Here is a 57,671-nt window from a genome sequence, read left to right on the forward strand (position 1 = left end):
ACGCCCTGATGTCGCGGCGGCTGCTCTCAGGGCGGGTATGGAAACTTTTCGTTCTCGGGTCGGACCACACGTTGTTACGTCGCGGCGGCTGCTCTCAGGGCGGGTATGGAAACTCGACCGGCTCCACCATGGCCGGCCCCATGCAGTCGCGGCGGCGGCTCTCCCGCCTCCTCCAAGGCTTCGGCGAGGCAGGCAGGGCGGGTATGGAAAGTTTTTGCGACCAGAATGACCGCTTCCTCCGAACGGTGTCGCGGCGCTTGCTCTCGGGGCGGGTATGGAGAGGGTTTTACGGAAAAAGCCGTGGCAGTATGTTTCGTCGCGGCGCTTGCTCTCCCGCCTTCGCAAGGCTTCGGCGAGGCACGCAGGGCGGGTATGACCGCGACTGCGTCGCAGGGTCGTTGGTTGGTGGTTGGTGGTTGTTGGTCGCGCTGGCGCGAGGGGCGGGTATGGAATCTTTCTTCCCGATAGCCGACGAGAGATGGTACTCGAAGTCGCGGCGGCCGCTCTCCCACCCGGCACAGCCGGGGGCGGCTGTGCCACATGACCCGACGAGGGTTCGCTGGGCGGCGGGTGCGTCGCGTTCCGGAATTGCCGATCTCCCTCTCCCGTCATGACGGGAGAGGGCTGGGGTGAGGGCTCTTGGATGGGGTGAGGACCCTTGGCCGTGGTGGGGGCCCCTGCCTGGGGTGAGGGCCCTCGGCCGGGTGGGCGGCAACGTCGCGGGCGGGGGCGCCCGCGCCACACAATGAGAACTGCTTCGCGTTCTTCGCGTCTTCGCGTCTTCGCGGTGAAAATTCGGTGCTGCTCGACGCGGCGCTGGACATGTCCGACGCGTTGTATTAATCGATATCCGTTCCCTTGAAATTCGAACCGGCTTCAACGCGTCGCTTTTGACATCATATCGATGAATCCGAGCAGCCCGTGATTCCCTGCGGCGTTGCGCGGTGCGCATCGAGGTGTCGAGGCGCGGCGGGCACGGCGGGAGAATTCATGGCGCGCGATATCGCCGAGCAATTCGATGCCCTCACCGACGAGGAACTCTGGATTGCCGTTTATCGCGACCTGCGTGTGGAGCTGTTCTGGACGCTGGCCGCGAGATACCGCGGCGACATCGTGTTTTATGCGATCAAGATGGCGGCCCGCTCGAGCAGCTCCGAGGATCCCGAGAGCGTAGCCGAGGAGTTTTATCGCTGGTGTCTGGCGGACGAGCTGGCGCGGAAGTGGCGATCCTTTGATCCCGAGCGCGGCTATCGTCTGAAAACCTACACCAAAACCATCGTCCCTTCCCTGTGGGCGGCATATTACGAACGCGAGCTGTCGTGGGCGGCGAACTTTTTTGTTCGCGGCGCCCGCGTGGATGGTTACGGCATCCCCGTGATGCCCAAAACGGGGACGTTCGCCGTTTCCGCGGATACCATCGTCGATGTTTATCGGCGGATTCTGGCCGCGCGGGAACTTGTCAATCAGCTCAAGGGCCGCGAGGCATATATTCTTCAATCCCTTTGGATGCCGGTGTGGCGGGAATATGGAGAACGCGCGGCGAAATATCTGCGGGAGCGCCTCGGGCTCGATCCCGCGCGCGAAGCCCGGACCATGCTGCGTCTGGCCCGGACCGGAGGCGAACTCGCGGTACGCAACCGTCTGTGCAAAAAGTTGGGCATGACCAAGGGGGCGCTTTTCACCGCCACACACCGCGCCAAGGCCGCATGGACGGCCCTGTGCGTCGCCCACGGCCAACTGCCCGAGAACTGAGGCCGGCGGCCAGAACGGGACCCGACAAAAAATTTCGCGATTTCCGTAAGATCCGCGCCGATACACGGGTATGAAGTAGACGGATTGGCTTGCCCTTTTCGACCGGCGCCTTTAACGAGGACCTGGGTCGAGTTGCGGCGCATCGACCGAGTTTGATTGCGCCTGTTTGCGGCGCAAGAGGTGCGGCGAGTGGCCGGAAATTCGGGCCCCAAGGGGCCATCCGATAAACCGTTGGATCTCGCCCGTTCGTTGGCGGAGCTGGCCGGCAAGGGCGCGCATGGATCCGACGACGCCGTCTGGAATCTGGCGGTGCGTGTCGGACTCTATCTGCGCCGCGGTGGACGCATCGAGCTGTCCGCCACCCTGCCCCATGCGGCGCGGATTGTGCTCTCGCAAATCGCCCGGTTGAACTTTCCGGCTTCGTACGACCGCTTGGCGCGGCGACTGCGCCGACGTTCGAATCCGCTCGACCAGAACGCCGCGCTGGAATTCCTGCGTCGCCGCGACGACGCGCAGGCGGCGTGGCACGCGGTCATGGCCGTCATCGACCCCGCGAGGTCGTGCGGAGACGCGGAGGCGACCCGGCGGATGGCCGAAATGCACCGGTTGTGGACCGCGGACGAGGCGTTCTTCACCGAATTCGCGTGGGCGTTTTTTGAAGCCGAAGACTGGACGATGTGCGAGCGTCGGATGTTGTTCGATCCGGTGATCGCAGCGGAATACCCGTGGTTCACCCTCTTGCCGCGTGCCTGGGACGAGGTCTGGCTCGCGCCGCCGATCGGGCCCGCGGCGGATGTGTCGGCGCGGCAATCAAGACCTGGACTCGGCTCGCGCACGCATTCGGCCGCCATCGATCGTGCGTTTCGGCGGGTGCTCGACCTGTCGCCGCGGGTCGGAAAGGCGGCCATTCTCCAAGCTCTCGCCCCAGGGGCGGCGGCCGCCGACGACGAATCACAGGCACGTCGTTTCGCGTTCACTTCGTTGGCGGATCGACTTGCCGGCGAAATCGGCGTGCTGCGCGTACGCGTGCGTGCGCCGGGGGAGTGTCCCGAGATCACCGGGGGCAAGGACGCGATCGTCGAGGTGGATGTGGCGGTTGACCGCGCGGGCGCACTGCGCTTTGTCTTCGGCGATGGAAACGGGACGGCACGCACGGACGCCGACGGCGCGGTCGTCCATCTGGGCAAGCGCTGGGCCAACGTGAAGGACGGCGTTGCGGTGATCCGTTGTGACGATCCGGCGGAGTTCTATCGCCGCCTCCGCGCGCTCCCCGATTCGCTCGCGGTGGTCTGGATCGACGGTAGAATTCTCTATGGAGAGTCTGTTTCCGCCGAGAACGCCGCGGGCGACACCGCGCCGCCATGACGGCCGCGCTATTGTGGAGACGACTTCGCGCGGCGGGCCACGATCCGATCCGCCTCGCCCGTCTCTGCCAAACGCTTCCCGATCTCCTGGCGCCGATTCTGACCGACGAAGCGCTGAACCGAGTGCTCGAGTCCGGCCGGGCTTGGCTCGACGAGTCCGCGACGGCGACATTGACGCGCGTGCGGGATATCGCCCAGGCGGGCGAGCGCGAATTCGGAGAAACCGACGAACGATTTCACGACGTCGCGCCCTGCCCGATCGTTTTCGCATGGCGAGCGTCGCCGGGATCGTCATACGCACCCGCCGCCGTGGTGGAGGGTGTCATTCGGATCGGCGCCCAGCAGGGACGCGTGGGTCGGATGTCTTTTCAGCATGCCGTCGAAGAAGCGCTCACACTGGCCGACGCGATGGTTCCGGGGCCCGAGCGGCCGATCCTGCGCTTGCGCCGCGAAGAATGGGCGACGCTGCTCGACGACGGCAGCGCGGGTTTTGCCGTGTTCTTTCACGCGGTGAGCCTGCTGCTGGCCGTGCCGGTGATGGGGAATCTCGCGATTTCGGCGGGGCTGGAGAACGGCCGGCTCGCGCCCGCCGCGCGCATCGCCGACAAGGCCCGGGCGGTGCGCCGGTCGGGGCGTGGCATTTTCGTGGTGTGCGGCGACGACGCGGCGCGCGCCGCGGTGGACGCGGAGCCGTCGCTCTCGGTGATCGCACTGCCGCAGGGAGCGTCGGCGGTGACGGCGTTCGGTATCGCGATCGGCGAGCTCATTCTGAAGTGCCTTTGGCAACCGCTGCACATCGCACCAACCGCGCGGTTTCTGCTCGAGCGCGCGCGGATCTCGGGTCGCCGCGGATTTGACGTGCTCGACGACCTCGGACGCATTGTGATGATGCTCGCAATGTCCCCGCCGCCGCCGTGCGAGGACGAGGATCTGGACGCGCTGCGCCTCGACGCCCTGCGGCTCGATTGCGCCCTGCTGGCCGAGCGCGGGCGATGGGACGCGCTGGCACGCGCGCTCACCGATCTCGACCGGCTCCTGCGCGACCTCGAGGCGGATCGGGCGTGCCCGTCGAATTTCGAGGATGCCTACTGCGACTGGCCGCTGTTCATGGCGGCGTTCTGCCGAGGCATCGGGCGCGGAACCGATATCCGCGAGCACCTGGCCGAGGCGCGGCACCGTGCGTCGAAATTCTGGCCGCCGAACCGGCGGCGCGTGGAGAGGATTGCGGAACTCGAGCGGGTCTTTCTGGCTTGACCGGGTTCAGGATTGCGGGCGATTGTCCGCAACGAAATCCACGCACTTCTTCTTTTTTACGTCTAGCCAATTCAGGATGCGTGTTCCGCACAGGAATCCGAAATAGGCAAAAACGGACGCGGCAACTCCCGAGCCGATTCCCCATACCAAGAGTCGTTTGTCGCCATCGGGATAAAGCGAAAGGCTGAGCCCGGCGAGAATCGCGGCGACAACCGCGACCGCCACCGCGCTAATGTTGAGGTAAGCGATCTGGCCGAGGCGGGTATTGATCTTGGACAGCGAGAACTCGTGCAGGGCTTTGATCTCCGCGTCGACCTCCTCGAAGAGGCGGACGTTGCTCATGTTCCGGTTCCACAGGTCGAACATCTCGATGCCCTGCTCCTGCGAAGTGATCTCGCAAAACCAGTACTTGTTGTGGAAGAGCAGGAAGTCCTGACGCAGATCCTCGATCTCCCTGGCCAGCTCGGGGTGGTCAACGCCCCGGTCGTGGATCTTCTGTGTGATCTCGGCGCTGCGTTCCGAGAAACGCAGGAGCCCCGCGCGCAGCGTGACGAGCAGATTCGCCATCTGGAAGTACATGGTTTCGAAGTCGCGGCGCAGTTTGGTTCGCGCAAACCAGTTTTCGTCGCTCGTGCCTTGGACCAGCATAACGCCGCCGTAGCGGCAGAATCCGTAGACCGTGCCCAAGTCCCGATAGCGCAGGTAGAGCGAAGATTCGAGCAGATGGTCGCGGATGAGCGAATTCTCGTGGTAAGTGTTCTTCGCCGGGTCCGCGAAGACCAGCCGATAAAGGAATTCGCGGTATGCCTGAGACTCGCCCGTCAGTTCTCCGAACGGGTTCTGGGGTTCACGTGGGTTCGAGGACATCGTCGCCCCAAGCGGCGTGAATCCCGTGATGCTTTCGTGGAGATACGTATAAGACCAGTAAAATCCCCGCTCGTCGAAAATCGGTCCCTCGACTTTCAGGTCCGGGCAGCGGATGTCGGCTACGAATCGGTCTATCCAGAACTGGAAGTGGCGACCGATATACCCATCTTGTGGGCTGTCGGACTGGTTTCCCATGACGAAACAGTCGAATCGAGCTCCGAAGTCTTCCGAGGCTCCCTGGCCGTCCGCACTTGGAACGTTGGTGAAGTTCCCTTTCTCATCCAGGAAGCCGAAACGCACGAAATTTGGAAGCTCGCCGATACCCTTCTGCGAGGCACCCCATCCTTCGTCGGGCCGATGGTCGGCGTTTCCCCGAAACATCTCCGCTTCGCCGATATCCACGAACGACGGCCCCCGACGGCGAAGCAGATTCGTCACGTCGAAGGCGTCGGCCATCGTCAGGAGCGTCTGATTTCCCTGCTGAGCGACCTTGCGGCTGTCCCAGACGACTTCGATCGAAAGGATCGCCACGTCCACGTCGTAGAGCATCACCGCGACGTCTTCGACGCGAAGCCGCACGAATCGTTCCGATTCCTCCCGATCCATCCGTCTCGGCAAACCGATCTCGACGTAGAGGTTTTTCTTGCAATCGTCCTTCAGATTGTAGACATAAAGCGCATCGAGCGACCCGGATCGATCAGCCGCCTTTTGGTTTTGCGGCACGAACAGCAGCTTTCGCGCGTGCGGGTGGAAGTAGACGTATTCGGCGTAGGTATCGGGACGGCCGATCTGGATCTCGGGCGAAGCGGTTTGAAACCACGCTCCCGAGAGGGATGCCCGTTTGCTCGCGGGAATGGACTTGAACGAGCCCGCGGCGAGCCGCAGCGGCAGGAAGAAGAAGGACTTGTACAGCCACACGCGCTCGGCGTCCGGGGTCTGCGTCATCGTGCGTTCGCTCCGTTACTCGTTCTAGACCAGTCGACCGTAACCGCTCGACGTTTTCGCGCCGATTCCGTCGTTCTTCAAGGCTTCCAGGAGAATCCGCATGGCGAGTGCGGTCCAGTCCCGTTCTCCCTCGAGCGCGATCAGGAACTTCGTGCCCGGCGCGACGTTGATGTACGCTACAGGGGTCGGGCTGTCCCAGTCCGCGGGAGGCGAATCGTCGCCCCGATAATAGTTCGGGTGATGCACGGTCATCACGTCCGGAAGGAACGGCTTGCCTCCCGGACCGCTGCCCGGGATGTACCACGCGTCGTGGAAGATCACGCCGCCCGCGCCCGCCACGTGGCCGAACAGCAGGTCGTGCGTGGTGAAGTCCCAACCGTGTTGCTCCTCGTTTTCACGTCGCTGCTCCGGCGTCCATGCAGGCGAGGGCATGTACTGCTTGCGGACCGGATCGGTCACGTCGTCGGACGTCGCATGTTCTTTCGCGAGCCCGCCGTACACGCGGCGGCAGGTGTGCGACGCGAGGCCCTTGAGCGCCGAGCCGGGCAGGATCGGCACGCCGTAGGTGCGATGCAGCCGCAGCGAGGTTTCGAGCACGCTGTCCGCTCCGAGACCCACCGCGATGCGGGAGGAGGCGGAGACGGGACTCTGAGAAAATCGATCGGCATCCGCGAATCGACTGTTCCAGCGCTCGAACGCCCCTGAGTAGGCTGGTCCGAACGAATTCAGTCCGGCCAGCTTGACGTACAGCTGCTTTTCGGAATCGTGAGCCGGCTCCCCCAAGCTCGCCACATAACGTTCGAGCGCGAGTCCAGCATGGCTGAATGCGATGAGGTTGGGGTCCGGAAAGTGGTTTCTGCGCGCCTGGACTTCCGGCATCAGCGATCTCCTCGTGCGGCGTCGTTAGTGGGATCGAGGCCATAGATCCCCTCGGCGTAGCGCTTGTACCAAATGGACGCGTCGAGAACCTGGCGCGTCGCGAGCGCATACTTCCGAGTGTCGGGGAAGGATTGGATTTCCGTCTGCACCGTGTTCTGCGTGTATCCAAGAATCGCAGCCAGGTCAGAGAGCACCCAGCCGAACTCGGGCTTTTTCTGCTCGTCGTACTTACTGGCGATAAACGCCACGGCCTGCGAGAGGCCGTTCGTCAGAACGAGATACGGCAGACGCATCCAGAGTCCGCCGTACTTTTCCATCTTGTCCTTTTTCGCGACACGAGCCGGCGTCTGCATGTGGACATACGCGAGACGGGCCCATTTCTGCGATTGAATCTCCGCCATCGTCGTCCTCCCTCAAGCGCCCGCGATGAAGCGGGCGACGCCGCGGCCCACGGTGGCCTTGCCGCCGAACTGCGTTGTGCGGTCGGCTCCGGCGGCGCCGACGGCGTGATCCAGAACCTGTGCGTCCGTCAGGTTGACGTCGCTCTTACGGGATTTCTCGCCCATCGCGACGCCCCACAGCAGGCTCTCCGCAGGGAGGGCTTCCTCGTACCAAAGCTGGCCGTTGGCGACCGTCTTGGTGTCTTCCGCGATCCGAATCCGCGCGCAGATCTCGGTCGCGGTTTCATAGAGGAAGGCGAAGTCGTCATCCGAAACGATGACAAAACGCGCTTTGAAAAGTGCTCTCCACGTCGCGGCGGCGGAATTTGGCGTTGCTTGGATGGGCCAGAGCAATGATGAGAAATGCGTCGCCCACAAGTCGGCTGTCTCATTGCCGGGACTCGTGCCGTTAGGCGGATTCACAGCGACCTTCAACTTCAGATCTTCCAGATAGACTGACCCCGCCGCGACAACCCCGCCATTGGCGGGAGACTTCGTGAAAACGTCGGCGTCCGCGAAGTCGAACTCAAATTGAGCCGGAGTGCCCATCGCGTCCCGCCGATACCGCTCCAGCACCATCGGCGACGTCACCCACGCGAAAGTGCCGTACAGCGAACGCACGGGCAGGCACAGCAGCCGCGCGTCGCCGAACACGATCGCCCCCGCATAATCGCTCGCATTTCCGGTCTCGGGGCCGAAGACCGCCGTCTTTTGATCGTCCGCCAGACTCGATTCCGCGCGTAAAACGCCCTTGACGGTGCTGCCGGGCACGATGGGCAATTTCGTCGCCTTTTCGCGCGCGATGGGCAGGTCGACGAGGCCGATGCCCTGTCCCGTTCCGGCGTGCAGCGGCGAGAGCGCGTGGATGAAGTACATACGTTTCGCGGTCATGATTTCCCTCCTCGCGCGTTCACCACGCGCCCCAGACGGCGAGTCCGAAGCCGTCGTGTTTAAGATTCGCCAAACCGTTCGACTCGGGCGCGTCGCCGTCGCTCATCGAAGACGCGAGCCACAACGCATCCGGGTTCACTTCCGTGTTGTCCACCTTCTCGAAGAAATAGACCGACCCCGCCGGCGTCATCCGACGCAGCGGCTTCGGCCCGCCTTCGATCCACTTTCCGTTTTCCAGGCGACGCTTGATCTCCCAACCTGCCAGCGGCTTCCATCGCGGAATGCGTGCGCCGACGAGCTCAACCTCCGTTTGGGTCCCCGGGATTTTGCCCTTGAATGTTTGTGGGTCGATCCAGTGGGGTCGCCAGCCACCGGCGTAGATGGCTGGCGTCACGAGCACCATGCACAGTTGGGTCGCCGATTCGACGGTCGTTTTCCACGTCGGGGGCACAGTTGGCCAAGCGTCAACGACCGAGAAGTCCGCAAACCGCCCCTCGCCACCGATGCGGTGCGTGTAGCCGTTCAGACCGTCCGCGCTCGTGTTTCCCGTGTCGACGATCTTGACGACGAGCCCGGTCGTGACTTCCTTGCCCTGAAAATCGATCGCCTCCGTCGAGAACAACATGCCGGGTACTCCGGCGTAGTTGCCGCCTATCGCCACGTGCGTGCGCCGGTCGCGCTCGAGGGAAATGCCGCCGATGGACGACTGGTCGATCGACTCGCCCCCAGGGATGAGCCACTGACTTGCGAGATCTGTGACCTTCCAGAAGTCGCACGCCTTCCCGTATTCGGGTTTGCCGGCCTTGCTATTGAGCGGAAGTCCGACCGGTTTGAGACCGCCGGGCAGATTGCATCCGGCTCCCGGCAACTCGACGGGCCGCAACCGATGAAACGCACCACCTTCCGGATACGCATCCGCGGGCGCGGGGACGTAGACCTCGCTTCCGACGCGCAGCAGCGGCCCCTGGAATTTCCAGTTCACGACCGTGTCGGCCATGGCCTGGGGGAAGTCGTCGTTGTTTGCCTTTCGAACGATGGCTGTGCGCAGAGTCCCGGCCACGGCGCTCGGCGTGGGAAAGGGCAGCGACACCGCGCCACCCGCGCCCGTGTCGAAGGGTTTGGGATCGCGAAAGATCAGCGGACTGTTGGGAGTGATGACCACGCACGTCATAACGCGCCTCCTTGCTGCGCCGCCGGGGCGTTCGGAACATCGACCGCCTCGCCGGAGTCGAGATAGGCCGGCAGCAGGGCGCGCGCCACAATGATCTCCTCCGCCATCTGCCGGAGAGACAGCCAAGCCTGATGTGCGAACGCCTCTTTCACAGTGTCGTTCGCCTCAGTCGGTGGCTCGGGAATCCGGTCGAGAATCATCTCGCGGACACGCTTCGTCAGTTGGTCTTGTTCGCCTTTCTGTTTTTTACCCAGCAGGCGTTTCAACTCGACGTGGAGCAGCTCCGCCGTGACCCAAGTTTCGCCGTTCTGATCCGTGATCGGCCCGGTCTGGCTAGCGTTCCCATAGTGGCGTGCGAGCGTGCGCATCTCGTATGCGAGGCGGTCTGGAATCAGATCCTCTCGCAGCAGGTGGACCCATCCCTTCATCCGCGTGACGGGGCTGGTGTGTTCGTGATAGGCGTCGCCATGCGTCGCGTCGGGCCACGCCATGCGCAGTTTGATCGGCGCGCCGGAGCGTTTATAGAGGTGAAACGCCACGGCGTTACCGCGTTTGCCATCGGCCTCCGCGAGTCGTTTATCCTCGGGGATCAAATTCGCGTTCGCAAACTCCCAACGCCCGCTCTTGGCGTCCTTCTCGGCGTCATGGGCGTTCTTGATCATTTCGCCCGCCATGGGCGTGAGCATGTGGACGATCGCCACGCCGACCGAGATAGTGCATCCCGTCACGTTCGTTCGAAAGCTCTGCTGAAGCGCTTCCACGCAATCGAGCATCCGGTCGAGCGGCACGAAGGCCAGCACGTCATCGCCGCCGGCGAAGATCGCGCTGCCGTTGGCGGCGGTTTCGACAATTTCATTCACACTATTTGCAAACGTCTGCATCCTCTGTGAGATTTCGCGATTCTCCTGAGGTGTCTTCGCGTCGCGGATCATCTTCCCCATCCCGTCGCCATCGCAGGCGATGACGGCGAGATATGGGCAAGGGGAAATTTTCGCACCGGTGACGATGTCTTTCAGGTCCTTCAGGTCTTCGACGTAGCTCGGGTAATCGCCCTTCAGACTGTCCAAGCGATCCGCAAAGAGTTGGTGGCCGTCGAAACAAAAGTCGCCATAACGGGTTTCATTCGTGTAGGAGAAGAATCCCGAGCGATTTTGTCCCTTCAGGTCCTCCAATTTTTGCCGGACCCCCAATACGGCTTGCTTCTGTCGATCGCCGTCGTCTCGGCGCATGACCCCGCGAATGAACGGATCGACCGCGATGCGCGAGCCTGGCGGAAAGTGCTCGTCGCCGGCGAGGCGTTTCACAAGGCCGGGCAGGTCGAGCATTTCGCCAGGTTTAATGCCCAGCTCGGCGCGGTGGTTGCGCCGATTGTCCGCCTCGAGCAGGCGTTGCAGCACGGACTCGCGACGCCCGTCCAGCGACGATTTGGAGACGCGATGCGCCTGAAGGCTCGGAACGAAATCGCTGAATTCCTCCCGGGCGTCTAACAGGCGTTCTACCTGAGATCGACCTGCCCGAAAATCGTTTTCATCGAGAGGAACCCACGCCGAATAGAACTCCACGCGCTGCTCGACTTTTTGCTCGTTCCAGACGTTGTCGTGAAAACCCAAATCGGGACCGTTGTTCAGCTTGTCTTGAACATCGTCGATCGCGTCATTCCACGGAGCGTACGCACCGACTCCGGCTTTCCCGCTCGCGTCACGTGGATCGACGCCATCGGGCAGGATCGCGAGGACTCGATCCGAGGTGGGCACGGGATTCACCGAGCCGTCTTCGCGAAAATGATCGTTCAGCGGCGGCGCGATAAAATCGACTCCGTGGACCGCTCTCTTGAGGGCCGCCGCTGCGGCCAGCGCCGTCTTCTCGACGAAGTTCGACGACCAATGCAGATCGCGCGACCGGCGCGACGCTTCAATGAATTCCTGCACCGGCCCCACCGAAAACATGAACAGGTGTTTTGCCATCTAGTAAATCCTCCTGCCGCCGTTGTTCTTCACCCACTCGCGAAACGCCGTGAGCACCTTCTGGCCGGCGGGGGCGGTCGTGACGGCGGGCGATCGCAACGGCTGATAACGCACCCCCGTGTCCCCCGCGCCCGAAATCGTGTCGAACGGCGCGGCGCTGCCTTTGACGTAGCGGTCCTTATCCTCGGCGTTCGGTGCCGCGTGCGGGTCCATCAACACGACCTGCCCATCGGGCGGATCGGTCTCGAACCCCACGATGACGGGGAGAAACTGGTCCTCACCAACCTGAATCGCCTTCGTGATGACCGGACTCGCCAGACGGTCTTGAATTTTTCCGGCGGAATCGATCCACGCGAGAGTGAAGTTGTGCTGTTCCCTGTTGTCCCAGCCTATCGGTTTCCCAGTGATTTTGTCCCTGCGAAGCACAAAGCCCGGGTCTGGATTCGCGTAGGGCTGGTCCTTCCAATCTTTGTTTTGAAAACGGGTGATGATCGGAAGACCAAGTGAAGAACGCGGCCAAGCGGGGTCACCGAGGTGCTCGGTGTGCGGGGTGTGTTCCCACTTCGTAAATGGCTTTGGAATCGCGGCCAGTTTGCGAATCTTGTCCGGCTCCGGCCAGTCGGTGCGACGCAGGCGATGCTTCTTTTTTGGCTTCCCCGGTCGTGACTCGTCCTGCCGGAATCGCTTGACGAATCCCACCGCGGATGCCCAAGCGTCCTTCACGTTGGTGGAATCGTCGCTGCCAATCTGCATCCACGACCATCGCAGATTGGGAATGTGCCGCGCCCATTTCGGCGGCTTACCTTCCGGTCGAACCCAACCCAAGGGGTGTTCAATCGCCGGATTGGATTTCGAGTCCAAAAACTTCGGACACACGTCCTCTGGACTCAAATATCCGGCGACACCGGACAGCACTTGGATCGTCCCAGCGCCGCGTCGTGTCCGACTACCGTAACCGCCGAAACAGATCCAAGCCCGAACCGCGGTCATGACGTCGTCGCTCAATGCTTTGGGGAAACCGAGTTCGAGCGTGAACTGCTGGTGGACGAAGAGCGGATCGGGATTCTTTCCCGGCGCCGGTCGCGACGAAAACATCGCATAAGCGCTCGCACCGCCGATATCGTCCGGCCAAACGATCGGCAAACCGTCCGGATCCTCCCCGGATGTCTCGTCCGGCTCGACCGATACAGCCACCGCCGACGGCTTCGACTCATACTCCGGCTCCGTCCGTCCGGGCTTCGGTGGGACCTGAAAGTGAACGCCCCCCCAGATCTCCTGCTCATTCTGAAACAGTTCATCGATCGATTTGAATTTCGCGAAGTCCTGCGTCGCCCGCCACCAGAAACGAAGGTGCCCGCGCACCGACGCCGCGCGGATCGGCTCGATCTCGTGGAACTTGCGCGGCTCGACGCCGCCGCCGAAGACGGGCGTCGCCACCCGCAGACGCACGCTGAACGATGTTCCGGCGTGAACCTCGATCGGAAGAGCTTCCGTTGCCGGTGCAGTGTGATGTGCCAGATTTCGTCGCGGGGACACGGTCGCGTTTCTCCTCAGAACACCAGCCGGTAGGCCCGTTGCTGCGCGGTAAAATAGGTCAGGAACGAATCCAGCGCGTTGTCCGCCGCCGTGCCCGTGTGATGTGCATTCATCGGCGCAACGCGAGCAGCCTTGGTGCGGTCGTGAAGCTCCGCCGCCGTCGGGCGATACGGCAAGCCCGGGTGCGCGCCGGGCTGAGTTTTCACCACGAGATCGCCGACGAGTTGCCGCGGCTTCACGCCGTTCAGCACGAGCGCCATGGCGCAGTAACGCACCTGATCCTGCGCATTGCGGAACGCGAAGGGCCGGATGATGAGCGGAGAGCCGAAGCGATCGGTATCTTCGTGCGTGAGCATGGCGTTCGCCGGCTCGTCTTTTCTGGGATCGTTTCGATCATCCTTGAACTTGAAGATGATCGGCAACCCGAAATCCGCTCGTGGGAAGAAGATGTCGTCATTCTGATGAGGCGGATGCGCCCAATTCGCGGGTTTGTGACCGCGCCCATCCGCCAACCGGCGCAGCGCATTCGGTTCCGGCCACTTGCTGCGTCCGGGATGGTTGGCTCCCGCAGGCGCAGCGTCGCGGCCATCGGGCGCTTGCCGGAACTTCTGAAATTCCGTGACGGCGGCCTTCCACGCCTGATAGGGGTCGGGGAACGACTGCGTGCCGACACGCAGCCGCGCGCCTTCGAGCGTCGGCCAGTCGTGAGCGGTCTCTTCGACCGCGGGGAGGCCGATGCCGATGCGACCGGTAAATTCCGAAAATGCGGTGGCGGTGCCGAGTTCCGCGCTCGCGGGGACGCGGTCGATATCCATCAGTGCGCCGAGCCCCCGCCGCGTGCGCGCCCCGATGCCGCCGAACAGCACCCAGCAACGAAACGCGGCTTCGACATCGGCCTTGGCCGGCGCGCCGAGCCGTGAATGATCGAGATGCAGCGTGAATTCCACGAACCGCGTGGCAAACTGTTGATTGTGACCGACGCGGACCTTGGCCGTGGGGACGGGCGCGTTTCCCTGAAGCTCGGCACTCGGACGCTGGAGAGGAAAGAGAGCGTATCCCGCGCCCGCGCCAAATGCCCAATTCGGCAGGGGTTTTGGCTTGTGCGTGTTGGGATTCACCTCGTGCACGCCGGCCGGAATCGTCACACCCTTCTTCGGCGCGTTTCCCCACTCCACCCACAGCTTGACTTTGGACTCTTTCGACTCTTCATCGCCGCCCAGCGCGGTTCCGCCGAAGATCTCCGCCTCGTCGGCCCGCAATTTGGCTAGGCCGTCCGTCCCACAGTAACGCTGCCGGTGGCCGACCAGCGCGCGCCACCAAAAACGCAGGTGTCCGCGGATCTCGGGCACGCGGATGGGATCGGCATCGTCGGACTGCTGCGCCTGCGCCCCGCCGCCCATGATGGGGGTGATGACACGCAGGTTGTACGACTTCACATCCGTGGTTTTCGCACCCGGAGTCGGCTTCGGATCTGTCGCCAGGGCTCTACGAGGGGACATGCAGCCTCCGTCTCTTCGTCTCCCCTTTCATACGGACAGCACTTGGAGGTTCTTACAAAATATTTTCCTCAGTCGAAATTTTTCGTTTTTCGCAGGCCGTCGTGAGTTGTAAACACCGGTTGAAAAATGAAGCGGTTCGCCGGGTGGTCCGGCGATGGTTGGAAGGCGTGTCGCTCCTGGTTATTTCCTGTTCGGGCAGGTCAGCGTCCAACTCGATCCGAGACTGCATGTACTGACGTCGCGATCGCGAGTTCAAATGGTTTGCTCTGTTGTGTTTGATTTGGAGTTACAAGCGGGTGCCGAGTCCTCCTGCCCGGCAGGAGACCGCGACGGCCGAGCACGACATCTCCAAATTGTCTGCTCTCGCAACCAATCTCCAAGGACGGCAATCGGGATCCCGATCTTCCTACGCGCGATCGGCCGTATTCCAACTCATCGCACGCAGTCTGCCGCCATCATACGACATCGCGGGTCATACGGCAGTTGGCACGAGCGGATTCTTCCCGCGTCAATTCCGCGTACGTCCCTCCTCGCCCGCAATCCAATCGTTTCGAGCGAAGACGTGCGGGAGTTGCCGCGCCCGCGACGCCGCGACCATCCGCGCGCCGCGAGCGCACCGAACGTCGGCATTGTAAACGTCGAGCAGGATCACGACGTCCGACTCTAAGCCCTTGAACGCGCCGAAGGTCGTGTGCAGGAGCATTCCATCGCGGTCGAGGGGATCGGTGGAGAGCGCGAGACCGGCGAGCGACTCCGCGGTCGCGAGCACCGAATTGCGCCGCGTGTGCGGCGTGAGAAGCACGATCTGGTCGGGGGTGATCTTCTCTCGCGCGGTCAACGTCTCGATCAGCTCCGCGAGGTCTCTCAGCGTCTCCCGCGGATCCCTCCGGAGATGCACCACGACGTCTTCGCCCCACGGCGCGTCGAGCGGGCACTCGACCGCGTCCCCCGTGAGGGTCGCGAGCGTCTCGGCGATGCGTCGCGCGTTGCGGAAGTTGTGCCGCAGGTGAAAGACGGTCTCGAACGCGGGCACGGTCGAGGGACGCCCGAAGATGGCCTGGCGCGGATCGAGGAACGCGAAGATCTTTCCCGCCGATTTATCGGCGAGGAGGTCTTCGAGGATCGCCCACCAGTCGGGCAAAAAGTCCTGCGCCTCGTCGACGACGATCGCGTCGAACCGTGGCATCGCGCCGAGCGTCGGGACGAGTTGGAGTATGGGCTGGAGCGCGTTGCGCCGGAAGTTTTTGAACTCCGATTCCGAGAGCGGAGTGACGGTGCGTTCGCCGCGCCAGAAACGCAGGGATTCGTCCGCGGCGGAGGCGATGCGCGGGAGCGTCGACGCGGTCCAGAGCGTCTCGCGCGGGGCGTCGAGCGGCCGCATTTCGGAGGGCGCGCACTCGCTGAGCGGAAACGCGACGACATCGCCGAAGACAAACGGGAGTTCGACGAATCGCCCGGCGAAGAGGCGATTGAGTCGGCGCAGGAACTCGGCGCGCAACTCGTGGAGCGACGCCCGGGCCTGCTCCCACGGGCTTTTCTTTATGATCTCGTCGCGGCCGTCGACTCGGCGAACCCACGTGCCGTCGCGCCATCCTGGCTCGCCTGGCGCAAGGCGAGGCCTCGGTGAAGGAGCTCGCCACGCCCTTCGCCATGAGTCAGCCGGCCATCTCCAAGCACCTCAAGCTGCTGGAGCGGGCCGGGCTGGTCAGCGTCGGACACGACGGTCAGCGTCGGCCGCGGCGGCTGGTGGTGGCGCCGCTCAGCGAGGCGCGCGCCTGCATCGAGCGCTTCCGTGAAGCCTTCGAGCAGAACTTCGCGCGGCTCGATGTCCTCCTCGGGGAGTTGCAGCAATAGCCGCACGACCCCAAGCGCGGCAAACCCAAACTCAAGTGAGGTCAGCGATGGAAAAGGCCGAGGTCAGCTTGCCGAGTGACCGCGAAGTGAAGGTGGTCCGTCCATTCAAGGCACCGCGCGCGCTCGTGTATCGCGCCTATACCGAAGCCGCGCTGCTGCGCCGCTGGTGCGTCGCGGAGCCGGGCTGGTCGATGCCGGTCTGCGAGATGGACGCGCGGGTCGGTGGCAGCTACCGCTGGCGCTGGCGTAACGAAGCCGATGGCAGCGAGTTCGGCTTCAGCGGCGTCTTCAAGGAGCTCGAGCCGGGCGCCAAGATCGTCCACACCCAGTTTTACGACGCCGGCGACACCGGCATCGGCATGGGCGACGGCGACGCCACCGTCACCGTGACCATGTCCGAAAGCGGGGACGTCACCACCGTCACCACTCTCATTGACTTCGGCAACAAGCAATCGTGCGACGACTCGATGGCCACCGGCATGACCGACGGCATGGAGCAGAGCTACCAGTTGCTGGACGAGGTGCTGGCCGGCCTGCCCAGCAGCGGCGACGGGGCGCGCTCCTAGATCGGACGCTCCGCTGCGTTTGTACGTCGCCGCGATGGGCCCGGGCTCGAGATAGGCTGCGCCCGCCGCGTCAGCACCACGTGCGCGGCTTGACAATCGCTGAGAAGGGCCGTTCCATGCGCAAGGATATTGCAATGGGGCTTACATATGAAACGCTTCCTTTTTTGGTCGACCATCCCTCTCCTCCTCACCGTGATGGCCCTCGGGATTTCCTGCGATTCCGGCGATGACGACGACGATTCGGGCGTGGGAGCCGCGAACGACGACACGGATGATGACGATACCGGCGATGACGACGTGAGCGACAACGGGCTCTATGAGCGCTGCATGGCTTTTTACGTCGATTGCATGGGTTACTCCGAGGACGATGCCGTCGGGTACTGCGACATTCTTCCCGATGTGACCGACGCGTGCCAGATCGAGGCCCATGGCCTTTATTTGGATTGCATGGAAGCCAATATCGATTGCGAAGACTTTTCCGCGGAAGAGTCTTTGGCCTGTAGCGAGGCACTCCAGACGGTTCTGGAAGCCTGCTGAAAATCTCCGCCGACCGCGGCCTACGACATGACTTGACGCGTCTCGCGTTCCGAACGGACGACGCGATCGCCATGCGGCGTCGCATCGTCTGCCTCGCGCAGGGCTATTTCGTCAGCACGACATGCGTGGCACGCTCCGACGCCACGTGCTCGGCGCATTGGTAACCGAGGCTCGCCGTGTCGATTCCGACGAAGAGGTGCTCACCCCGGCCCAGCAACGCGGGACCGATGACGAGGTGCATCTCGTCGATGAGCCCGGCCGAGAGGTATTCGCGGACCGTGGCGACACCTCCGCCGAGGCGGATGTCTTTGCCGGCGGCCGCTTCGCGCGCGCGGTCCAGCGCGGCGTGGATGCCGTCCGTGACGAAGTGGAACGTAGTTCCGCCCTTCATCGTGATGGGCGCGCGGGCATGGTGCGTTAGCACGAAAACCGGCACGTGGTACGGCGGATTCTCGCCCCACCAGCCCTTCCAACTGTCGTCGTTCCAAGGGCCGCGTATCGGTCCGAACATATTGCGTCCCAGGATCCAAGCGCCGAGGTTTTCAAAACCGCGCGCGGCGAATTGATCGTCGATGTCCTCGCGGCCCGGTGCGTCGCCGATCAACGATCCGGCGAAATCGGCGTGGATCTTCTGAAAGGTCTTCGTGCCGAGAACCCACTGGTGCAGCGCCATCCCCCCGACGCCCATGGGGTTGTCCAGCGACTGATCGGGTCCAGCACCGTAGCCATCGAGAGAGATTCCAAACGCGTTCACGCGCAGCTTCGACATGCGTGTGTCTCCTTTCGGGTTCAGGCCATTCGCGTCGGGATCCGCAGGATGCGGATGGTGACGCCCACGCCGATCGCGGCGAGCGCGAGCCGAACCCACCAGAGCCCGGCCGGCACGACCGCGAAGATGGAAACCGCGAGCGTTATCCAGAGCAGAACGATCGTGGTGATCTTCGACGAGCGCGGAATTCCCTCGCCGCTGACGTACCGCCGCAAATATTCGCCGAAGACGCGGTTGCCGAGGAGCCATGCGTGCAAGCGCTCTGAACTGCGTAAAAAGCACGCCGCGGCGAGCAGCAGAAACGGCGTGGTCGGGAGCACCGGAACCACGATGCCGATCGCTCCCAGAACGACGCAGACGACGCCCGCCGAAACGAGCAACGAGCTGCGCAGTCGGTCGGGCGCTCGGTCCATGGTCGTTTCATTCGCGTCGAGATCGAATGTCGCTTCGCGCGCGTTCTCGAACTCGCGCGACGCGGCTGGGTGACCTGTCACGTATTCCGCTCCCATGGCGTCGGTCATCGCCCGCGGCACTGACGTTACATACGGTCGGCCCGCGTTCGTCTCACGAATGCGACGATCGTTCAAGCTGTGAAGGCTCGATACGGCATGACGCAAGTGCGATGACGTATGCTTGATCACATTGGCATAGCCGGCCGGAGTTTTTAAGTTGCGTGCAGCATTCGCTTCTGGAGATCGTATGTCCACGAACCCATCGCGTTCGAGAACGTTGCGCAAATCCACGGGCAAGTCCGTACTCAGGTCCCGGGCGCGATTGGGCGTGAATACGGCCGCTGCGGACGAGTCCGCCTCACGGCTCATCGACGGACGCATCGGCGAACTCGGCGATTGGCGGGGTGAGACGCTCGCGCGCATGCGCGCGCTGATCCACGAGGCCGAACCGGGGATCGTCGAGGAATGGAAGTGGATGGGCACGCCCGTTTGGTCGAGCAACGGGATCGTCTGCACGGGAGAGACGTACAAGCAGGTCGTCAAGCTCACATTCGCGCGCGGCGCGAGCATCCCGGACCTTGCGCGGCTTTTCAATTCGAGCCTGGACGGCAACGTTCGGCGGGCGATCGACATCCGCGAAGGGGAAACGGTGGACGCGGATGCTTTCCGCACGCTGGTGAAGGCGGCTGTGGAGAGGAACGAGCAGGCGAACGTGAAGCCCGCCGCGAGAAAGCCCGCCCCGGACGCGAGCGCATCTGCTCCCGTGAAGCTCCTATCCGGCGGCAATCCGCAAATCCCGAAGGGCGACGGCGACGCCCCGGTGCAGGCATACATCGCCGCGATGCCGGGTTGGAAGCGCGACGTCGGCCGCCGGCTCGACGCGCTCATCGTTCGGAACGTGCCCGGCGTACGCAAGGCCGTGAAGTGGAACTCGCCGTTCTACGGCATCGAAGGGCGGGGATGGTTTGCGTCGGTCCACGTCTTCACGCGGTACGTCCGCGTGACCTTTTTCAACGGAATCGCGCTTCGCCCCATGCCCGATGGCGGCACGCCGAAGAGCGGGGAGTCGCGCTGGACCGACATTCACGAAGACAATTTCGACGAGGCTCGAATGGCCGAGTGGGTCAAGCAGGCGGCGGCGTTGCCCGGATGGGTTCCTTAGCCGACCGTTCCGGCGCTCACTCGTCCCCCTCCTCCATCACCTGACGCACGCGACGCAGAAGCTGCGACGGTTCAAAGGGCTTGTGCAGAAACAGGTTCTCCGAGATCGTCTCGCCGACATACTGATTGACCCATGCGGCGTCATTGCCGGAGATGTAGATCACGCGCATGTCCGGTCGCTGCGGCCTGAGCGTCTTGACGAATTCCACCCCGTTCATGAGCGGCAACACCACGTCCACGATCGCCATATCGATCGAGCCCGGGTACGAGGTGCCGATCGCAATCGCCTCGGAAACCTGCGAGGCCGCGAGGACATTGTAACCGCCGCGCTCCAGCATCCGCTGAATGATCTGCAAGACTTCCCGCGAGCCCTCGACCAGCAGAATCGTCTCGCTGCCGCGAACGAAATCCGTGGCCGTCGGTGTCTTCTCCAACTCCGGGGACTCGCCCGCCGCCGGAAAATAGATGTGAAATGTCGCGCCGCGCAGCGGCTCGCTCTCGACGAAGATCTCCGCGGCGTGATGGCGCACGATTCCGTAGACCGTCGCGAGTCCGAGTCCGGTTCCCTCCTTGCGGGCCTTGGTCGTGAAGAACGGCTCGAAGATCCTCGCCCGGGTTTCCCCGTCCATTCCGACGCCGTCGTCACTGACGGTGAGCCGCACGTACCGCCCCTCGGTGAAGGGGCCGTGCGGGACGTCCCGCGCCTCGAAGCGCGCGGTGCGGATCGTGAGACGCCCGCCGCGCGGCATCGCGTCGCGCGCATTGATCGCGAGATTCAGGATCACCTGATCGAGTTGCGTGCGGTCGGCGAGGATCGCCTCGACATTGGGATCGAGCATGGTGTCGAGCACGATGTGCTCGCCGATCAAGCGCTCGAGCATCTTGCGCATTTCGGTGACGACCGCATTGAGATTCAGCCGCGTCATGCGCGCGCTTCCGCTGCGGCCGAATGCGAGGAGCTGATTGGTGAGCGTCGATCCGTGTTTGGCCGATCGCTTGATGCCTTCCACATCCTCGCGGGCCTGATCGCCGAGGCCCGCGTCACGGAGCAGGAAGTCGGCGTAACTGAGAATCGCCATCAGGACGCTGTTGAAATCGTGCGCGACCCCGCCCGCGAGCAACCCGAGCGATTCCAGACGGCGTGACTGGCGCAGGCGGTCCTCGATCTCGCGCAGGGACTGCTCCACGCGTTTCTGATCCGTGATGTCCTGCAGGATCGCGATCACGTGCGAGACGTCCCCGTGCGTCGCGCGGACGGGCGCGAACGACGCCAGCGCCACGCCGATATGCACCAGTCCCCGTCGATAGAGCACCTCGCCGCGATAGGTGCCGCCATCCCGAACCTTGGCCCAGATGCCGTCGAACTTGTCGCCGAGGCGATCTCCCGTCAGAAGACTCCGCAGGGAGACGCCGGGCAGCGTCGAGGCGGCCTGCGCGAAGAGTCTCCCCATGGCCGGATTCGCCCACTCGATCACACCATCGGCGTCGGCGATGACGACCGCGTTGACCGCGGCGTCGAGCGCCGCATGCATCAGTTTCCGCTGCTGTTCGGTGAGTCTCGCCGTCGTCTGGTCGTCGGCGATCACGACGTAGTGCCCGACGTGGCCGTTCGTGGACACGGCGAACGCGTGAATGCCGAGGCAAAATCGTTTTGACCGGCCGTCCTCGCCGGGCCGGTGAATCCAGCATTCGGACACGCTCACGGTGTTGCCGTCGCGCAGCGGGGAAAGGCAGAGCTGCGGAGTCGAGTCCTCGAACAGGGCGTCGTCGAAAAGGTTGACGTTGCCGGCGGCGAGTCCCGGCGACAGCTTCAAAAACGCGTCGTTTCCGCGAAGGAATTCCCCTTCGGGACTGAAGATCGCGACAGGACCCGGGCTGAACTGGATCAGGTCGTTCAGCGTCGTGTCGACGCTTTGCAACACCTGCTCGGCACGGCGATGCGCGGTCCGGTCGCGCACGACGATGAACTCGGCCGGCTTGCCGCCGTACTCGATGACGCTGGAATTGATGTTGAGCGTCAGAACCTCGCCCGCCTTGTGGCGGATGCGAAACTCGAGGATGCCGAGTTCGCGCTCGCCGCCGATGTGCCGGCCGTACGCGTTCACGAGCAGCGGAATGTCTTCTTCGACGATGAAGTCCGTGAAGTGCATGCCGAGCATTTCCTCGGCGCTGTACCCCATGATCTCCTGCAGCCGGCGATTGGCGGACTGAATGCGGAAGTCCTGAACGATCAGGATGCCGTCATAGCCAAGGTCGTCCAGATGCGATAAGCGCTCTTTCTCTTTCTGAAGATCGCGGATGACTTCGCGCAGGCGCTTGTTCTCGGCTTCGAGGCGCTCCACCTGCTCCGACTTCAGATCTTCGAAGACTTCGACCGAGGGCGACATGCAACCACCGCTCAGAAATCGACACCCGCCCGGAAGCCGGTACGGACCATGTTGGAGGAGACGACCATGTTTTATATATCACAGGTTTCGACACGGGCAATCGTCGACCTCAGCCTGCCGCGGGGTTTTTCGGGTTCGTCGGCCGACCCGCCGCACCCGGAAAGACGGGAAAGCGGATTCCCCAGGGCGTTTTTTCCTCATCATTCCCAAAAATCTGCCGATTCGTAGAATTGATGGAAATGTCATCGGGGTGTTGCGTGCGCATTCGGGTATGGGTGTCGTTTTGTCTTTTCGCCGTCGTGCCCGTTTCGACGTCGTTCGCCTCCCCGGAGGTCTGGAAGGATCTGGACGGTCTCGTCCATTGCCAGAACGTCGGTGTGGCGCCCGAGCAGATCTATCCCCAGCTGGCCGGCGAAGAAGTCCAGGAAACCGGCGTCATGCCGATCCCGCTCGAGACGCTGCGCAAGGCGTTTTGGGTGGAGCACCCCGATTCGACGCAGGCCACCGTGCACGAACTGCTCGCCGACTTCGGCGTGACCTGGACGCCGGTGTATTTGCGTCCGCCGAGGTGGAGCGTGGAAGAGGAGACCGTCATCGCGACGGGCATCCTCTCCGAGACGCAACTCGCCATGGTCGCCGACCGCGTGAATCAGCACAGCCAGACGAAGGCGTCCTCGGAATCGCTGGGCGTCGTCCTGCTATTTCGCGATCTGGTCCCGGAGCACCTTCGTACGCGCGAGGTGCTGATCCGACTGACCGACGGCGAGGTGTTGGGTTGGCCGCATCTGGCCGTTTCGGGCGATCTCAACATCCCGGCCTTCACGTGGCGACTGACGCTCGAAGCCGGAAAGGACCGCCCGTTCCTGGCGGAGTGGCCGGTCGTGGTGGGCAAGACCACGACCAAGACCCCGCGCACGCCGCAGACGGTCTACTGCACGATGCTGCACCACTATCCGCCATGGACCGACCCGGAGACGAAGAAGTACGTCGGCCCCGGCCGGCACAATCCGCTGGGCATCTGGAAGCTGATGCCCACGGAGCCGAAAAAGGTCATCTGGTACTACCACGGCACAAATCAGCCGAAGCTGCTGAATCGGACCTACCGGGCGTTTTCGCACGGGTGCATCCGCAACCGGAACGAGAACATCGCCCACCTCGCGCTTTTCATGCTCACGCGCAATTCGGGCGTGCAACTGCCGACGGGGCAACTGGCCGGGAATCTCGACGTGTACGGCGAAACGAGGACGCGTCTCGTGCCCCTGTTCACCTCGGTTCCGGCCGTGAATCGATACCATTGCCTCGACATCGTCGCCAATCCCGTGACCGGCGAAGCGGAACTGGCCGCCTACCCCGACGTCTATTGGTTCCGTTCGGACGACGGCAAGACGCACCGCACCGTCAACGCGGACTACCTGTCCGAAAAACTCACCGCGCTCGGATTCGACACAAGCAAACTCGCGCCGACGGACGTCGCCGTCTTCGCGAAGCAGTTGTCGGCGATCAAGCAGTCGGTTCGATACGGCGTTTCGCAGCTCAAGCTGATTCTCTCGGCGGGAAAGGACTCCGACGGCGTTCCCGTGGCCGAGAATCCGAAGGCCAAGACCGTGAATTAGACGACGCGCGGGCAGCCCGCGCCATGAACGGTACGCCATGAACGCGCGCGGCCCAACGGACCAGGTTGGTCGACGCATCGTGGAAGCGATGGCGACGCCGGTCTTCGCCTGCGACGCGAATGGTCGGGTCATCGAATTCAGCCCCGCGTTCGGCGAACTGTTCGAAGATGCGAAAATGCCTGAGCCGGGCGTCGCGATCGACGAATTGTTCGGAAGCCGAATCGCGGAGTTCGTTCGCGACCGCATCCGCGAGTCCATCGCCGACCCCGACGGCGCTCCCCGCACCGTCCGCGTGCCCGAGTATGCGGCGACCTCCGACGCCGAAAGCCCGCTGGCCCCCCTGACGGAGCTCACGTTCATTGCCGCACACGACGCGTGCGTTGTTCTCGTGCAGTCGTCCGCTCTGCCCCTACTGGTGGACGGGCCGTTTCGCAGGCGGATTCCGCTTTTCGCGCTCGCCGAAAACACGCGCGACATCGTCTTCATGACCGATGCCGACGGAGTCGTGAATTATGCCGGCGCCCCGCTGCGCGAGGTGACGGGGGCTTCGCCCGAACGCATCGCCGGCCAGGACATGGCGTCGTTCTTTCACCGGGATGACCGCGACGCGATCCGGACGCTGTTCGAGGAGGTCCGTGAAGGACAAACCGGGTTCCGCGACGGCGTGCGGATCTTTCACGAAGACGGTCACATCCTCCGTTTGACCATCAGCCTCTCGCCGCTGTGGTCGCGGACGAGCGAGTTCGCCGGGACCATCGGCATCGCAAGGGACACGACGCGCGAGCACAAGTTGGAGCGACGTCTCGAACGGACGCGCAATCTGGAAATGATGCGCAACCTCGCCGAGGGCATCGCCGGCGATTTCAACAACATCCTCACCGGCATCATGGGAAACTTGAGCCTTCTGCGGGCGATGGTGCCCCGGGGGGATCTGCTGTGGGGGCCGCTGGGACGCATCGAGCAATCTGCCGAACGCGCGGTGCGTCTTACGCAGCAGCTCATCGCCTGCTCGCGCGGCGGGCGCGGTACGCCTCAGGCGCTCAACGTCAACGATGCGATCCGCCGATGCGTCGAACAGCACGAGATCCGCCGGGACGCGGAAATCGTGATTCGAATGAATCTCGCCGAACCGGCGACGGTGATCTACGCCGATCCCGCCTACATCCGCCAAGCCATCGACAATTTGCTCCAAAACGCGTGGGAAGCCACCCCGGGCGGCGGAACGGTGACGATCCGTACGGATCGAATCCTGATCTCGCCCGGAATGGAGTCGGAACTCGGTCCCGGCGAATACGCGCGGATTGTCGTCAAGGACACGGGGGTCGGCATCGAGGAAGAACACCTCGGCCGGATCTTCGAACCGTTTTTCACGACCAAGTCGATGCGCCGTGGGCTCGGTCTCACGGCGGTCCACGGGATCGTCTCGACCCTCGACGGCTCGGTCGATGCCGCCAACACGCCCGAGGGCGGCGCGATCCTCACCGTCTGCATCCCGATGGTGGGCGGCCGGAGCTATCCCCACGAAGAGGATCGACCGCGTCCCCTCGACCTGTCCGTACTCGTGATCGACGATGAACGCGTGGTGCGGGAATTTTGCGAGGTCGCGCTCGCGGGCAGCGGCGCACGCGTCACGGTCGCCGAGACCGGCGAAGAAGGGATCCAAACCTTCGCCGAGGACCCCGATGCCTTCGACGCGGTGCTCCTCGATCTGGTGCTCGGCGACATGCCCGGCGAACTCGTCTTCGCCCGGCTGCGTCGAATTCGACCCGACGTCCGCGTGATCCTTTCCTCCGGCTTTCCGCAGGCGATCGACGACGCGCGCGAACCGGGCCGCTTCGACGGCGCGGCGGGCCTGCTCGTCAAACCTTTCGACATCAACCGGCTCGTCGAAATCCTGCTCGGCATCACCGGCGCCAACGCGGACTGACCCCACCAGAGATTGACCCCGACGAAGACTTGCCGTTGTCATTGACAGCCCCGCCCGACGCTTCTGTAATACCGCCCTTGTCGGGCCGTTTTATTCGAGCGCGGCGCGCCTTCGTCCAAGGACTGCGAGGCCACGGGAGGTCGGATTTTTGCGTTACGTGAAACATGCGCTGGTGTTGCTCACCACGGGACTGATCGCCTTGCTGACGCTCTTCGTGCTGTTCGGCAAAGTCGGTCCCGAACGCTTCTGCCCGCAGGACAGTGGAGCGGTGCTCTATCTGCCGGACATCCTCGGCACGGCGGACAAGGCGCTCTCGTCGCAGGGATTCCGGACGCTGGCCGACGCCGGCATGGGCGGTGGATCCTTCGCCGGAATGTTTCGCAACATGGAAAAACTGCGTCAGGAGTCGTTCCTCTACACGCTGATCCGCAGCCTGTCGCCGAAAATCGTCGTGGCCGTCCCCGCCGACCTCGACTGGTACGGCACGCACCAGGTACCGATCCTGTCCATCGTCGATCTCGGTCGTCCGATGCTGTTGCTCTCGGCGATCGGCCTCGCCGACAACATCAAGCGCGGCCAGAGCCTCGGCTCCTACATGGGCCATCCGCTCTCGGTGGACGGCGAGACCGCCACGTCGGTGATCCGCAATATCGTCGTGATGGGCACCGACGCCGACGTGAAGAAGGCGATCGAAGCCTATGAAGGAGCGAAGCCCTCGCTCGCCGACCGTAAGTCCGACGTCCGCAAGGCGCTGCGCATGATCGACGACGACGCCGAGATCTACGGCGTGCTGCTTTCCAGCAAGATTCTCGCGCCCACCGTGTCATTCGGCGACGAGAAATCGAAAACGGAAATTCCCGAAGCGAGCTTCGAACGCGGCGCGTTCGACATCGCGCTGAACACCGACGGAGTCCATATCCGCGCGGTGCTGGAGGCGGCGTCCGGCAAATCGGTGTTCTCGTTTCTGCAAAGCGGCGAGAAACCCTTCGAACTGGCGAAATACCTGTCCGAAAGACCGCTCCTCGCATTCGGCCTGCGTGCGGAGAACCTCGCCGCGCTGACGCCGACGTTCCTGCAGATGACACGCTTTGTGGAGGGCGAGGATGCTTCGAAGTCCGGCCAACGCAAGCGCTTCATCGAAATGCTCTACAGCGAACTTCTCTCGTCGGTCGGCCCCGACGTCATGTACTTCACGACGGAGAACAACGACTGGTGCGCGGTGCTTCGCCTGCGCAATCCCGAGTCGATGGCGAAGATCCTTTCCGGCTACGCGGGAAAGGACAAGCCGCAGGATCCGGAAGATTTTCAGGGGCTCATCAAGGCGGGGCTCGAAACACCCGGCGCGCTCAAGAGCCTGATCGAGAACGGCACGTTGACGGTTCAGGATCTGCGTCAGGCGGTGGGGGTGTTGCCGCCCGAGCTCGCCACGCTGCTGGCCAAAGCCCTGCCCGACCTCGAGACGGTGGTCGCGCCGGGCATGCCGTCCATCCACTTCCTCGGAAAGACCATCTACTACTCGATGACCGGCGATCTCGCGATCTTCTCGACCTCGATCGACGAGATGCGACGCATGACCGACGCCACGCCCGACGGCATGTCCACGGTTCGCGTGTTCTTCAACGGCGATCCGAAGGGCAGCGCGTTTTTCGCCGCGGACGTGAAACAGACGATCGTGCGCAAACTCGGCGGATCGGAGGACCCGATCCAGTTCGGGGATAAGCTCCGGGGACCGTGGACCTTCGTCGCGCAGGTAAAGGACGAGACCACGCGCGTGGAGATCGAGGCCGGCTTGCAGGCGGATCTGGAGATCGTGCAGAGCCGCCCGGGCCGCGTTTGGTTCTATTCCGCGTTGCTGTGGATCCTCAAACTGCTCGTCGTCGCGGGCGGCATGTACTGCGCGTACGTGTTCGGTCGGCGCGTTGTGCGGATCGCCAACGAACTGCGCGGCGTGCCGTCTCCCGCTCCGAAGCGCAGCGCGGCCTCGAAAAACACGACCGCCGCTCGGCGCAGGTAGCGCGCCGCGCGGCGGTGTTTGCGAACGCCCGTCCGTCCGATTCGACGCGGCTTAGAAGCCCGCGTAAATGAACGGCAATACGGCGCTGCCTTCCGTCACGAAGATGAAGATCGCGAGCAGAAGGAGGATGATGACGATGGGCGAAAGCCACATCAGCTTCTCCTCCTTCAGAAAGACCAGAAATTCCTTGAGAATCCGCATGTCGTCCCCGTCTCTCCGCCGAATGGATCCGGCCGCCTGAACCCGTTGGACGATGATTTCAAATCGCCGGGGGTTTGGCAATATCCGCGCCGAACTCCGCGTCGGGATTTTCGGGGAGATCGAGCCCCGGTCGGCCGACCGGCTCGCCGCCCCACCAACGATCGCAACGGTCCGCCATCGCGTTGAGGCGCCCCTCCACATGACGGCGGATGCGTTCGCACTCGGCTTCGTCCGCGTCGGGCGGAACGAGAACCGGGTCGCCGTGCAGCACCACGACCGGCGTAAACGGCACCGGAAGGAAGTAACGGTCCCACGAGCGAAAGACGATGCGCCGCTTCGCGCCGTACATCATCGGCACGATCGGCATGCCGGTGTCGCGGGCGATCTTCACCGTGCCCATTTTCAGCACGCGCGGCGGACCCTTGGGGCCGTCGGCCATCATCCCCGCCGTGTGGCCGGCGCGCTCGCACAGCCTCTCGATCAACGCGTGCATCGCCGTGCGTCCCTCGCGCGAGGCGCTGCCGCGCACCGAATAGAAGCCGAGCTTGAGGGCCAGCCGGTTCGCGTACTCGCCGTCCTTGCTTTGGCTGATCATCATCGTCACGTGACGCGATCCAAAATCGTGGAAGAAGTAGAACATCCGTTGATGCCACGTGGGGTACACGCACCCGCCGTATCGCGCGATCGCGTCTTTTTCGACGGCCGCGTTCTCGCGGTGCACGACGCGGCAGCTCGCGCACCACGCGCGCAGCAGCCACGCGACAAGCGTCGGCCCTGCAGCGAGCAGGCATCGCTCCCAAAAGCTGAAACGGCGGCGCGAAGATTCCATCGACGGCGACTAGAGATAAATGATTGCGAACGCGACGAGGGCGTACGCGGCGGCGTTGATGCGAAGCGGCCGGTCGGAGATGAGCGCGCGCTCGAGCGAGGTCGGCGCTTCTTCCTGCCGGTGAATGAGGTAGAGGTAGCGAAAGATGCCGTACAGAACGAAGAGCACCGTGAGCGGCAGCGATGCGGTCCCGAACCGTCGCGCGGTGTCCGGCGAGATCGTGTAGAGCGTGTATGTGACGAGGATCGCGCTGGTGATGACCGCGATCATCTGGTCGAGCAGGTAGGGGTTGTACTCGGCGAGCGCCTTGCGGTGTCGCACGGCGTCGTCCTTGAGCAGCTTGAAGTCGAGCGAGCGCGCCGACAGGCCGAGAAACAGCGACAGCAGCATCGTGCAGATGACAAGCCACGGGCTCATCGGAACGCCGACGGCATACGCGCCGGCCGCCACGCGCAGCACATGGTTGGCCGCGAGGGCGAAGACGTCGAGGATCACCACGTGCTGCAGGAAGGCGGTGTACAGCACGTGTGTGAGAACGAACGCGCCGGCCACCATCAGGAACTCGCGTCCCAAAAACCACGCGCCGACCAACCCGGCGACGGTAAGCCCCGCCGCAGCCAGCGCCGCCGTGCGCGTGTCGAGCCGACCGTCGGCGATCGGCCGGGTGCGCTTCATGGGATGCGCGCGGTCGCCGTGGACGTCCGCCATATCGTTGTAGAGGTAGCTGCCCGATGCGAGCGCGCAAAACACGGCGAACGCCCAGATCGACTTCCCGAAGGCGAGTCCGTGCGTGAGTTCGTGGGCGAACGCCGGCGCGGCGAACACGAGCACGTTCTTGATCCAGTGCTTCGGACGCACGCTGACCAGCAGCTCCCGCTTCCACGAATTTCGCGCGTCGCCGTTCATGACGGCCCGGATTGTAGGAGCCGCCCCGGCGCGTGACAAGTTCGCGCTCGCTCGCGCGTCGCCCCCTTTTTCACGATGCGTTTCGCCGCTAATGTGCGCCGATGATTCCCGCATGGAAGCAGTGGTTCGCCCTGACGGCGCTGACCGCGTTTTTCCTGTGCACGCACTCCGGTTGGGTGGACGTGCGGGACGAGGCCCAATACGCGCTCGCCCGCGATTGGACCGGTGTCGATCGCGCCCCGGAAATTCCGCCGACCGTTGCCGACACGCCTCCGGACGCGATTCCGGTCGCGCCTGTGGTGGAGCGACCCGGCGCCGCAATCCTGGCGCTGCCGTGGGTGATTGGGAGTACGCTCGTCGAAAAGAGCCTCGTGCCCGCGCCCGATCAGATCCCGGTCAGCGTCGCGCGCCAGCTCTACGCGGGCGCGGCGTGCGTGGCGATGGCCTTCGCGGCATGGCTGATCTACTGGATCTGCATCGAATTCGGATGCCGTCCCCGCGCGTCGCAATACGCGGCGATGGTCTTCGCGCTCTCGACGCTCGCCCTGCCCGCCTCGGCGCGCGTGAACCCTTCCACCTTCGCCACGCCCGTGCTGCTCGCGATCGTTTATGGTTATCAGCGCCTGCGCAGCGGCTACGACCGGCCCGGTCAGAGCTTGATGCTTGGCGTTGCGGTCGGGCTCGCGCTGCTCGTCCACGACCTGACGCTGCTGCTCGTTCCGCTGTTCTTCGCGCTGCTCGCGTTTCAGATCCGGCAGGTCATCACTCCGCGAACGAAGGTGCTTCTGATCTTCGCGCCGTTCGCGGCCTGCGCCCTCGTTCTCGCGCTCTATAACTCCTCGACATTCGGTGGCGCGCTGAGCGGTCCCGGCGGGCGGGACATCGTCGCCGGGCTGATTGCGCGATACACGGGGTCGAATGTGGGGGCGCGAGCGGCACAGATGCTCGTCGTCCCCGGGGGATGGCGCACGGCCGTGAAAGCGCTCGTCTTGCCGCAGGAGCCCATCCTCACCGCGCGCGCGCCGGGGCTGTTCGCCGCGATGCCGCAGCTCGTCCTCGCGTTTTTCGGAATCCTGAATCTGCGTTACGACCCGAACACGCGCCGACCCATGTACGTCGCCGTCGCGCTCATCGCGGCGTGGACGGTGCTGCTGCTCGGCCGCGCGGCGGATGCGCCGATCGACATGGGCGATTTCCTGCCGGTCATCGCGCTGCTGTGCGTGCTCATCGGGAGTTTCATCGAATACCACCTGATGACGCTCTCGGGCATCGTCCTCAAGCCCGCGTTCTGGCTCTTTTTTCTCTACCTCTCGCTGATTTCCGCGTTCGGGATGGCGGCCGCCATCATGAACCGCACAGCCTCGGGGCCCGAACCGCAGCGCATCGTGGACGTGTTCGGCAAGACGCCGAAGGCGGTCCCCCGCATGCTCGACCCCAAGTCGGTCGGCGCGCTGTTCCTGCCCGGCCTGCCGAATCTGCCGATCACGCTGCCGCTGTGCGCGCTCGCGCTGGCGCTGCCGTTCGCCATCGGGCGCATTCTCGGCGGCGATGCGATGGTTCGCCTCGGTCCCAGCACGAGCGCACTCAAACGCGGCGCCACGCCCGGCGCGCCGAAGCCGCCCGCACGCAGATCTGACCGAGAGAAGTACGAAGACACCCTGAAGGCCGTGCGCCCCGAGGAGGCGGAGAAGAAGCCCGTGGACTGGGAGAACATCTACGGGGATGACGAGCCGCCGCCCTCCGCGCCGCCCGCTTCCAAATCCGCGGCCAAATCCGAGCCCGATCCGTCCGACGACGGTGACGAGCCGCCGCCTTCGGCCAATCTCGCGTGATGCACGTCTCGCCGCAGGGTCAGGGATAATCCTCGCCGCGCGTCGTGGTGAACGGCGAGCACCGCGCAATGCGCCACGCGGCCTTGAGCGAACCGCGAATCGACCCGTATTTCAGAATCGCCATGCGCGCGTACTGGCTGCAGGTCGGCGTGAAACGGCAGTGCGACGGGACGCTCGGCGCGAGGTGCGTCTTGTAGCCGTCGATGGCCGCGACCAGCGCGCGCCCGGTGAACTGGCGCGGCGGCTCGCGCAGGTTGTCCACGCCGATCAGCGCGAAAACGATCGCGGCGCCGACGAACCATCGCCGACGCCGCGCGAAAAACCCTCGGATCGCCTCGCCGGTCAGTGCGACGCCTCCAGATGCTCGAGATATCGCTGCGCCTGAATCGCCGCCTGGCACCCCATTCCCGCCGCCGTAATCGCCTGACGGAAATTGGGATCGGAGATATCGCCCGCCGCGAAGACGCCCTCGACGTTGGTCTTTGTGAACTCGCGCACGCGCACATATCCCTGCTCGTCGGTCTCGATCCAGGGTTTGAAGACCTCGGAGTTCGGCGTGTGGCCGATCGCCATGAACAGGCCATCCACCTCGATCTCCTCGATCGCGCCCGTGTCGCGATGACGAAGCTTGAGCCCCGCCACCACTTCGTCCTTGACGACGGGTTCTTCGATCACATATGGGATCATCATCTTGATCTTGGGGTCCTTCTGGGCGCGCTCGACCATGATGGGCGAGGCGCGAAACTGCTCGCGCCGGTGAATCAGGTAGACCTCGGTCGCAAGATTCGCGAGATACATCGCCTCTTCCATCGCCGAGTCGCCGCCGCCCGTCACGGCCACCTTGCGCCCGCGATAAAAGAACCCGTCGCAGGTGGCGCACGTCGAAAGCCCGCGACCCATGAGCGTCGACTCGCCGGGCAGATTCAGGGTTTTCGCCGTCGCGCCGGTGGCAATGATGAGGGTCTGCGTCTCAACGATGTCTTTGCCGACCCACAGCTTGAACGGCGGCTTCGACAGATCGGTCTTCGTCACCATGTCGTAGACGATCTTCGTGCCGAACCGCTCGGCCTGCGCCGTCATGTCGGTCATCAGTTGCGGACCCATGATCCCGTGCGCGAAACCGGGGAAGTTCTCGACCTCGGTGGTGGTCGTGAGTTGTCCGCCGTGCTGCAAGCCCGCGTAGACGACGGGTTGCAGTTGGGCGCGCGCGGCGTAGATGGCGGCCGTGAGCCCGGCGGGGCCCGTACCGACGATGGTCACCTTGTTCATGATGTCCTCATTTCTATCTGAAGGCGGCGTCGCGAGAATGTGTCGCGATCCGATGGTATCCGCGCGCACAATTTAGGAATCGCGCGCCGCCCGGTCAATCGAAATCGCCGCGCGCGCGCGACATCCGTCACTTCCGGGGCGTTTTTTCCGTCAGACGCCGAACATGGAACCGGATCGTGCGAAGGGTTTTTTGCGTCTCGCCGGTCGTTCGCACTTCGATGGTCCCCGCGGCGTTCGTCCCGTCCTCCGTCACGATCTGGCCGGTCGCCCGCGCCCCGCCGGGAGCGCCGCCGACGTCTTCGTCCACGACCAACCGCGACGGCCCGTCGGCCTTCACCGAGGCGAACTTCGCCACCGCGTCGCGAAAGTAGCCCATCTCCACGTTGTATGTTCCGTCGTCCCTCGGACGCACGTCCATACGCAGGTCGGTTTTCGCAAGCTCGCCCTTCTCGTTGTAAACGTAGCCCGTCCCCACGTACCGGCCCTCGAACTCGCGCGCATCCTGCGCGTGGGCCGCGAACGCGACGCAAAACGAGAGAACCACCAGTATCGGGATCCGCCAAGTCATGCGGCCATATTAGGGAACGCATCGATGCGGCTCAATGCGGTCAAGTCGTAGCACTCGGCATTGCTCTCGCGCACCCTTCGTGTCAAAAAACGTTGCCCGCTTCGGGCGTTTCGGGGGACATCTCCATGACGATGGAATCGCGATACACGCGCGGCGATGCGTTCTGCGCCGAGGCGAAGGGCTTTGCCCGTCCGCTCTTTATCATCGCCCATCAGGACGACGAACTGGGTTACGCGGGGCTGATCCAGCGCCTCGGACCCAAAACTCGCTTCACGTGGCTGACGAACGGCGACGGCCTGTATTTTCAGATGGGCGTCCCGCCCGCGGAATACGCCGAGATCCGCAAGAAAGAGGCCGTGAACGCGGTGGGCGCGATCGGCGTGCCCGAGCATCAAACCGAGTGCCTGGATTTTTCGGAGGTCGAGATCTACCGCCGCATGGCGTGGCTGTATTCGGGCGAAAAAACGATGAACGACCTTCACGGATTTTTCGACGAGATCCGCGCGCGCGTTCGACGTGTGATCGACGAACACCAGCCCGACGCGGTTTTCACGTGCGCGTACCAGGGCGGACAGCCCGAGCACGACCTCACGCACTTTTTCACCGCTCTCGCTCTGCGCGACGTGGCGCGCGAGCACGGCGCACGCATTCCGTTTTTTCATCTGCCCGAGTACGAATACACGATCCTGATCGCGATGCGTTTTCACCCGCTGTATCGCGGCACGCGCATGCGCATCCGGCTGACGCCGGAGGAGCTGGCGGGCAAGCAGCGCGTGGTGGAGGCGTATCCTTCGCAGAAGCAACTATTCGAACAGTTCCGCAAGGTCTTCCGCAACTTCGGCGTGATCGGCATGCTCACTGGCGGGCCGACGAGCGTCGAGGAGTATATGTCGATCGAGGAGTTCGGCCCCGTGCCGCTTGGTTTCGATTACGCGCGGCCGCCGCACGTATTCGACTACTTCAGCTACATGTTCGACGATTTCGAGGGCACCAAGGTCACCTTCGCGAGGTCGGTGCTGCCGATCGTGCGTCACTACCTGAACGCCTGAGGCTCGCGCAAACGAGAAAACGCCCGCGAACCGAAATGGTCGCGGGCGTTCGTTTGCCGTTTGGATCGGTGACTAGTTCGCCGTCGGAGCTTCGGCGGGCGGAGCGGGCGCCGTCGGAGCGGCGGGGGCCGCGGGAGCCGGCGCCTCGACCTTCTTGCCCTCCATATCGGCGACGAGCATGTCGATCTGCGCCGCGATGGCCTTTACCTTCTCCGAATAGCCGTTAGCCTGGCTCGAAACGACCCAGTCCTGAAGCTGCGCCTGGAAGGTCTTGAGCTCGCGGATCGCGGCGTTTTCCTCGGCCTTGGCGAGCTGCTGCAGCCGCGCCTCGATCATCAGGTTCACGCGGCTTTCCATGTCCGAGAAGCGCTTGTCCACGACCTCTTCCATCGTCTCGTCATAGGGCGACGGATTGATCTGGCTGATGCCGATCAGAAGCAGGGCGAGCGCGGAGAGAATCAGCGCGAGGCCCGACACGAAGGGCACGTTTTTCCGGTCTTCCATCGACGACACCTCCTGCGTTGGCACGGCGCGAAGCACCGGCCCGGTTCGGGATAAGGGATTCGATCGGGCCGGATCGGACTTGCCGCCGGCCGAATTGCCGTTCGCCTTCATCGATGCCGCCCCGACCCGGCACGCGAGCCGTCGTCACGCGCGCGCGCGGTCGATCCGAATTCGAAACCGCTCGAATGAACCGAATGAAACCCGCGAAGTCGGGGAAAAGTGACGCTATCGCCTCGCCCATGGCGTGTCAATACGAAGCCCGACCAATCGATCGGAACCAGCACGCGGGAGATTTGTCGACCGGCTTAACGGTGCGGCACGATGCGTCGTTCAATTTTCCGCGAAATACAGATCGTCGAACCAGACTTCGCCCCCTTCGGCAGCCCAGGTTGCGTCCCCGAACAACACTCGGCCGATGGCCACTGCCGTTTGCTCGAAACGCAACGACAGATCCACGCAATCGGTTTCCGAACCGTCCATCGAAAGGGAAAAAAGACCCGCCGAGTAGTCGAGTGCCAATTCGAGCTCAACCCACGTATCCGAAAGCACGGTCGCGGCACAGTCCTTCAGGTCCTCGAAATCGGTCGCCATCGTTCCTCCATGGGAGTCGACGGTAACCGTCGTGGCGATATCGATATTCTCGTCGTCGAGCGTGATGAAAAACGTCGCGCCCCATTTTCGATAGACGAAGAACCGGAAGAGGGTATCGGAGTCAGGCGGCGTAACGGAGTGAAGGGCATAGGCGTAGTCGCCCGAATCGGTGCCGCCGACAAATTTGACGGCGTGGTCCCCAACCCTCGTCCGGTCGCTGAAATCCGCGATCTCCACCGTGCTTGCGCCGCCCACGTTATCGCTCCACAAACCATTGAGGTCGCCCAGCGGAGCATCATCGAAATCGAAGGACTCGGACCAACCGGTGTCGTCGTCGGCATCATCGTCGCTGTCATCGTCGCTGTCATCGTCGCTGTCATCGTCGGCGTCATCGTCGGCGTCATCGTCGGCGTCATCGTCGCTGTCATCGTCGTCGTCGGCGGCGTCATCGTCGGCATCGTCATCGGTGTCGTCGTCGGATTCATCGTCATCTCCAGCGGAGCCGCCGGAGTCGTCGTCGTCATCGCCACACCCGCAGCCGCTCGGGAAGATCCCGAGTGCGATGAATGCGAAGCTCGTCAGGACAACCCGAAAGGCCAAAGTCTTCATCACAGCCCCCTTCAACTCCGGTTTCGCTTCAAAACGTCGCCAGCGCGCCTCGAACACACTCTTTCACGCTTTCGAGCCATCTCCTTCGCCGGCATCGCATGGCGCGCCCAATCGTCGATTGCGCGGCGCGGCGCAACGCAATAACCGGGCGTTTCCGATCGCTCCGGAACATTCGAATCCCAATCGAACAAACTCCAATTTACGATTTATTTGTGTACAATATGTCCACGTCCACTATTTTGTCAATTCACGGTCGTTGGAGCCCTCGACGCGCGGCGACGCCGTTGATTACCATGGCGCATGTCGCGAATACGTGGAATCCCGATGCAGCTCGCCGGAATCGCCGTACTGTTCGCCGCGACGACCGGCACCTTTTTCGTCACGCGCGACGGGGGTCTCTTTCCGTTCGACGACAGCTACATCACGCAGGCGGCGGCGCGCAACGTGATCGAGCACGGCGTGCTCGCCGTCGATCCGGCGAAGCCCTGGCGCGGCGTCACGAGTCCGTTGCACGTGGGACTCGTCGCGTCGGCGGGACGGTTCATCGGAATCCCCACGGCGGCTCGCGCCGTGGGGATCGCGTCGCACGCGCTCCTGGTCGTCCTCGCGGCATTTCTTGCGTTCGCCTGGGCAGGGGAATCCGCTTCGATGACGGATCGACGCCGAGCCGCGTGGTGGGCGGCGATTCTCGCCGCCGCGTCCGGGTATCTGACTTTGCATTCGCTCTCCGGAATGGAAACGACGCTATTCGTCGCGCTCGTGCTCGCCGCGATCGCCGCGCACGCGTTCGTCGTCCGCGAGAATTCCACCGCGTGGAATCGTGTACTACGCGGGATGCTCGTCGCCGGCGCGATCGCCACACGGCCTGAAGGATTCGCCCTGGCCGCCGCGCTGTGGGGCGATGACCTATGGCGCGCGTTCGGCGCCCGGGCGCCGAGATGCGCCGGCAGCCTCGTTGCCGAGGCGCTGTTGGTCGCCGCGCTGATCGCACCGTTCGCATTTGCATATCAAGCGCATACGGGGACATGGTGGAGTGACACCGGCGCGATCAAGGCCGCGTTTTTCCGACTCGACACCGACGACCGCGCGCTGCGTTCGATGGGCGCTTATCTCGGCGGCATCACGCGCTTCGCCGCGCGGCACGCGCCGTTCGTCGCCTTCGCCGTATTCGCATGGCGTCGCGGCGGAGTCTCGCGCGTCGCGATGCGTGCGCCGCTCGCCTTCGCGGCGTTGTTCTACACGGGCGCGGCGGTGTTTCCCGCCGGGTTGCAGATGTACTGGCTGCGCTACCAGATGCCCGTGCTCGCGCTGTTGCTGCCGGTCGCGGCGATCGGGGTCGCGGCTTGGTCGGCGAAGACCGACCCGCGCCAGCGGCGGCGCATTCTTGCCGCGCTCGTGATCTTTCTCGTGCTCGACGCGCTCGCGGCCCGGCGCAACTACGTCGGCGACCTGCGTCAGACGCGCGTCTCGGTGGTCGCCACGGCGGATTGGCTGCGCGAGCACACCGCGCCGGGCGATCTCGTCGCGGCGCACGACCTCGGCGCGAGTGTCGATCTCGCGCATCGACCGGTGCTGGACATGGTGGGGCTGATCGATCCCGAGTCGGCGGCGGCGAATCGGGCCGACGTCTCAAAGAAGGCGCTGTGGCAGGTGATCGAATCGCGCCGCCCTGCTTGGCTCGTCATGTTCGACGCGGCGAATACGGCGTTCTTCCGCTTCGAGGGCGAGATCGAACGCGGGCGACTGGAGAAGTTCTGGCAGAGCGAGGCGGGCCGCGTACCCGAAAAGCGTTACACGATCTATCGCTGCCGGTGGGACGCGCCGAAGTCGCCGTGAGCACGCGGCATGGCGCCGACGCAAGACCGCCCCGCCGATATCCGGCGAGGCGGGAGAAAAACGGCGAACCGTTCCGCTACGCGTTGGCGTCCTTGGCGGGCGGCATCCAAGGGATGGGGTCGCGCGAGCGCGTGAGAACGCGCCGCCGGCCGAGGCCCCGGGAGAGCGCATGGCGCGCGCGGTCGGAGGCGAGGTCGATCGCCGTTTCCCATTCGGAGTGGCGCTCGGTCACCAGCACGCGTCCGCCGTCCACGAGCGAGATCTGAACACTGGCGCTAAACGCCGGTGACTCGCCGGAACTGCGCTCGATGCGGACGACCGCGCCGCGAATGTCGCGCGTGAATCGGTCCAGCGCGAGCGAGAGGCGCTTGTCCACGTGTTCGATCATGCGGGGCTTGATAGCGACGCGGCGGGCTTTGAGCTCGATGTTCATTCCGAACCTCCTGCACAAATCGCATGGGTTTTTTCGGCGGCCGCGCGCTACCGGCAGGACAGGTTCCCCTCCAACGTGTTGGCCTCCGAGACTCGCGGCTCACCCTCCCCTTTTTGGTACGCCTTGCGGATTGAAAGATCCAATAGATAAATTGTATCTATTCGTTCGGATTATTCGATGCCCGGCGTAAGCGCCCTTACCCTCGCCGCTTAAGGACTCGCGATGCGGAGGACCCCATGGAGTGGCTGAACTACCACCACCTGTTTTACTTCTACACCGTGGCGCGCGAGGGCGGCGTCACCGCGGCGGCGAATCGCCTTCTGCTCGCGCAGTCCACGCTGTCCGCGCAGATCGGCGAGCTCGAGGACCGGCTCGGCGCGCGGCTCTTCGAAAAGGTCGGTCGGCGGCTCGTGCTCACGCCGACGGGTCGCACGGTGATGCAGTACGCCGACGAGATCTTCGGCCTTGGCCGCGAGATGCTCGACGTGGTGCGGGGCGGCGCGTCGAACAAGCCCCTGCCCTTCCTGGTCGGCGTCTCGGACGCGCTGCCCAAGCTGGTGGTCTATCAGCTCCTCGAGCCGGCGCTGCGCCTGCCGACGCCGGTGAGCCTCATTGTCACCGAGGGCAAGGTCGAGCCGCTGCTCGCCGACCTTGCGATCCACGCATTCGACATGGTGCTGTCCGACGCGCCCGCCGCCCCATACCTGAAGGTGCGTACGCACAACCGCCTTGTCGGTGATTGCCCCGTCAGCGTGCTCGGCACAGCATCACTCGCCGCGAAATACCGCCCGGGGTTTCCGCGTTCGCTGGACGGCGCGCCGTTCGTGATGCCGATGCCCGGCACCGCGCTACGCCGGTCGCTCGACCAGTGGTTCGACCAGATGGCGATCGCGCCGGCCGTCGCGGCTCAAGTGGAGGACAGCGCGCTCGCGAAGGTCATGGGGGCCGCGGGAGTGGGATTGTTTTTCGCGCCATCGACCATCGAAACCGTCGTGCGCCGACAATTTCGCGCGCAGGTCGTGGGGCATATCGACGACGTGCGCGAGCGCTTTTACGTCATCACCGCCGACCGCAAGATCCGCCACGTCGCGACGCAGGCCGTGGTGGAACGGGCGAAAGAGCGGAGCGAGGCATGACGAACGGTTCGAGGCTCGCAAATTCGGAGTCGAAATCAGCGACGGATTCACCAACTTCAAATTCGAGCGCGGAATTGGGCCAGGCTCGGCGAATGTTTCTCGGCCTGGGCGGGTCTCCATTTGGATCGAACGAATTCGGCCATCAAGGTGTTGTAAAGGGGACCTTCCACGAGTTCCCCCCGTTCCATCGCGACCAATCCCTCCCGAATGTTACGCCTTCCGGATCCCTTGGCGAGACGAAGTACCGTGGATTTGGGGACTGCCGCGCGTTCCGGCGCCCGGGGAAGCCGTCGAGATTGAACACCGAGAAAACTCGCGAACCGACTTCGATCCGCCAACAACCACGCTTCGACAGCCCGGACGGGTATCCGAAGAAGATGCGGCGGAGCAATCCGATGAACGCCGAGCAGGTTCTTCCGCAAGCGCGGAGCGCACTTAGCATCGTGATCCAGATCCCTCAAGGCAATCCGGCGAACGGATGATGGCGTGCAACAGAAATCGACCAAGCGAGCGTCAACGAACGACTTTCCACCACCCAGCAACACTAAGCCGACACGAATGCTGAAGTCCTCCAGCACGCGTCGGAGGACTTCTTCGTCAAGCGTCCCTTCGACGAGGAGATTCACCATGGCCGTCACTGCGCCGGTGTGAAATTCGCCAGGTCGGCCACGTCTTTCGGCCTCGTCGCGCCGATCAGGACATCTCCGGTCGACGTGCCGCCGCGAATGAGTTCCGTCAGATGCGGGGCATCCAACAGACATCGCACAGTCGTGCCCTCGCGCGACGGCTCCAGAAAAAAGATTTCGCTGTGTGGGATGCCCGTATCGCCCAGGAGTTCTCGAGAGTGCGTACTCACGATCACCTGGCGTTTGCGTTTAGCCTGGGCGAGCTGAATGCGGGCGATCATCTGGGGGATGTGACGCACGACTTCTGAGTGAAGCGACAGCTCCGGCTCTTCCAGAAGAAGCGGGCCAGTTCCTTCGTACAGCGCCCAAAGGAATCCGATCAGTCGAAGCGTTCCGTCAGAAAACTGGTCCTCGTGCTGCCATGCCCCGTGCTTTCTCCAATGCTCATATCTCGCTTTCAGATGAGGAACGCCCCAATTATCGCGTTCGAGATCCATCTCCTCAAACAGCGGGACGGCCCGCCGCAGCGCCTCGTTGATGGCACGCAATCGCGAACTTCGCGTTTTGTCCGGCACACCGGCCAGACTTTCGAGGAAGTCAGATCCATATGGATCACCCTTCACCGGCTTCGCCCCGCGGTTCGGATCGCGAATCAGTTGGGGAACCACATGAAGATAACGGATGGTCCTCAGAAACTCCGGAATCTCCCGAAATTCCTTATTCGCACTGACCTGCTCCAGAAACGTCTGCGTCAGTCGGGCCGGATCACTTTTGTCGTCCCGATTGGGCCTTTCTAGTACGGGTTCGCGACGATATCCGGCACGAACGATTTCCCGTTTGACGATGGGCCGCTGGTTGTTGTCCTGACTGAAAGCGAGTTCGTATTTCCACTCTGGACTTTCGGCTTCCTCACCGAACTCGGCCATCAATTCGATGTCCGAATGTCGTCTCGCCGCGAGACAACGAATCTTTCCAGCGTCACCCCTCGACCCCACGGCCGCCTCAAGACCACCACCCGATCGCGTGAGATCTTGAAGAAAACGGAAGGCATCGAGGATATTCGACTTTCCCGAGGCATTGGGACCGACAAGAAAGGCTCGATTGCGGAGAACGAGGTCCGCTTCCCGAAAGTTCTTCCAGTTTTTCAGTCGAAGACGTGTGATTCTCATGCCCCACCTCGTACCGAAGAACCTTACTCCACGGTCACGCTCTTGGCCAGATTGCGCGGCTGATCGACGTCGGTGCCTTGCAGATCGGCGATGTGGTACGCGAGCAATTGCAGCGGCAGCACCGTGAGAATCGGCGAGAGCAGCTCGTCGCACGGCGGGATCTCGATCAGCCGGTCCACGCGTCCGTGCAGCGAGTGCCGCCCGCGCGTGACGATGGCGAAGAGCTTGCCGCCGCGCGCCCGGGCTTCTTCCAGATTCGAGAGCATTTTTTCGTACACGCGCGACGCCGGCGCGATGGCGACGATAAGCATCTCCTCGTCGATCAGCGCGATCGGCCCGTGCTTCATCTCGCCCGCCGCGTAACCTTCTGCATGGAGGTAGCTGATCTCCTTGAGCTTGAGCGCACCTTCCATCGCAATCCAGTGATTGGCGTGGCGGCCGATGAACAGATAGCCCCGCATGTTGCGCGACCACCGCGCGATCTCCCGCACCTGCGGCTCCGACGCCAGCACTTCCTGCAGCCGGATCGGCATGTGCGACATTTCTTCCAGCAGTTCCTTGGCGCGCTTTTGTGACAGGTTGCCGTTGCGTCGGCCGAGCCAGATCGAGATGAGCAGCAGCACGGCGACCTGCGTGATGAACGCCTTGGTCGAGGCGACGCCGATCTCGGGGCCGGCGTGCGTGTAACAGACGCCGTCGGCGGTGCGGGCGATGGTCGACTCCGGTACGTTGCACACGGCGATCGACTGGGCACCCCGACGCTTCACCTCGCGCAGCGCGGCGAGGGTGTCCGCCGTCTCGCCGCTTTGCGAAACGGCGATCGCCAGCGTCCCCGGTTCAACGATGGGGTCGCGGTAGCGGTACTCACTCGCGAGATCGACCTCGCAGGGAATTCCCGCGATGGATTCGATGTAGTAGCGCCCGATCTGCGCGGCGTGCCCCGCGGTGCCGCATGCGAGCAGCACGATGCGCTGCACCTCCGTCGCATTGATCGCTTCCAGCCCGCCTCCGTCAAAGACCACGTCACCTTCGGGCACCTGGAAACGATCCTCCATCGCCGAGATGAACGCGCGGGGCTGCTCGTGGATCTCCTTGTGCATGAAGTGCTTGTGGCCTTCTTTCTCCGCGGCCACGGGATTCATGTCGATCGTCTTCACAACATGCTGCTGGGGAGTGCCGTCGAGCTTCCAGACCTGGACGCCCTCGCGGCGCACGAGGGCGATGTCGTCGTCCTCCAGATAGATCACGCGGTTCGTGTAACGCAGCAGCGCGGGCACGTCCGACGCGATAAAGTTTTCGCCTTCGCCGATGCCGAGGATGAGCGGGCTCGATTTGCGCGCGGCAATGATCTGATCGGGCTCGGTGGGGCTGACGACGAGCAGCGCATAGACGCCCTCGACGCGCGAGAGCGCCTCGCGCACGGCGTCGAGCAAGCCGAGGCCGCGCGAGCGCGCGATGTCGATCAGGTGCGCCACGAGTTCAGTGTCCGTCTCGCTCTTGATGTCACGACCGGCGGCGACGAACTCCTCGCGGAGCTCGGTGTGGTTCTCGATGATGCCGTTATGGACGATGGCGACGCCGTTGACGACGTGCGGGTGTGCATTGTGTTCGGTCGGCGCGCCGTGAGTTGCCCAACGGGTGTGGCCGACGCCCACCTGGCTCGTCATCGGGTCGTCGCGCAGGCTCATTTCGAGGTTGACCAGCTTACCGACGCTGCGGCGCAGCAGGATCTCGCCGTCGCCCAGCAACGCCACGCCCGCCGAGTCGTACCCCCGGTACTCGAGCTTGCGCAGCCCTTCCATCAGAACGTCCACCGAGTTGCGGTGGCCGATATATCCCACAATTCCGCACATCTTCGGCTCCCTTCGCCGTAACCGTTTCGCACTGGCCGGATTTGGCGACAATCTACCACGCCGGTCGCCGACCCGATAGAACCTGCGTGAGATGACTCCATGAAATCGGCTCTTTTCCGGGTGGACTTGACGCGGGCGCGGCCAATTTTCTCCGTCCTAGCCTCTACGACCCGGATCTGTGGATTGGGTTACAAATTCAGACCCCGTGAACGATCGGTTTCCGCGCACGCGGATTCCGCGGACTTCGCCCGGAAGCGCGAACGCAATTTACGGAACGGCGGAATTTCCCTAAGATGCCGCATTCCATCGAGATCCCCAGAATATCGAGGCTTCCTGACCGGCGATGGCAAAGCGCAAGTCCATCATCCCCGATGAGTCCGCCACCTACGAATTCGCCGTGGACGACGCGACGGGGTCCGAGAAACGCATCCGGATCGGCGGGCGGCTCTCGATCACCAACGCCCATCGCGTGCATCTGGATCTCGTCCACGCCCTGGAGCGGTCGCCGTACCGGCGGCTCGTCATCGATCTGACGAACCTCGTCTACATCGACGGGGCGGGCGCGGCGGTGCTGGTCGAATCGCAGCGTTCGTGCCGTCAGGCCGGCGCGGAATTCGACCTGATCGGACTACGCGGCGATGTCGAGGGGCTGCTGTCGCTGGTCGACCGCGCCAAGCTGTCGGAACTCAAAAAGATCGCCGCGCCCAAACAGACCAGCGTTCCCGTCGAGATCGGCGAAAAAACGCTCGACCTGCTGACCGACATCCGAAAGATGTTCGTGTTTGTCGGCGACGCGACGCTGGCGCTCACGCACTCCGCGTTGCACCCCGGCAGCGTGCGCTGGCGGGAAACGCTCTACTACATGGAGCGTGCCGGAGCCGACGCCCTTCCCATCGTCGGGCTCATCTCGCTCCTGATGGGCATGATTCTCGGGTTTCAGGCGGTGCTTCAACTGTCGCAGTTCGGCGCGAACATTTTTTGCGCGGACCTCGTCGGCCTGTCCGTGCTGCGTGAACTCGGTCCGCTCATGACGTGCATTCTCGTCGCGGGCCGGTCGGGTTCGGCCTTCGCCGCGGAGATCGGCACGATGAAGGTGAGCGAGGAGGTTGACGCGCTCGCCACGATGGGATTCGACCCGGTGCGTTTTCTCGTCGTGCCGAAGGTGGTCGCCCTCGTGCTCATGGTTCCGTTGCTCACCCTCTACGCCGATTTTCTCGGCCTCATCGGCGGCATGATCGTCGGCACCACGCAAGGCGGAGTCACGCTCAGCGCGTACGTCGCGCAAAGCTACGAGGCGATCGGGCTGTGGGATATCGCCCAGGGATTGATCAAGTGCACGGTGTTCGCGATGATTATTGCCCTCGTGGGGTGCATGCGCGGTTTTCAGGTGCGCGGCGGCGCGGCCAGCGTGGGGCAGTACACCACCAGCGCGGTCGTGACGGGAATATTCCTCATCATCGTGGCCGACGCGGTCTTTACCGTGCTGTTCACGTATTTCGGATGACTCGATGACCGCGGCGGTCGAAACGACAAAAACCAACGGAATCGTCACGGGCGTGCTCGACCCTCCGCCGGGCAAGGCCGTCATTCAGGTCCGCGATCTGGTGGTGCGTTACGGGTCCGCGACGATTCTGAACGGCGTGACGTTTGACGTGTACGAAGGCGAAATCTTCGTCATTCTCGGCGGATCTGGCTGCGGGAAATCGACGCTGCTGCGGCAGATCATCGGGCTCGAACGGCCGTATTCGGGGCAGATCCTGATCGACGGCGAGGATCTTGCCCAGGCCGAAGGCGACGACCGCGAACGGATCCTGCGAAAGGTCGGCATCCTGTTTCAATCCGGCGCCTTGTTCGGCTCCATGACGCTCGCCCAGAACATCGCCCTGCCGCTGCGCGAATACACCGACCTATCGCCCGACGTGATCGATATCCTCGTGCGCATGAAGCTCGACATGGTGAATCTGCACGGCTTCGAGAACCATTTGCCCAACGAAATTTCGGGCGGCATGAAAAAACGCGCGGGACTCGCGCGCGCGATGGCACTCGATCCGAGGCTTCTGTTTTGCGACGAGCCGTCGGCGGGGCTCGATCCGATTTCGTCGGTCGAACTCGACAACATGCTCATGCAGCTTTCCAAGTCCCTGGGCATCACGATCGTGGTGGTCACGCACGAACTGGCGTCGATTTTCACCATCGCGCAACGCGTCATCATGCTCGACAAATCGGTCCGCAACATCATCGCGACGGGGACGCCGGAAGCCCTGCGCGACCATCACACGCACCCCTTCGTCCGCGACTTTTTCAATCGGCAGTCGCTGCACACCAAGGGTGCCTAGCACCGGGAGAAGCCGACGGCATGTCGACGGAAGCGCACAAATTCAAGGTGGGACTGTTCGTCATCGGCGGGACGCTGATCCTCGTCGGCGCGCTGATCTGGCTGGGAGCGTCGAAGTTCCTGTCCGAGACGCGGCTCTACGTCACGTATTTCGACGAGACGGTGCAGGGGCTCGAGGTCGGATCGCCGGTCAAGTTCATGGGCGTGGTCGTCGGCGCGGTGAAGGACATCAAGGTCGCACCCGACGGCCGCATGATCGAGGTCGTCATGGAGACCGACAAGACCATGCAGGCCGAGCCTGACATGCGCGCGCAGCTCGCCATGGCGGGTATTACGGGCATGAAATTCGTCGAGATCACCCGGGCGCCCGAGTCCGCACCCATCGCCATCGACTTCAAGCCGACGCACGAATACCTGCCGGCACGCGCGTCGTCGACCGCCGAGCTCTTCGCCGCGGTACAGAACGTCTACGAGAAAGTCATGGGCGTCGATTTCGAGGGGATCAGCGACGAGGTGAAGGGCAGCTTCATGTCCATTTCGGGCCGCATGAACGATCCCAAGATCGATCGGCTGCTCGAAGCCCTGGCGGGGACGGCCGAGCGGGTGCGGTATCTGGCCGAAAAGAAGGAAACCGAAAACTCGATCGACGAAATGGAGCAGGCGCTCGGACAGCTCCGGCTATTGGTCCAGAGCCTGACCAAGCAGATCGAAGCCGTGAATCTCGCGCAAACCTTCGAGGGCGTCGATCTGGCCGTATCGAATCTGAACAACATTATCGACCGCATGGACAACGAGATGGCCGCGGTGCTCATCAACCTGCGCCGCACCACCGACAACCTCGCGCGCATTACCGAAAAGATCAGCGAGGACCCGGCGCAGACTCTGCTTTCGGAGCCGCCGCCCGAACGCGTGGTGTCGCCCCGAGGACTCGCCGACGAGGAGAAACCCCAATGACCAGGCGCCCCGCGATCATTCCCGCCGTCGTTGCCGCGACCATCTTCGCGTTCGCGGCCGGCTGCTTCAACGTGACGCGCGACTACCAGGAAAAATTCTACTACCAGCTCGAATACAACCCGCCCGCCGTGTCGGGCCCGGCGTTCGACACTGTCGTGGTGCGTGTCGGATCGTTTCAGGTCGCGCCGTCGTACCAGTCCCAGAAAATCCTGTATTCGACGAGCAAGCGCAAACGCAAGCCGTACGAATACCACCTGTGGATCGTGAACCCGGGCGACATGATCGCCGATCTGCTCGTGCGGGACATGATCGAAGCGAAACAATACCGCGCCGTGGTCGACGTGCGCAGCTCGATCAATCCCGATTACGAGATCGAGGGCATCATCGACGAGATCTACGAGAAGGACGACAACGACACGTGGTTTTCGGTGCTCCAGATGCGCGTGATTCTCATGTCGCATCAGGGCGGGAAAAAGTCCGTGCTCTTCCAGCGCAACTACCGCGAATCGCATCAGGCCGAAACACACACGCCGGAGTCGGTGGTTACCGCGATGAGCGCGGCGACGAAGATTCTCTCGTCGAAGATTCAGGCGGACGTGAGTGCGGCTGTCGCCGACCACGAGGCGAAGAAAGCGTCCGAAGTCGCGGCGACGCCGTGACGGGCGCGCCTTAGTCGCGAGCCGACACGACGAACGCGATCGAGGCGTAACACGCGGCCCCCACGATCATCGTCGTGGTGATACCGAACGCGATGGAGATCATCACGGCGGCCGCGCTCGCGACCACGCCCGCCGCCCCGTTGACCGCCCACAGCCACGGTGTCGGGTCGTTCGCGGCGTCGAGCCCGCGACGCGCCCAGCGCATTCCCGCCGGAAACGCCTGACCCATCATCAGACCCGCCGGGGCGAGCACGGCGACGCACAGCGCGATCCGCCCGGGCAGTTCGAGCGCGCCGAAGTGCGCGGTGAGCCGGGGTAGCGCAAACGCCATCGCGATAAGATACGAAGCGATGACAAGCGCGAACGCGCGAATCCGCGCGGGCGTGCCGAGCACGAGCCGTTCGCTCGCGAAACTCCCGAGCCCCGTAAATAGAATGATCGAGAATAGCACCACCGCGAGCGAATAGACCGGGTGGCCGAGATAGACGGAGAGCTGCTGCAGGAACGCGATCTCGCTGAGCATGAAGGCGAGGCCGATGAGCGCGAAGTACGCGAGCGCCCGCGCGCCGGGCCGCGGCGAATCCGCGGGGGCGAAACGCGCGGGCAGGATGATCGTCGCCGCGGCAAGCGCCGCCGTGACGAAGAGGATGACAATGAGCGTGAGCGTGGCAATCAGATTTCCCGCGACCACGCCCGATGGGCGGCCCAAGTACGACACGATTTCCCACGGGCGCGACAAGCGCAGCAGGTTGAAGAAGAACGGGCGCGCGTCGGTGGGCGGCGTCAGGTCAAGCGGCGTGCCGCGTCCGTACGCCACGAGGTCGTCGTACGTCGGTTTCGACAGGATCGCGGCGAGCGTTTCGCTCGTCGTCTCCATTCCCGGGGCGAGCACGACCTCGAACCCCATGTCGGCGCAGGCCGCCGTGAAGCGTGCGATGTCGCGCGGCGCGAAGGGCTCGTTCGCAACCAGAATCGTGGCGACCTGCCCGTGCGCCGCGAGCAGAATGTTTTTTTCGGGATCGGCGACGCCGCGCGAAAGCAACGTCCCCGCCGCGAGCGACACGAGCCGCGCGGTTTCATCGAGCCGGTCCGGCGCGTACCAGCGCGACACGGTGAAGATGCCGCCGGGCGCGAGACGGTCGAGGAAGACGCGCCACGCCTCGATCGTGTAGATCGAATTCTCCGACAGGCTGTACGCGCCAGCGCCCGTAGCCGCCCACGTGTCGATCAGGCTCGCCTGAAGCACGTCGTATTGGCCGTCGTCGCGGGTGAAAAAGCTGCGCGCTTCGTCGGTCACGAGACGTACACCGGCGTGATCGGCTAGCCCGGCGAACTCGCGATACGGTCCGGTGAGCGCCTCGGTGAACGCGGGATTGAGTTCGACGCCCAGCACCTCGCGATGCCCGAGCGCCAGCGCCGCCATCACGTCGCGCCCGCCGCCCACGCCGATAATCGCGGCGCGCCCCTGCCGGACGTGGTGCGCGAGCGTCGTCACGTCATAGCGCAGGAAATCGACGATTTGCGGATCGCCGGCCATCTTGAAAATCGCCGTGCCCGCGAGGCCGTCGATGTTCATCATGACGAACTCGACCGGCGTCGTCGGCGTCTTCTCCGACGCCGCCCACATCACCATCTTCGGCGATTCGTTCCACGGCTTGTACGCGATGATGCGCGAGAAGCTGTTCCAGCGCTCGTAGGCGACCCAGTGGCGTTTTTCGGCCTGCCCCTTGACCATGATGGGATCGAGGCCGAACCGTGTCTGCGAGTTCACGACCGCGAGCGCCGTTAGAAAAATCGCGAGAGCCACGGCGCGCCGCCTTTTGCCGACCGCCGCGAAAAGCGCCGAGGACACAGCGAAGAGCGCCGCGGCGATAAAGATCGTGCTCGGGCCGTCGAGAATCCCCAGCAGCGGAATCACCGCAACGCACCCCACCGCGGCGCCGGCGAGATCCGCGCCGTAGGTGCGTCCGATCGGATATGGAGATCGCGTGAGGGCGAGCGTGACGACGATGCCCGAGAAGAAAAATGGAATGGACACGGTGATCGCGAGCCGCGCGAAGACGACCACCGCACTCGCCGAGAGCACCATTTCGGGTGCGAGACAGAGCTGGTCGAGCCACGCCACGGCGGTGGCGATCGCCGCGAAATACGCGCTTCGCGACAGATGCTCGTCGAGGCGCTGGGCGTCGAACCTCTCGGGGCGCAAAAAGACGTACAGCGCGCCGAGCGTCATGCCGAACATCGCGAGGCTGATGACGAAGAACGCAAGGTGGTACCAGGAGACGACGGAGAGCATGCGCGTCTGGACGATCTCCAGCGCGAGCGTCGCCCCGGTGGCGACGGCGAGGGCGATGTAAAAACGTCCGGATGATTCGGCGCGGGGCACGACGGCAATCATTCCCTGAAAAAGTCGCGGTATGATCGCCGCGCGCGCGCCCAAGTCAAGCCGCGTCGAGTCGATTCGGGCGCGATCACGATGCGGACGCGATCCGGACCACAACGCGTTCCAACCGATCGCCGGGCAGGCGATACACGATGCGGCGCTCTTCGTCGATCGCGTGCACGTCGGGGCGCGTCCAGATGGCGATCGGTGCGGTCGCTCGCGCGCGGACGAGGCGAACGAGCGCCGATGGATCGGTGACCGCGCGGGCCGTGAAAAGGGAAACCTCGGTCAGATCCGCGTCCTCAAAGCGATCGGCAAAGACGGTGACGTTGCCGAGTTCAAGCGCGCGGCGCGCCTGGGAGAGAAATGCCGCTTTTTTCCCGATCGATTCAACAAGTGTGAAGGCGAGGTCGGGCCGCGCGACGGCGAGGACGAGCCCAGGGATTCCCGCGCCCGATCCGATGTCCATCACGTGTCCACGGGCGGGCAGCAGCGACAAGCCCGCAAGGGCATCGAGCAGGTGGCGCGCCGCAAATTCGTGATCCGACTTCACACGAATCAGATTGATGCGTTCGTTGAATCGGCGCAGCTCGTCGCGATAGCGCGCAAATCTTTCGCCGAGGTCGTCCGGAACGTCGAACGGCGCGGCGCGCGCGACCTCGTCCCACAGCCCCGCGAAATTCGCCTCTGTCGACCAGGGGGGCTTGCCGGGCGCGCTTCGATGGAGCTTCATCGTTCGTCTGGCGCGGGTTTCTTTCGGTCGGGTTTTTCCACCATCTGCATGCGCGCGCGACCGCACGCCGGGCAGATCCACTTGCGTTTCCCGTGAAACACCCGGCGCTCTTCCTTCATCTTGATGCGGCATTTGCGGCAGTGCACGGCCGAAATCTACACCAGCGCCGACCTTCGCGCACCGGTTCGCCGCGCCCCAAAAAAGACACCGGCGAACCCGAAGGCTCGCCGATGCATGTTCGGTGTCGAAATTCGATCAGAGCGGGCGTTTTCCGAGCTTGAACATGTGGCGGATGATGTCGGTCATCGCGCACACGCCGACGGGAATCGCCTTGCCGTCTTTTTCCTCGACGACAATCAGGCGGTGGATGCGCCGCGTGGTCATCATCGTGATCGCGTGCTGCACCGTGTCGGTCTTCGTGATCGTCAGGGGATTCGGCGTCATGAAATCGCGCACGCCGAGCAGCGCGACCTCCTCGGGCTTGCCCTGCTGGCGCGCAAGCACGAGGTCGGTCTGGCTGACGACACCGGCGATGGTGCCGTCGTCCTCGGTGATGACGACCGCGTGAACCGTCTCGTCCACCATCTTGTGCGCCACGTCGGCGAGGGTGCCGTCGACGGGCACGGTCGGCAGGGACGGATGAAAGACCTCGGCGACGGGCGTCGGGTCTTCGGGAATCGCGAAACCGGCCAGATCGTCGACGTTGTAGAGGTCGATGACCGGCGCCGGGGCCTTGCGCGTGGTGCGGTGATGGTCGCCCAGGGGAACCTCCGACGTGGCGCCCTTGCCCAGTTCGCTTGCCCCCACGAGAATCGCCATGTTCCCGTGCGGATGCTTGTTTTCATACATCAACTGATGGCACTCGGCGAGCTGATCCCAGGTGAACGTGCGCGACAGGCAGGGATCGACCTTGCCCTGGATCACGAGATCGTTGACGGAGTACGCCTGGTCGTCGTTGGCGAAGTGGCTGCCCTGCAGGCGCTTCTGACGCATCCACAGGTAACGCAGATCGACCGTGGCGTTGTAGCCCGTGGTGCCCGCGCAGATGACGACCATGCCGCCGGTTTCGGCGACGAAGATCGAGGTCGGCACGGTGGTTTCGCCGGGGTGTTCGAAGACGATGTTCACGCCGCGTTTGTCGCCCAGGATGTCCCAGATCGCCTTGCCGAATTTGCGCACGCCCGAGAGCCAGGTTGCGTAGCCCGCGTTGTCCTTCCAGTGCGGCAGCATGCCCCAGTGGTCGAAGTCGTTGCGGTTGATGACGCCCTTCGCGCCGAGACTCTTGCAGAACTCAACCTTGTCCGCGGCGGAAACGACCGCGATGGGGATCGCGCCCGCGGCCCGGGCGATCTGGATCGCCATGGAGCCGAGACCGCCCGCACCGCCCCAGATGAGAGCCACGTCGTCTTTTTTCACCGCGTTGTCGCCCCAGTTGTGGAGCATGCGGTATGCGGTCGCGGCGACGAGCATGTACGCGCCGGCCTGCTCCCACGAAAGATGACGGGGCTTGGGCGCGCATTGGTGCGCCTGCACCTTGGTGAACTGAGCGAACGAACCCCAGTTCGTCTCGTAGCCCCAGATCTTGAACGTCGGACTGTACATCGGGTCGTTGCCGGCCTTGACCCACGGGCAGTTGCGATCCCACGTGCCGCAGTGGATGACGACCTCGTCGCCCACTTTGACGTTTTTCACGTCCTTGCCGATCTTGTAGACGACACCCGACGCGTCGGAGCCGCCGATGTGGAACGGCTCCGGCTCGCCCGCCTTGTTGCGCGCACCGATGACGTTGACGGGAATTCCCAGCGCCGCCCACACGTTGTTGTAGTTGACGCCCGCGGCCATGACGTAAACGAGCACTTCGTCGTCGGCGATGGACGGCACATCCACCACTTCTTTCGCGAAGCCTTTCAGCGGTTCGCCAAAACGCTCGGGCCGGATCAGCCACGCGTTCATCTTGGCGGGCACGGTGCCGATCGGCGGCGCTTCCCCGACCTCGTACAATTCCTTGGACATGCGTCTCCCCCCTTTGGCGACAAGCCCGATTGTGTCGCTCGATCCGATCATCCGGCTCCCGACACGCGCGCGCTACCGCAACGCGAATGGCGCCCGATCCACGGATTCACGTGAAATAACGGTTAAATCCCCAGCGCGACCGATGGAAGATTCTTAGCGGCCCACCGGCCAAAATGCAACGGGGATAACGCTGACGGCGATCAGGTTCGCGTCGCCGGTACGGCGTCGACCGGCGAGCCTCAGATCTCCCGTTTCAAACCGAATCCGGGCTCCCGGAAAAGCGATCATGCCTTCATAAAGCATTCCATGATTATTTGCATTGACAATCATTCTGTATTACGGAAAGATTTGTCATATCGTCGAATTTCTAAAGACGAACGAGAGGAGCGCAACATGGGGAATTCATACGGCGATCTTCCGGAAAGCGAAACGTTTCATGACCGAAAAGGAAGGCGTCGCCCCGCCTTCATCATTGTGTTCCGCAAGCCTTCGGAGCAGAACACCGCTCTGATGCAGAAGATCTTTTCGAAGAACACCACCGAGACGCCGCCGGTGAAAGCGGGAGTCTTGCAGTTTCGCAGTCGAGCGTCGGGAGTTCCCGCCGCTCGGATGTATGAACGGCTCGCCGTCGCCGCGGCAGACCTGAACGAGGACGATCGTCGGCGCGTACTCGAATCCGATGTCGTTGAGAAAATCTTTCGCAATGAAATCCGACGCTTCCCTCCATGCCCGATTTCGACCGCGGAACCGCAAATCACGTCCATCGAAGAGGCGGCCGGCGATCCCCATGCCGCTTACCTGCTGGGGATGCGCGACGCCACGCAGGCGGCTCTTCGTCATTATAAATCGCGTACGGTAGAGTTGCCCCCGAATCGGCGCGCTCCGCGCGCGGGAACCTCGATCAACTGGAATATCTCCATGATCGGTGTTTCCGGTCCCCGCTACGGCTTCACCGGCAAAGGCGTCAAAGTCGCCGTGCTCGATACGGGGATCGACATGCGTCACCCGGACTTCCAGGATCGCTTTGTCGAGGGAGTCAACGCCGTCAGTTTCGTGCCGGGCGAAGGACCGCAAGATGCAAATGGACACGGAACGCATTGTTGCGGCATCGTCGCCGGGCCGGCGCAAAATCGCCTGGGGCGACGATATTCCGTCGCGCCGCGGGCCGATTTGCTGGTCGGAAAGGTTCTCGGCGACGACGGATACGGAACCGACGACGGGATTCTCGATGGAATCGCCTGGGCCGAGGAACAGGGGGCGAGAATCATCTCCATGAGCCTGGGCTCGGAGCGCTCCGCGGGCGGTGCGTATTCCACTCCCTACGAACGTATCGCCGGCAACCTTCTGTTGGGAGATCCAGGCGTCCTGCTCGTGGCGGCGGCCGGCAACGGCAGCAACCGTCCCCATTGGACAAAGGCGGTGGAAAACCCGGCCGCTTGTCCGTCGATCATGGCGGTGGCCGCCATCGACGACCGAAAAAACGTAGCCTTTTTCAGTAGCCGAAAAAAGGACCCGATCGGACTCGTCGACCTGTCCGCGCCGGGAGTCGCGATTGTGTCGGCGACGACGGGAGGAGGTTACGAGTCGCTGTCGGGGACGAGCATGGCCACACCGCACGTCGCGGGAGTCGCCGCATTGAACGTCGAGAAGAAACCCGAGATCGCCGCGCGCGATTTGTGGGCAAGACTGCTCCGGTCGGCCGCGTCGCTGGGCGATTCCTCGGATTACGGGGCCGGGTTGGCGGTGGCGCCCCGATGAGCATCGAATCGATGTCTCCTTGACGCCCTCGTCGCGCGGGATCACTATTCCCCGCAGGAACGCATTCCGGGTGCGGAAAGGCGGACAGAGATGAAGGTGCACGTCGTCTTCAAGGAATCGGCAATCCGAAGCGCCGAGACTCGCGACGCCGCACTGCGAAAAGTGCGGAACCGGTTCGAGTTGCGGGAAGTCAACGAGAAACGATTCGCCCGCTTCGGAATTCTGACCGCCGACGTCGATCCCGACGCGCTCCCGTCCCTGCGCGGTCTCGCCGAGGTGGACTCGGTCGAAGTGGACGGTCGAAAGCGGGCAGTCTGACGGTTCGTTCGTTCGTTCGATCTCGTCGAAGCGACGCCGCCACGCCGCCGCTTCCTTCGCGGTGCCTCACCGATCGGGCTTGAGAATCAGCGTCGAGAGCGGCGGCAGCACCATTTCCGCGCAGTGGGGAAGCCCGTGGCATTCCTCTTGGCGCGACTCGATACGACCCGCGTTGCCGAGATTCGATCCGCCGTAGGCATGCGCATCGCTGTTGAGGACCTCGCGCCACGAACCGCCGACCGGCAGGCCGACGCGGTAGTTCATGCGCGGCACGGGCGTGAAATTGCACACGCACACCATGACGTCTTCGGGATTCTTCGCTTTTCGATAGAAGCTGATGACGCTGTGCAGGTGATCGGTGCAGTCGATCCACTGGAAACCCGTCCAGTCGTAATCGACCTCGTGCAGGGACGCATTCGTTTTCAAAAGCGCGTTCAGATCGCGAAGCCAGCGGTGCAGGCCGCGCTGAAATTCGAACTGCATCAGATGCCAGTCGAGTTGCCACGCGTCGTTCCATTCGCTGCCCTGGCCGAACTCGCAGCCCATGAAGAGCAACTTCTTGCCCGGATAGCACCACATGTATCCGTAGAGCGCGCGCAGGTTCGCGAATTTCCTCCAGCCGTCGCCGGGCATCTTGCCCAGCATCGAGCCTTTTCCGTGCACGACTTCGTCGTGGGAAAACGGCAGAACGAAGTTTTCGTGCGAGGCGTAAAGCATGCCGAAGGTCAGGTCGTTGTGGTGGTATTGTCGATACACGGGCTCCTTCGACATGTAGCGCAGCATGTCGTGCATCCAGCCCATGTTCCACTTGAAGCCGAATCCGAGTCCGCCCAGGTACGTCGGTCGCGACACGCCGGGCCACGCGGTCGATTCCTCCGCGCAGGTGAAGCAGTCGGGGAATTTTTCATAGATCATCTGATTCGCGCGACGCAGGAACTCGATCGCCTCGAGGTTCTCGCGCCCGCCGTGCGCGTTGGGCACCCACTCACCGGCTTTGCGGGAGTAGTCGAGATAGAGCATCGAGGCCACGGCGTCCACGCGCAGGCCATCGATGTGATACTTGTCGAGCCAGAACAGCGCCGACGCGAGCAGGAAGCTGCGCACCTCGTGACGACCGTAGTTGAAAATCAGCGTTCCCCAATCCTGATGCTCTCCCTTTCGCGGGTCCGCGTGTTCGTACAGGTGCGTGCCGTCGAAGTACGACAGCCCGTGGCCGTCCTTGGGGAAATGCGCGGGCACCCAATCGAGAAGAACGCCGACACCGGCCTGATGGAACCGGTCCACGCGGTACATGAAATCCTGCGGCGTCCCGAAACGACTCGTCGGCGCGAAGTAGCCGATCGTCTGATAGCCCCACGACGCATCGAAGGGGTGCTCGGTAACCGGCAGAAACTCGACGTGCGTGAATCCGAGATCGCGCACGTAATCGACGAGCTGGTCGGCGAGTTCGCGGTAGGTCAGCCAGCGGCCGTCCTCGGTACGTCGCCACGAACCCAGATGCACTTCGTAGATCGACATCGCCGCGTCGAGACGGTTGCGCGGCGCGCGCGACGCCATCCACTCGCCGTCGTCCCACGCGTAGTCCTCGATGTCCCAGACCACGGATGCGGTCTTGGGCCGAAGCTCGGCCGAGAAGCCGAAAGGATCGGACTTCTCGACCTCGTAACCATTCACGTTGGAGCGGATAAAAAACTTGTAGCAGTCGCCCTGCTTCACGCCCGGAACGAATCCCTGCCACACGCCGGAAGAGCCGACGCTTTCGAGCCGGTGCGTTTCGCGGTTCCAGCCGTTGAAGTCGCCGACGACGCTGACCTCGCGCGCGTTCGGCGCCCAGACGGCGAAGCGGGTTCCGGCCACGCCCTTTCGTATTTCGAGATGCGCCCCGAACTTGTCATACGCGAAGCCGTGGTTGCCCTCGCAGAACAGATGCAGATCGTAGTCCGTCAGCGGTCCCTCACGGTCCGACATGGCATGGTCCCTGGGATGAAAAGGCCGTCGGCCGCGACCCCGGTCGGCACGACGCGCCCCAAAAACAGGGGCGATTTCGCGGCGATGCTTAACAGATCCACACCCGATTGGAAAGACGCGGCGCGCGCCGTGCACGCCGCGCTCCGTGTCAATCGCAGCGAATTTCGAGCACGTCGTTCGTGGTGTCCACGTCGTTCGGCACCGTCACGGTCACGGTGAACTTGGGCTCCTCGTAATACGAAAAATCCGCGCCCGTCGTGAACGTATACTGGTACGTCCCCCCGTATGCCAGGAATGGAACGTTCGCGGACTCCTCCACGAGAATGCCCGCGCCGACGCGATGCATGACGTCCACGACGCCCCCCGCGAAGATGCCGCCCGCGCTGGTGATCTCGACGGCCACCGGGGTCGCCGAGTTCGCGGCGCACACATCCGCCGGCACGATCACGGCGGTGGGCGCGAGGTCGGTTTGCGGCGTCGAGATCGACACGTCGTCGAACGCGAACCCGTCGTACGTCACCGAACCTTCCGAACCGAAAACGACACGCATCTGCACGAGCGGATCGCGCAAATCTCCGAGGGTGTGCGTCGCGAGCGCCCACTCGCCGGCCGAGCCGGTCCAGCAGACCTGCGGCCCCTGCGTGAGGCCGTTGCAGGTGTTGTCGGTGTACCAGTTCACGCCCGTGCCGACATCGCCGACGGTCACCCAATTGAGACCCTGATCGACGGTGTAATCGACGCGCGCGCCATCGTAGCTGGTCTCGGCGTCCACGCGCCGCGCGAGGGAGAGGATGGGGTCCTCGTCGTCCACCGCTCCGAATGCGGAGAAGTCCAGGCACGGCGACACGACAAATCCGAACTCGTTGTTGCGATACGCGGCGTCGAGGTCGGTGGTCCACACCTTCGAACCGCTCCACGCGGTGTTGATGACGCTGCCCGCCGGTGCACCCCATTCGAAGCTGGTGTTACCCATCGCAACCCAGCCGTTGAACGCGCCCTCGAAGTCCTCGAAGTACGGGAAGTCCGAAACGGTGCCCTGGTTGATGACGCGATCCGATCCCCGCGCGACAAACTCGTAGCCCGTGCCGGCGCCCGCCGCCTCGACGGCAATGATCTTGATGCCCTGGGACGTCAGGTCGGCGCCCACGGCGAAGTCGTGGACCAGCGTGTCGCCCGACTCGAGGGGATCGCCGCTCGCGTCCACCACCTCGGAAACCGCGGGCTCGCCGTTGACGCTGTAGGTCAGCGCGACCTCGGTGAGCGGCGCGGGCAGATGCGCGAACGAGATTTCGACCGT

General features: G+C 63.7%; 50 protein-coding genes (1 of these 50 running past the window's edge). 21 read left to right on the forward strand and 29 right to left on the reverse strand.

Annotated features, from left to right (window positions below):
• The first annotated feature begins 990 nt into the window (after positions 1-990).
• The 3 genes from IT350_05305 to IT350_05315 all read left to right on the forward strand — a co-directional run bounded on the left by IT350_05305 (position 991) and on the right by IT350_05315 (position 4,370).
• Positions 991-1,752 (forward strand): hypothetical protein, encoded by a 762-nt coding sequence (locus IT350_05305; GenBank protein MCC6157450.1) that lies wholly within the window; start codon positions 991-993, stop codon positions 1,750-1,752.
• 231 nt (positions 1,753-1,983) lie between these two features.
• Positions 1,984-3,117 (forward strand): hypothetical protein, encoded by a 1,134-nt coding sequence (locus IT350_05310; protein ID MCC6157451.1) that lies wholly within the window; start codon positions 1,984-1,986, stop codon positions 3,115-3,117.
• Positions 3,114-4,370, forward strand: a complete 1,257-nt coding sequence (locus tag IT350_05315) for a hypothetical protein (protein ID MCC6157452.1) — start codon at positions 3,114-3,116, stop codon at positions 4,368-4,370. Before IT350_05310 ends, IT350_05315 begins: the two co-directional genes overlap by 4 nt.
• Before the next feature lie 6 nt (positions 4,371-4,376).
• On the opposite strand, the gene IT350_05320 is transcribed toward IT350_05315, so the two are convergent.
• From IT350_05320 to IT350_05360, 9 genes are all read right to left on the reverse strand, one after another.
• The gene (locus IT350_05320; protein ID MCC6157453.1) at positions 4,377-6,182 is read right to left on the reverse strand and encodes a hypothetical protein; all 1,806 of its coding nucleotides are present in this window, start codon (positions 6,180-6,182) and stop codon (positions 4,377-4,379) included.
• 24 nt (positions 6,183-6,206) lie between these two features.
• Positions 6,207-7,061 (reverse strand): type III-B CRISPR module RAMP protein Cmr6, encoded by an 855-nt coding sequence (gene cmr6 / locus IT350_05325; protein ID MCC6157454.1) that lies wholly within the window; start codon positions 7,059-7,061, stop codon positions 6,207-6,209.
• Positions 7,061-7,462 carry a type III-B CRISPR module-associated protein Cmr5 gene (gene cmr5 / locus IT350_05330; GenBank protein MCC6157455.1) on the reverse strand — a complete coding sequence of 134 codons (402 nt, stop codon included), beginning with the start codon at positions 7,460-7,462 and terminating at the stop codon, positions 7,061-7,063. Before cmr5 ends, cmr6 begins: the two co-directional genes overlap by 1 nt.
• Before the next feature lie 12 nt (positions 7,463-7,474).
• On the reverse strand, positions 7,475-8,392 hold the full coding sequence (gene cmr4 / locus IT350_05335; protein ID MCC6157456.1) for a type III-B CRISPR module RAMP protein Cmr4: 918 nt from the start codon (positions 8,390-8,392) through the stop codon (positions 7,475-7,477).
• Between the two features lie 19 nt (positions 8,393-8,411).
• Positions 8,412-9,563 (reverse strand): hypothetical protein, encoded by a 1,152-nt coding sequence (locus tag IT350_05340; GenBank protein ID MCC6157457.1) that lies wholly within the window; start codon positions 9,561-9,563, stop codon positions 8,412-8,414.
• On the reverse strand, positions 9,560-11,500 hold the full coding sequence (gene cas10 / locus IT350_05345) for a type III-B CRISPR-associated protein Cas10/Cmr2 (GenBank protein ID MCC6157458.1): 1,941 nt from the start codon (positions 11,498-11,500) through the stop codon (positions 9,560-9,562). The genes IT350_05340 and cas10 overlap by 4 nt, the downstream gene beginning before the upstream one ends.
• Positions 11,501-11,527: 27 nt before the next feature.
• The gene (gene cmr1 / locus IT350_05350) at positions 11,528-12,976 is read right to left on the reverse strand and encodes a type III-B CRISPR module RAMP protein Cmr1 (GenBank protein ID MCC6157459.1); all 1,449 of its coding nucleotides are present in this window, start codon (positions 12,974-12,976) and stop codon (positions 11,528-11,530) included.
• 101 nt (positions 12,977-13,077) lie between these two features.
• Entirely contained in the window at positions 13,078-14,562 is a 1,485-nt protein-coding gene (cmr1, locus tag IT350_05355; protein MCC6157460.1) for a type III-B CRISPR module RAMP protein Cmr1, read from the reverse strand.
• A 508-nt stretch (positions 14,563-15,070) separates the two neighbouring features.
• On the reverse strand, positions 15,071-16,060 hold the full coding sequence (locus tag IT350_05360; GenBank protein ID MCC6157461.1) for a hypothetical protein: 990 nt from the start codon (positions 16,058-16,060) through the stop codon (positions 15,071-15,073).
• Between the two features lie 92 nt (positions 16,061-16,152).
• Between IT350_05360 and IT350_05365 the strand changes: the two genes are divergently transcribed.
• The 3 genes from IT350_05365 (at position 16,153) to IT350_05375 (ending at position 17,519) form a co-directional block, all read left to right on the forward strand.
• Positions 16,153-16,416, forward strand: coding sequence for a helix-turn-helix transcriptional regulator (locus IT350_05365; protein ID MCC6157462.1), 264 nt, complete (start codon positions 16,153-16,155; stop codon positions 16,414-16,416).
• A gap of 47 nt (positions 16,417-16,463) precedes the next feature.
• Complete coding sequence (locus IT350_05370) at positions 16,464-16,982, forward strand: SRPBCC family protein (GenBank protein MCC6157463.1); 519 nt, start codon at positions 16,464-16,466, stop codon at positions 16,980-16,982.
• A gap of 147 nt (positions 16,983-17,129) precedes the next feature.
• Entirely contained in the window at positions 17,130-17,519 is a 390-nt protein-coding gene (locus IT350_05375; protein ID MCC6157464.1) for a hypothetical protein, read from the forward strand.
• Positions 17,520-17,622: 103 nt separating this feature from the next.
• Here the strand turns inward: IT350_05375 and IT350_05380 are convergent, their stop codons facing one another.
• Both IT350_05380 and IT350_05385 read right to left on the reverse strand, forming a co-directional pair.
• Positions 17,623-18,288 carry a dihydrofolate reductase family protein gene (locus IT350_05380; GenBank protein ID MCC6157465.1) on the reverse strand — a complete coding sequence of 222 codons (666 nt, stop codon included), beginning with the start codon at positions 18,286-18,288 and terminating at the stop codon, positions 17,623-17,625.
• Between the two features lie 20 nt (positions 18,289-18,308).
• Positions 18,309-18,701, reverse strand: coding sequence for a YbaN family protein (locus IT350_05385; protein MCC6157466.1), 393 nt, complete (start codon positions 18,699-18,701; stop codon positions 18,309-18,311).
• Between the two features lie 460 nt (positions 18,702-19,161).
• Between IT350_05385 and IT350_05390 the strand changes: the two genes are divergently transcribed.
• The gene (locus tag IT350_05390) at positions 19,162-19,902 is read left to right on the forward strand and encodes a DUF1801 domain-containing protein (protein MCC6157467.1); all 741 of its coding nucleotides are present in this window, start codon (positions 19,162-19,164) and stop codon (positions 19,900-19,902) included.
• 16 nt (positions 19,903-19,918) lie between these two features.
• Here IT350_05390 and IT350_05395 read toward each other — a convergent pair whose 3' ends face one another.
• The gene (locus tag IT350_05395; GenBank protein ID MCC6157468.1) at positions 19,919-22,288 is read right to left on the reverse strand and encodes a PAS domain S-box protein; all 2,370 of its coding nucleotides are present in this window, start codon (positions 22,286-22,288) and stop codon (positions 19,919-19,921) included.
• 257 nt (positions 22,289-22,545) lie between these two features.
• On the opposite strand from IT350_05395, the gene IT350_05400 reads away from it, so the two are divergent.
• The 3 genes from IT350_05400 to IT350_05410 all read left to right on the forward strand — a co-directional run bounded on the left by IT350_05400 (position 22,546) and on the right by IT350_05410 (position 27,842).
• The gene (locus IT350_05400; protein ID MCC6157469.1) at positions 22,546-23,901 is read left to right on the forward strand and encodes a L,D-transpeptidase family protein; all 1,356 of its coding nucleotides are present in this window, start codon (positions 22,546-22,548) and stop codon (positions 23,899-23,901) included.
• A 37-nt stretch (positions 23,902-23,938) separates the two neighbouring features.
• Positions 23,939-25,828 carry a PAS domain S-box protein gene (locus tag IT350_05405; GenBank protein MCC6157470.1) on the forward strand — a complete coding sequence of 630 codons (1,890 nt, stop codon included), beginning with the start codon at positions 23,939-23,941 and terminating at the stop codon, positions 25,826-25,828.
• 148 nt (positions 25,829-25,976) lie between these two features.
• Complete coding sequence (locus IT350_05410; protein MCC6157471.1) at positions 25,977-27,842, forward strand: hypothetical protein; 1,866 nt, start codon at positions 25,977-25,979, stop codon at positions 27,840-27,842.
• Positions 27,843-27,893: 51 nt separating this feature from the next.
• Here the strand turns inward: IT350_05410 and IT350_05415 are convergent, their stop codons facing one another.
• The 3 genes from IT350_05415 to IT350_05425 are packed head-to-tail and all read right to left on the reverse strand — an operon-like array spanning position 27,894 to position 29,778.
• On the reverse strand, positions 27,894-28,043 hold the full coding sequence (locus tag IT350_05415) for a hypothetical protein (protein ID MCC6157472.1): 150 nt from the start codon (positions 28,041-28,043) through the stop codon (positions 27,894-27,896).
• A 58-nt stretch (positions 28,044-28,101) separates the two neighbouring features.
• Positions 28,102-28,872, reverse strand: a complete 771-nt coding sequence (locus IT350_05420; GenBank protein ID MCC6157473.1) for a lysophospholipid acyltransferase family protein — start codon at positions 28,870-28,872, stop codon at positions 28,102-28,104.
• A 9-nt stretch (positions 28,873-28,881) separates the two neighbouring features.
• The gene (locus tag IT350_05425) at positions 28,882-29,778 is read right to left on the reverse strand and encodes a UbiA prenyltransferase family protein (protein MCC6157474.1); all 897 of its coding nucleotides are present in this window, start codon (positions 29,776-29,778) and stop codon (positions 28,882-28,884) included.
• Positions 29,779-29,879: 101 nt separating this feature from the next.
• Between IT350_05425 and IT350_05430 the strand changes: the two genes are divergently transcribed.
• Positions 29,880-31,610 carry a hypothetical protein gene (locus tag IT350_05430; GenBank protein ID MCC6157475.1) on the forward strand — a complete coding sequence of 577 codons (1,731 nt, stop codon included), beginning with the start codon at positions 29,880-29,882 and terminating at the stop codon, positions 31,608-31,610.
• Positions 31,611-31,629: 19 nt separating this feature from the next.
• On the opposite strand, the gene yidD is transcribed toward IT350_05430, so the two are convergent.
• The 3 genes from yidD to IT350_05445 form a co-directional block, all read right to left on the reverse strand.
• The gene (yidD, locus tag IT350_05435; GenBank protein ID MCC6157476.1) at positions 31,630-31,827 is read right to left on the reverse strand and encodes a membrane protein insertion efficiency factor YidD; all 198 of its coding nucleotides are present in this window, start codon (positions 31,825-31,827) and stop codon (positions 31,630-31,632) included.
• 125 nt (positions 31,828-31,952) lie between these two features.
• A complete protein-coding gene (gene trxB, locus IT350_05440; protein ID MCC6157477.1) occupies positions 31,953-32,879 on the reverse strand; it encodes a thioredoxin-disulfide reductase in 927 nt (308 codons plus the stop codon).
• Between the two features lie 127 nt (positions 32,880-33,006).
• Positions 33,007-33,447 (reverse strand): hypothetical protein, encoded by a 441-nt coding sequence (locus tag IT350_05445; protein ID MCC6157478.1) that lies wholly within the window; start codon positions 33,445-33,447, stop codon positions 33,007-33,009.
• A gap of 125 nt (positions 33,448-33,572) precedes the next feature.
• Between IT350_05445 and IT350_05450 the strand changes: the two genes are divergently transcribed.
• The gene (locus IT350_05450; protein MCC6157479.1) at positions 33,573-34,496 is read left to right on the forward strand and encodes a PIG-L family deacetylase; all 924 of its coding nucleotides are present in this window, start codon (positions 33,573-33,575) and stop codon (positions 34,494-34,496) included.
• Between the two features lie 72 nt (positions 34,497-34,568).
• On the opposite strand, the gene IT350_05455 is transcribed toward IT350_05450, so the two are convergent.
• Both IT350_05455 and IT350_05460 read right to left on the reverse strand, forming a co-directional pair.
• The gene (locus IT350_05455) at positions 34,569-35,000 is read right to left on the reverse strand and encodes a hypothetical protein (GenBank protein ID MCC6157480.1); all 432 of its coding nucleotides are present in this window, start codon (positions 34,998-35,000) and stop codon (positions 34,569-34,571) included.
• Positions 35,001-35,330: 330 nt separating this feature from the next.
• Positions 35,331-36,200, reverse strand: a complete 870-nt coding sequence (locus IT350_05460; GenBank protein MCC6157481.1) for a hypothetical protein — start codon at positions 36,198-36,200, stop codon at positions 35,331-35,333.
• A gap of 324 nt (positions 36,201-36,524) precedes the next feature.
• Here IT350_05460 and IT350_05465 point away from each other — a divergent pair, with 324 nt between their 5' ends.
• On the forward strand, positions 36,525-38,036 hold the full coding sequence (locus IT350_05465; GenBank protein MCC6157482.1) for a hypothetical protein: 1,512 nt from the start codon (positions 36,525-36,527) through the stop codon (positions 38,034-38,036).
• Positions 38,037-38,112: 76 nt separating this feature from the next.
• Here IT350_05465 and IT350_05470 read toward each other — a convergent pair whose 3' ends face one another.
• Positions 38,113-38,469, reverse strand: coding sequence for an HPF/RaiA family ribosome-associated protein (locus IT350_05470; protein ID MCC6157483.1), 357 nt, complete (start codon positions 38,467-38,469; stop codon positions 38,113-38,115).
• Positions 38,470-38,705: 236 nt separating this feature from the next.
• Here IT350_05470 and IT350_05475 point away from each other — a divergent pair, with 236 nt between their 5' ends.
• On the forward strand, positions 38,706-39,605 hold the full coding sequence (locus IT350_05475; protein MCC6157484.1) for a LysR family transcriptional regulator: 900 nt from the start codon (positions 38,706-38,708) through the stop codon (positions 39,603-39,605).
• A 296-nt stretch (positions 39,606-39,901) separates the two neighbouring features.
• Positions 39,902-40,087, forward strand: a complete 186-nt coding sequence (locus IT350_05480) for a hypothetical protein (GenBank protein MCC6157485.1) — start codon at positions 39,902-39,904, stop codon at positions 40,085-40,087.
• 152 nt (positions 40,088-40,239) lie between these two features.
• Here the strand turns inward: IT350_05480 and IT350_05485 are convergent, their stop codons facing one another.
• On the reverse strand, positions 40,240-41,400 hold the full coding sequence (locus IT350_05485; protein MCC6157486.1) for an AAA family ATPase: 1,161 nt from the start codon (positions 41,398-41,400) through the stop codon (positions 40,240-40,242).
• A gap of 23 nt (positions 41,401-41,423) precedes the next feature.
• On the reverse strand, positions 41,424-43,253 hold the full coding sequence (gene glmS, locus IT350_05490; GenBank protein ID MCC6157487.1) for a glutamine--fructose-6-phosphate transaminase (isomerizing): 1,830 nt from the start codon (positions 43,251-43,253) through the stop codon (positions 41,424-41,426).
• A 343-nt stretch (positions 43,254-43,596) separates the two neighbouring features.
• Between glmS and IT350_05495 the strand changes: the two genes are divergently transcribed.
• Genes IT350_05495 through IT350_05510 form a run of 4 tightly spaced genes read left to right on the forward strand, consistent with a single transcriptional unit; the run spans position 43,597 to position 47,201 of the window.
• On the forward strand, positions 43,597-44,757 hold the full coding sequence (locus IT350_05495; GenBank protein ID MCC6157488.1) for an MlaE family lipid ABC transporter permease subunit: 1,161 nt from the start codon (positions 43,597-43,599) through the stop codon (positions 44,755-44,757).
• A 4-nt stretch (positions 44,758-44,761) separates the two neighbouring features.
• Entirely contained in the window at positions 44,762-45,589 is an 828-nt protein-coding gene (locus IT350_05500) for an ABC transporter ATP-binding protein (GenBank protein ID MCC6157489.1), read from the forward strand.
• Positions 45,590-45,609: 20 nt separating this feature from the next.
• On the forward strand, positions 45,610-46,542 hold the full coding sequence (locus IT350_05505; protein MCC6157490.1) for an MCE family protein: 933 nt from the start codon (positions 45,610-45,612) through the stop codon (positions 46,540-46,542).
• Complete coding sequence (locus tag IT350_05510; GenBank protein MCC6157491.1) at positions 46,539-47,201, forward strand: membrane integrity-associated transporter subunit PqiC; 663 nt, start codon at positions 46,539-46,541, stop codon at positions 47,199-47,201. Before IT350_05505 ends, IT350_05510 begins: the two co-directional genes overlap by 4 nt.
• Positions 47,202-47,211: 10 nt before the next feature.
• On the opposite strand, the gene IT350_05515 is transcribed toward IT350_05510, so the two are convergent.
• The 4 genes from IT350_05515 to ccrA form a co-directional block, all read right to left on the reverse strand.
• Positions 47,212-49,587 carry a hypothetical protein gene (locus IT350_05515; GenBank protein MCC6157492.1) on the reverse strand — a complete coding sequence of 792 codons (2,376 nt, stop codon included), beginning with the start codon at positions 49,585-49,587 and terminating at the stop codon, positions 47,212-47,214.
• Positions 49,588-49,672: 85 nt separating this feature from the next.
• Positions 49,673-50,317, reverse strand: a complete 645-nt coding sequence (rsmG, locus tag IT350_05520) for a 16S rRNA (guanine(527)-N(7))-methyltransferase RsmG (GenBank protein MCC6157493.1) — start codon at positions 50,315-50,317, stop codon at positions 49,673-49,675.
• Positions 50,314-50,463, reverse strand: a complete 150-nt coding sequence (locus IT350_05525) for a hypothetical protein (protein ID MCC6157494.1) — start codon at positions 50,461-50,463, stop codon at positions 50,314-50,316. The genes rsmG and IT350_05525 overlap by 4 nt, the downstream gene beginning before the upstream one ends.
• Positions 50,464-50,572: 109 nt before the next feature.
• On the reverse strand, positions 50,573-52,330 hold the full coding sequence (gene ccrA, locus IT350_05530; protein ID MCC6157495.1) for a crotonyl-CoA carboxylase/reductase: 1,758 nt from the start codon (positions 52,328-52,330) through the stop codon (positions 50,573-50,575).
• 609 nt (positions 52,331-52,939) lie between these two features.
• Here ccrA and IT350_05535 point away from each other — a divergent pair.
• Entirely contained in the window at positions 52,940-54,088 is a 1,149-nt protein-coding gene (locus IT350_05535) for a S8 family serine peptidase (GenBank protein ID MCC6157496.1), read from the forward strand.
• A 90-nt stretch (positions 54,089-54,178) separates the two neighbouring features.
• A complete protein-coding gene (locus IT350_05540) occupies positions 54,179-54,406 on the forward strand; it encodes a hypothetical protein (GenBank protein MCC6157497.1) in 228 nt (75 codons plus the stop codon).
• A gap of 66 nt (positions 54,407-54,472) precedes the next feature.
• On the opposite strand, the gene glgB is transcribed toward IT350_05540, so the two are convergent.
• Complete coding sequence (glgB, locus tag IT350_05545) at positions 54,473-56,374, reverse strand: 1,4-alpha-glucan branching protein GlgB (protein MCC6157498.1); 1,902 nt, start codon at positions 56,372-56,374, stop codon at positions 54,473-54,475.
• 148 nt (positions 56,375-56,522) lie between these two features.
• Positions 56,523-57,671, reverse strand: the final stretch of a protein-coding gene (locus tag IT350_05550; protein MCC6157499.1) for a hypothetical protein. 1,401 nt of this gene lie beyond the right edge of the window; 1,149 of the gene's 2,550 nt are visible here — the last part of the coding sequence; its start codon lies off the right edge, out of view; its stop codon occupies positions 56,523-56,525.

It is taken from the genome of Deltaproteobacteria bacterium (assembly GCA_020845895.1).
In the GTDB taxonomy this organism is placed as follows: domain Bacteria; phylum Lernaellota; class Lernaellaia; order JACKCT01; family JACKCT01; genus JADLEX01.

Bases quoted from the DNA above. Each gene is read 5' to 3' on its own strand.
- cmr6 (MCC6157454.1), bottom strand. From the start codon at position 7,061: ATGCCGGAAGTCCAGGCGCGCAGAAACCACTTTCCGGACCCCAACCTC.
- IT350_05445 (MCC6157478.1), bottom strand. From the start codon at position 33,447: ATGACTTGGCGGATCCCGATACTGGTGGTTCTCTCGTTTTGCGTCGCG.
- IT350_05540 (MCC6157497.1), top strand. From the start codon at position 54,179: ATGAAGGTGCACGTCGTCTTCAAGGAATCGGCAATCCGAAGCGCCGAG.
- IT350_05405 (MCC6157470.1), top strand. From the start codon at position 23,939: ATGAACGCGCGCGGCCCAACGGACCAGGTTGGTCGACGCATCGTGGAA.
- IT350_05450 (MCC6157479.1), top strand. From the start codon at position 33,573: ATGACGATGGAATCGCGATACACGCGCGGCGATGCGTTCTGCGCCGAG.
- rsmG (MCC6157493.1), bottom strand. From the start codon at position 50,317: ATGAAGCTCCATCGAAGCGCGCCCGGCAAGCCCCCCTGGTCGACAGAG.
- ccrA (MCC6157495.1), bottom strand. From the start codon at position 52,330: ATGTCCAAGGAATTGTACGAGGTCGGGGAAGCGCCGCCGATCGGCACC.
- IT350_05460 (MCC6157481.1), bottom strand. From the start codon at position 36,200: ATGAAGACTTTGGCCTTTCGGGTTGTCCTGACGAGCTTCGCATTCATC.
- IT350_05415 (MCC6157472.1), bottom strand. From the start codon at position 28,043: ATGCGGATTCTCAAGGAATTTCTGGTCTTTCTGAAGGAGGAGAAGCTG.
- cmr4 (MCC6157456.1), bottom strand. From the start codon at position 8,392: ATGACCGCGAAACGTATGTACTTCATCCACGCGCTCTCGCCGCTGCAC.
- IT350_05420 (MCC6157473.1), bottom strand. From the start codon at position 28,872: ATGGAATCTTCGCGCCGCCGTTTCAGCTTTTGGGAGCGATGCCTGCTC.
- IT350_05505 (MCC6157490.1), top strand. From the start codon at position 45,610: ATGTCGACGGAAGCGCACAAATTCAAGGTGGGACTGTTCGTCATCGGC.
- IT350_05395 (MCC6157468.1), bottom strand. From the start codon at position 22,288: ATGTCGCCCTCGGTCGAAGTCTTCGAAGATCTGAAGTCGGAGCAGGTG.
- IT350_05305 (MCC6157450.1), top strand. From the start codon at position 991: ATGGCGCGCGATATCGCCGAGCAATTCGATGCCCTCACCGACGAGGAA.
- IT350_05315 (MCC6157452.1), top strand. From the start codon at position 3,114: ATGACGGCCGCGCTATTGTGGAGACGACTTCGCGCGGCGGGCCACGAT.
- cmr1 (MCC6157460.1), bottom strand. From the start codon at position 14,562: ATGTCCCCTCGTAGAGCCCTGGCGACAGATCCGAAGCCGACTCCGGGT.
- IT350_05470 (MCC6157483.1), bottom strand. From the start codon at position 38,469: ATGAACATCGAGCTCAAAGCCCGCCGCGTCGCTATCAAGCCCCGCATG.
- glmS (MCC6157487.1), bottom strand. From the start codon at position 43,253: ATGTGCGGAATTGTGGGATATATCGGCCACCGCAACTCGGTGGACGTT.
- IT350_05485 (MCC6157486.1), bottom strand. From the start codon at position 41,400: ATGAGAATCACACGTCTTCGACTGAAAAACTGGAAGAACTTTCGGGAA.
- IT350_05455 (MCC6157480.1), bottom strand. From the start codon at position 35,000: ATGGAAGACCGGAAAAACGTGCCCTTCGTGTCGGGCCTCGCGCTGATT.
- IT350_05370 (MCC6157463.1), top strand. From the start codon at position 16,464: ATGGAAAAGGCCGAGGTCAGCTTGCCGAGTGACCGCGAAGTGAAGGTG.
- IT350_05430 (MCC6157475.1), top strand. From the start codon at position 29,880: ATGATTCCCGCATGGAAGCAGTGGTTCGCCCTGACGGCGCTGACCGCG.
- IT350_05425 (MCC6157474.1), bottom strand. From the start codon at position 29,778: ATGAACGGCGACGCGCGAAATTCGTGGAAGCGGGAGCTGCTGGTCAGC.
- IT350_05535 (MCC6157496.1), top strand. From the start codon at position 52,940: ATGTATGAACGGCTCGCCGTCGCCGCGGCAGACCTGAACGAGGACGAT.
- IT350_05475 (MCC6157484.1), top strand. From the start codon at position 38,706: ATGGAGTGGCTGAACTACCACCACCTGTTTTACTTCTACACCGTGGCG.
- IT350_05390 (MCC6157467.1), top strand. From the start codon at position 19,162: ATGCGCGCGCTGATCCACGAGGCCGAACCGGGGATCGTCGAGGAATGG.
- IT350_05465 (MCC6157482.1), top strand. From the start codon at position 36,525: ATGCAGCTCGCCGGAATCGCCGTACTGTTCGCCGCGACGACCGGCACC.
- IT350_05380 (MCC6157465.1), bottom strand. From the start codon at position 18,288: ATGTCGAAGCTGCGCGTGAACGCGTTTGGAATCTCTCTCGATGGCTAC.
- IT350_05510 (MCC6157491.1), top strand. From the start codon at position 46,539: ATGACCAGGCGCCCCGCGATCATTCCCGCCGTCGTTGCCGCGACCATC.
- IT350_05320 (MCC6157453.1), bottom strand. From the start codon at position 6,182: ATGACGCAGACCCCGGACGCCGAGCGCGTGTGGCTGTACAAGTCCTTC.
- IT350_05495 (MCC6157488.1), top strand. From the start codon at position 43,597: ATGGCAAAGCGCAAGTCCATCATCCCCGATGAGTCCGCCACCTACGAA.
- trxB (MCC6157477.1), bottom strand. From the start codon at position 32,879: ATGAACAAGGTGACCATCGTCGGTACGGGCCCCGCCGGGCTCACGGCC.
- IT350_05500 (MCC6157489.1), top strand. From the start codon at position 44,762: ATGACCGCGGCGGTCGAAACGACAAAAACCAACGGAATCGTCACGGGC.
- glgB (MCC6157498.1), bottom strand. From the start codon at position 56,374: ATGTCGGACCGTGAGGGACCGCTGACGGACTACGATCTGCATCTGTTC.
- cmr5 (MCC6157455.1), bottom strand. From the start codon at position 7,462: ATGGCGGAGATTCAATCGCAGAAATGGGCCCGTCTCGCGTATGTCCAC.
- IT350_05375 (MCC6157464.1), top strand. From the start codon at position 17,130: ATGAAACGCTTCCTTTTTTGGTCGACCATCCCTCTCCTCCTCACCGTG.
- IT350_05340 (MCC6157457.1), bottom strand. From the start codon at position 9,563: ATGACGTGCGTGGTCATCACTCCCAACAGTCCGCTGATCTTTCGCGAT.
- IT350_05385 (MCC6157466.1), bottom strand. From the start codon at position 18,701: ATGGACCGAGCGCCCGACCGACTGCGCAGCTCGTTGCTCGTTTCGGCG.